This is a genomic window from Marinomonas transparens (assembly GCF_016463975.1).
GTDB classification, from domain to species: domain Bacteria; phylum Pseudomonadota; class Gammaproteobacteria; order Pseudomonadales; family Marinomonadaceae; genus Marinomonas; species Marinomonas transparens.
In genome coordinates this window covers 115,343-169,834 of record NZ_JAEMNX010000010.1, presented here as the reverse complement: position 1 = coordinate 169,834, position 54,492 = coordinate 115,343, and the positions used below count along the sequence as shown (strand labels likewise).

Genomic DNA, 54,492 nt, shown 5'->3' with positions numbered 1-54,492 from the left:
TAGGGGATGACGCGAAGCGTCAGATCATTGAGGTCGTCGTCTTTTTGTTATGCTTCGCACTTAAGGGGCTCTATACGGCTTTATTAAGAAAGCCCTGATAGCACAGCTGTCAGGGCTTTTTTTTGTCTGTAGAGAACGTCAATAGGCAAGTGTGGGGCTCTTTATTGAAGACACACTTCTTGGGGCGGTATGCATTGGTATTATCCAATGGTGGCTTTTTATTCGCCTCAGGCGATTGCCATCGTCGATGGTAGTCGTAGTCCCGTAAGGGTATATATACGTGGAAATTTGAAAGGTTGGTTGTTATTTCTTTAGTGCGGAGAGTAAATGTCGGAATTTTTCGCCTTGGATAGTAACATGGCCACGCAGTAACTGGGCCGCTTTGTCTGATTCTCCTTGGGTGAGGGCTTCTACTATTTGCTCATGCTCGGACATAGATTGTGGCATGCGTCCTCGGACTTGCAGTTGCAGACGACGATAGGGCTTTAGCCTTTGATGTAGCCGCTTAGTCTCTTGTTCTAGAATGCTATTACCTGACTCGCGATAAATGATCATGTGGAAGACTTCGTTGGCATAGTAATAGGTATCTGCTTCGCCTGCAGTCATAGCGATCTTACATTTACCATTTGCCTCTCTTAGTTTTTCTAAAGCGACTTCTGATATGCGTAGAGCGGCAAGGCGACCACATGAAGCTTCGAGTTCTGCCATCATTTCAAAGAGCTCAATCAGCTCAACAGGACCAGGTTGGCGAACAAAAACCCCTTTTCTGTGTATCTGTTCTACTAGGCCGGATTTTGTAAGCTTTTGCAGTGCTTCTCTTATTGGTGTTCTTGATACGCCAAATTCAGTGGAGAGAGCGACCTCATTGAGCCGCTCACCGGTTTGGTAATCGCCTCGTAAGATCGATTCTTCTAATGTACTAGCAATAATATCTGAATTTTTCATTGGTTCACTATACCACATTAGGAAATACACTGAACAAATTGTATACAACAAATATCATATTGTGTATTTTAAATTATGGTTTGTATTATATAGGTAAATATTTACGTTTGGCGTCTGTCAAAAAAGACACTAACTCTATAGAAAATAGAGTGAAGTGCGAGATTCTCTAAAATAAAAATAAATCCTTAGGAGAAATAATAATGAAGAAGATCCTCTTTAAATCACTTATCACATTAGCGGCTTTCGGAGGTAGTTTTGCTACCAGCGCTGAAGAGTTAAGGTTATCTCACCAGTGGTCAAATAAAGATATTCGTCATCAAGTTGCGCAGATGGTGGCAGACGACGTAAAAGCGGCGGATGTAGATTTAACCATTAAAATTTTTGGCTCGAAATCATTATTTAAACCTCGTGAACAGTATCGTCCAGTCAGCCGTGGTCAGTTGGATATGACCTTGGTACCTCTTAGTTATGCGGGTGGTCAACAGCCCGCTTATAACCTGACTTTAATGCCAGGCTTAGTTAAAAATCATGACCATGCAGCTCGTCTGAGCAACTCTTCTTTTATGAAAGAGATTGAGAAAAAAATGGCAGAAGATGATGTCATGGTATTAGTTCATGGTTATTTGGCAGGAGGCTTTGTTGGAAAAGACAAATGCATTACTAAGCCTGCTGATGTGAAAGGCTTGCAAATGCGAGCGGCGGGTAAGTCGTTTGAACAGATGCTAGCAGGTGCCGGTGCTTCTATTGCCTCTATGGCGTCATCTGAAATATATAACGCAATGCAAACCGGTGTTCTTAATGGTGCGAATACGTCATCGGCGTCATTCGTTTCGTATCGAATTTATGAACAAGCTAAGTGCTACACACCGGCGGCTGATGTCGCTCTCTGGTTTATGTATCAGCCTCTATTAATGAACAAAACCACATTTGAAAATTTAAACAGTGATCAACAAGCCGCACTATTGGCGGCATCAAAAAAAGCACAAAACTTCTATTTAGTGGAAGCGAAGAAGCAAGATGCAGCGTCAGCTGACGTATTTCGAAAAGCTGGCGTAGAAGTTGTTGAAATGACGCCTGCAGATTTTACTGAGTGGCGAGAATTGGCTAAAGGAACCTCGTATAAAAAGTTTGCCGAGGATGTTTCTGGTGGCCAAGCATTGCTTGATTTGGCGTTGGCGGTTGAATAGGGGCTGGATAATGAGGTTACCAAATCAATATGCTAATGGCAGTCAAGGAATATCACATAAGTTTATCTACCTTGTATCTTGGATGTCGACGTTATCGGGTTGGCTAGCGGCGTTGATGATAGTGGCCGCTGTCGTTATCACTTGCCAAATGATTTATGTTCGAGCAGTGCTTAATTTATCGACTATTTGGCAAACGGAAGCTGTCGTTTATCTGATGATATCGGCGACCTTAATGGGGTTGCCTTATGTACAACTATTGCGTGGGCATGTAAATGTCGATCTTATTCCCATTTTGTTGCCTATGCTGCTGCGTAAATATCTCTACTTATTTACGCTTGTCTTATCACTAGTGATTATTCTCGTGATGGGCTTTTATGGGTTTGAAAATTGGCACCTAGCTTATGAGCGTAATTGGAAGTCGGATAGTGTTTGGGGGGTACGACTGTGGATTCCTTATCTTGCATTGCCTGTTGGCTTTTTCTTGTTGTTTCTTCAATTATTAGCAGATTTTTCAGCGGCTATTATTGGTAAAGATAGGCCATTTGGCTTGGAGGACAAATAATGGATCCTCTTGTATTAGGTGCAATAGTTGCCGTATTGACGATTCTCACGTTATTTTCAGGTGTATCGGTGGCCATCGGTCTATTGATAGTGTCTGGGGGCTTTTTGCTGGTGTTTGATGGCATGCGTTCTTTAGAGCTTTTACCGGAAATATTTTTTGGCAAGCTGGATAGTTTCGCTCTGTTGTCCATTCCTATGTTTATCATTATGGGCGCTTCTATTTCGTCAACCCGAGCTGGGGCCGATTTATATGAAGCGCTAGAGCGTTGGCTAACCCGTGTGCCTGGTGGTTTAGTGATATCGAACCTAGGAGCTTGCGCCTTATTTGCCGCCATGTCGGGGTCCTCTCCTGCAACCTGTGCCGCGATTGGTAAGATGGGCATACCCGAAATGCGTAAGCGGGGTTATCCTGATGGTGTTGCTTCGGGCTCTATCGCCGCAGGGGGGACGCTCGGTATTCTCATTCCTCCCTCCGTGACCATGATTGTTTATGGGATTGCGACAGAGACATCCATTGGACGTTTGTTTTTAGCCGGTGTGACGCCCGGTTTGATGCTGGTTGGCCTGTTTATGGTGTGGTCGTTGTATTCAACTTGGAAGTCAGGCAATAAAGAGTTACTCGCAACAGGTAGCTATAGCTGGCGCGAACGCTTTGAAGTTTTGCCTCGCGTTGTTCCATTTCTAGCAATCATCGCTGGGGTTTTGTATGCCATGTATGGTGGTGTGGCGACACCATCTGAGACTGCCGCAGTAGGGGCTTTGTTGTGTCTTGTTATCGCGATGATTATTTATCGTTTGTGGCATCCTAAAGCGCTGTGGGTTGTGCTTCGCGATAGTACCCGTGAAAGCGTGATGATTTTATTTATCATCGCGGCGGCGGGTGTCTTTAGTTACATGCTTTCTAGTTTGTTTATTACGCAGTCAATTGCTGAATGGATTGGTACGTTAGAGGTTAATCGCTGGGTATTGATGATTGCGGTGAACATTTTTCTACTGATTGCAGGTTTCTTTCTACCTCCTGTTGCAGTGATTCTGATGTCCGCGCCTATTTTGTTGCCAATTATAACGGCCGCTGGTTTTGACCCTATTTGGTTTGCTGTGGTGTTGACCATCAATATGGAGATTGGTTTGATCAGTCCACCCGTAGGGCTCAATTTGTATGTTATCAATGGCATTGCGCCAGATATATCGCTGAAAACCATTCTGTTGGGGTCTTTGCCTTATGTAGCCTGTATGGTGATTGCGATTATTCTTTTGTGTGTGTTTCCTAGCATTGCTACATGGTTACCAAATATGGTTATGGGAGATCGAGTATGAGCATGGTGTTGGAGCTGCTGAGTAATATTTTTGACCGACGTTATCGGCCTCTCGCCAAAAATAAGGTAGAAAATGATAGCTCTATTATTGCTTTAGTTGATAGCTTGATAGGGACGGCAGGGGAGTCTTCAGGTATCGCTTTAGCCACGCAAGTTTTAGACCGTTTTGATACAATAAATGATGAAGATAAATTGGCCTTCTTCCATCACTTATCCATCAACATGGATATTGATGCTGCTAAGGTTGAAGAGGCTTTAAAGCATTACAAACAAAACCCCTCGAAAAAAACCTATTTTGATTATATGACGGCGGCCGAACCTAGGCGACAGGAATTGATTCGGCGTTTAAACCAAGTTTCAGGTGCGACCGGTAAGCTGGTAAATATGCGTGCTGATCTGCTCAGACTGAAAGGTAAATCAGATGATCTTGCAGCATTGGATTTGGACTTTCGTCACTTGTTTGTTTCATGGTTTAATCGTGGATTTTTAGTACTACGTCCGATTGATTGGGAAACACCGGCTAATATACTGGAAAAAATCATTGCTTATGAAGCGGTTCATGCCATAGATAGCTGGGACGATTTACGTCGTCGTATGCAGCCGGAAGATCGCTGTTGTTTTGCTTTTTTTCATCTGTCTATGCCTGATGAACCCTTGATTTTTGTTGAAGTGGCTTTAACGCATGGTATTGCAAGTTCTGTGCAATCGGTTTTATCCGATGATCGTGAAGAGATAGTGGTGAGTGAGGCGGACACCGCGGTTTTCTATTCGATTTCTAATTGCCAGCAAGGGTTGAATAGTATTTCGTTTGGTAACTCTCTTATTAAGCAGGTAGTGACGGATTTGTCCTTAAGGTTTAGTAACCTGAAAAACTTTGTCACCTTATCGCCTATTCCTAGCTTAATGACATGGGCTCAACAACAGAACATTGATACCACATGTGAGCCCTTTAATAACATGAAGTCGTTAGCCGCTCATTATTTGGTGAATGAGAAGGGGCAAAACGGTAAGCCTCTCGATCCTGTGGCACGTTTCCATTTGGGTAATGGTGCTAAAATACACGCTATTCATAATGATGCCGACTTATCCGATAAAGGCATCAAACAATCAGGAGGAGCCATGGTGAATTACCTCTATGAATTGAAAAATGTATCGGAGAACCACGAAAAATTTGCCGCAACAGGATATATTTCTGCGGCTCAAGATGTTCATAAACTATGTGAGAATTTGTCTCCATTGCTAAGAGAAAACAACAATGTCTAATCCACTTTATAATGGTTTGTTTGCTGCCCATGAAGGAAAGCAAACGACTTTTATTTTTGATTCTTTAACAAAAAAAGAAGTGTCCTATGACGCTTTTTTAAAGCAGGCATCACAGTATGCTAATGCGATTACCCAACAGGGACTGCAGCCGGGAGATCGTCTTGCTGCACAGGTAGGTAAATCGGTTTCAACACTCGCTTTGTATGCCGCGTGTGTTCAGGCAGGAGTGGTTTATTTACCATTGAATACGGCTTATACACTCTCTGAAATCGATTATTTCGTGAAGGACTCTGGTGCGAAATTGCTGGTCTGTAAGCCTGAATCGGCAGAGAGTATGGCTGAGATGACCAAGCAATATAACACCATACTCATGACACAGTCTGATGATGGCGTATCTGGTACTTTGCCGGATGCCGCTCGAGCTTTGCCAACAGAATTTTCCACCGTAGATCGTGCTAATGATGATATCGCTTCGTTTCTCTATACCTCTGGTACAACGGGGCGTTCCAAAGGTGCTATGTTGACTCAGAATAACCTTTTGTCGAATAGTGAGACGTTGAAAGAAGCATGGGAATTTAGTGAAGACGATGTGTTGCTACATGCTTTACCGATATTCCATATTCATGGATTGTTTGTTGCGGTCAACATCGCTTTAAAATCCGGTGCAAAAATTATTCTCGAACCTAGCTTCAATCTTGACCGTATTATTGAGTTATTGCCTAGTGCTACGAGCTTGATGGGGGTGCCAACTTTTTATACTCGGTTATTGAGCGATGAGCGTTTTAATCGAGAGCTGACACAGCATATGCGCTTGTTTATATCCGGTTCTGCTCCCCTATTGGCTGAAACGCATGTGCAGTTTGAGCAACGCACAGGCCATCGTATCTTAGAGCGATACGGTATGACAGAAACCAATATGAATACGTCTAACCCTTATCGTGGTGAGCGTCGTGCTGGAACAGTCGGCTTCCCGTTGCCCAATGTGGAATTGAAAATCACCGACCCTACAACGGGAGAAACTTTGCCGAATGGAGAAATTGGTCTGATCGAAGTGCGCGGCTCTAATGTCTTTAAGGGCTATTGGAATATGCCAGAAAAAACAGCAGAAGAGTTACGTTCTAATGGTTTTTTTATTACCGGTGATTTGGGCACGATTGATGACGATGGTTATGTCAGTATTGTTGGTAGGAATAAAGATCTGATTATTTCGGGTGGCTATAATATTTATCCGAAAGAGATTGAATTGGTGCTTGATGAGCAGCCTGGTGTTGTTGAAAGTGCAGTAATCGGTGTGCCACATCCTGACTTTGGTGAAACGGTTGTTGGTGTGTTAGTAGCGGATAAGGATATAGTCGACCTTGATAAAGTACAGCTTGCCGTGAAAGATGCTTTGGCAAGGTTCAAACACCCTCGCCAGCTTGTGGTAATTGATGCTTTGCCAAGAAATACCATGGGAAAAGTCCAAAAAAATATATTACGCGAGACTTATAAAGGGCTATTTACCCACTGATATTCTGGCGATCGGCTTGACCTAGTGTAATGGGTGATATACCACGAAACAGTTGAGAATAGGGTATTTTAAAAGAAATGTTTTACCTATATTAGTAGGTTTGAGGCCTTCATAAAATATTATGAAGGCCTTTTTTATGCACAGGCACTAAGTATTTATTGAAATGTTAATAACTTAGGCACTTATCCACTTCTTCAGAGGCACCTAGAATCACCGCAACACGTTGGTGTATTGCTTCTGGTTGAATGTCTAAAATACGTTGGGTATGAGTGTGGGCTTTACCGCCGGCTTGTTCAAGTAGCATGGCCATTGGGTTGGCTTCGTACATTAGGCGTAATTTGCCTGCTTTAGTTGGGTCTTTGCTGTCCCAAGGGTAGATGAAGATACCGCCGCGACACAAAATACGATGCACGTCTCCAACCATGGCGGCAACCCAGCGCATGTTGAAATTCTTATCACGAACCCCTTCTTTGCCTTTTACTAAATCATTCACATAGCTTTGCATGTTGTTAGACCAGAAGCGTTGGTTAGACATGTTAATGGCAAACTCTTGTGTCTCTTTGGCGACTTGTACGTTTTCGGTCGTTAGCACAAAAAGTTGTTTGGTGGGGTCATAGGTAAACATGTTGACGCCATTGCCTGTGGTCAGTACCAGCATGGTTGATGGGCCATAGAGCACATATCCAGCGGCAACTTGTTGTTTGCCTGGAATGAGGAAGTCATTTTCGGTCGCGGGTTCGCTACCTGTTTGATGATAGATAGAGAAGATGGTGCCGACCATGGCATTGATATCAATATTAGAGGAGCCGTCTAGTGGGTCGAAAGCAATCAGGTATTCACCGTCTGTGTTCGCTGGCACTATGTAATCTTCTTCTTCAGAAGCAATTGCTCTTACTGAAGGGCAAGCCGATAGGGCGTCTTTTAGCATATCGTTGGAAATAACATCGAGTTTCTTTTGTTCTTCTCCTTGAACATTCTCGTTGCCAGCCATGCCAAGGATGCCTGCAAGGGAGCCTTGTTTTAACGCATCAGAAATTGCTATGCAGGTGTTGGTGGTAACTTGTAAAACGGCCTGTAGTGATTCCGGAGTCGAGCTTGATGCTAAAACATGAGATAGGTTTTGCATGGTCTGGCATTTCCTTATTATTTGGGAGAAGGAAATTATGCCATTGCCTGAGTAGAGTGTCAGCCAAGCTAGGTTAATAGACATAAAATAAATTGGGATGGTATCGCTTATCAGCTAATCTAAGCTGGGCATTTTTCGAGGAAGTCGGTATGACAGAGTTTGTTATTTACAATTTAGAGTTAGATGGACAAGGTGGTGCACAAGAATTAGCGCTATCAGATTTACCGACACAGCTTCCTATACAGGGCCGTCGTTGGATACATCTTGATTGTCTTGATGATTTAGCTAAAGCTTGGTTATCGACTGTAGAAGGGGTGCCAGAAACCGTTGTAGATGCTTTATTTGCTGAAGAGACTCGCCCTCGTACCGTGAAAATGGCAACAGGATTGTTAGTCAATTTACGTGGCGTTAACCATAACCCTAATTCTGATCCTTCAGACATGGTCTCTCTAAGACTTTGGGTCACACCATACTTTATTGTCTCCACTCGGCGTCGCAAGCTTTTATCGGTTCAGGATGTGGTGAAAGATTTGGCTAATAAGGAAGGACCAAGGAATACGGCGGACATTTTAGTTACCTTGACCGCAAGGTTAACGGAGCGAATGGCTGGAGTTATTAATAGTTTAGAGGATCAATTATCCGAACTAGAAGAAAGTATAGGTGTGGGGGTAGAGTTAGGTCAGCGAGACTCTTTGGTCCAGCGGAGGTTGGAAACCATTCGTTTAAGGCGTTTTCTAGTGCCACAAAAGAATGCCATTAATAAGCTTTATCAAGAGTCTCAAGCTCTGATGACTGTGGATCAGCTTATTCAAACTCAAGAAGCTGCCAATGATATTACACGTTATGTGGAATCGCTGGAGTCTCTGCGAGAACGTTGTTTTTTGATGCAGGAAGAGTTTGTTAACTTACATTCCGAAAAGATGAACGCGCGCATGTATGTACTTTCTATCTTGTCTGGAATCTTTATGCCTTTGGGATTTTTGACGGGGTTGTTTGGCATCAATATTGGCGGTATGCCGGGTACAGATAGCCCACTTGCGTTCTGGATTTTTTGTGGTTCGTTATTGATATTGGGTATTGGGCAGTTTGTTTTGATGCGCAGAAGCCGCTGGTTTTGACCAACGGCTTTTGGTGTTTCTTTTGGTGGAGGTTATTTCTTAAGGGTTTTGATACCGTCTTTGGTTGCTAATAACAGTACATCTGCAGAGCGTTTTGCAAACAGGCCATTAGTAACCACACCCACTATCTCATCGATACTTTTTTCTAATGCGATAGGGTCGAGTATTTCTAGGTTATACACATCGAGAATGCTATTGCCGTTGTCTGTAACAACGCCTTCACGGTAGACCGGATCGCCGCCTAGTTTGACTAATTCACGTGCCACATGGCCACGTGCCATAGGGATGATTTCTACTGGTAAAGGGAAGTCACCTAACACCTTCACCAATTTTGATTCATCAGCGATACAGACGAACTCATCACTGCAAGCGGTGACGATTTTTTCACGGGTTAACGCCGCGCCGCCACCTTTGATTAAGTGTAAGTGATCATTTGATTCGTCAGCGCCATCCACATAAACACGAATAGAGTCAACGCTGTTTAGGTCATAGACTGGAACCCCATGGCCTTTTAAGCGGGCGGTTGACGCTTCTGAGCTGGCTACGGTGCCGTCGAATTTGGCTTTGTGTTTTGCCAGTTCATCAATGAATAGGTTCGCAGTTGAGCCTGTTCCAACCCCCACAATAGTGTCCGATTCCAGCATTGGCAGTATGTATTCAACAGCGGCTTCTGCAACCGCTTGTTTTAGTTCATCTTGGGTCATGAGACTTAGAACCTTTTCTATGGTGTTAGTGGTCGAGATGTTTTTTGAAGTGGGCATATTATAGTCATATCGAATATCGATTGTTACCCTGAAACCGCTGAATTCTCGACCTTAAGAGGTATATTTATGTGTATCTCTTTTGCTTGATTTAAGGTGAGAGGGTATATTTCATGTTCATTTTTATAAAGACTGTATAGCGCCATAGAATTGCGGTTTAGAGCAACACTATGGCGATTGTTATATTCGCTTAGGAAGCATTATGCCCCATACCATCATCAAGAAAATTCTACAGGCACGTGTCTATGACGTGGCGATAGAAACACCACTGTCTCGTGCCAATCAATTATGCAATCGATTAGGTAACGAGATTATTTTGAAGCGAGAAGATCTACAGCCTGTTTTCTCGTTCAAAATTCGTGGGGCATACAACAAAATTTGTCAGTTAACCACAGAAGAGCGTGCTCGTGGTGTGATTGCCGCATCGGCAGGGAATCATGCTCAAGGTTTGGCCTTGGCTGCTAAAAAGCTGGGTGTGCAAGCGACCATTGTAATGCCCGCCACAACGCCGGAAGTAAAAGTCAGTGCGGTAAGAAATCATGGTGCAGAAGTGGTGCTGTTCGGCGATGCTTTTGATGAAGCTTTGGGAAAATCCAATGAAATCATGGCGCGTACTGGCCAAGTCTACGTACACCCATTTGATGATCTAGACACCATTGCTGGACAAGGCACTATTGGTATGGAAATTCTACATCAACATGAAGGAAACATTGATGCCATCTTTGTTCCTGTTGGCGGTGGTGGTTTGATTGCGGGTATTTCGGCTTACATTAAATACCTTCGCCCAGAAATTAAAATCATAGGGGTAGAACCCGTCGATGCGGCATGCTTAAAAGTTGCCATGGAAAATGGCAAGCCAACCCGTTTGGCGCAAGTCGGCATTTTTGCCGAAGGCGTTGCCGTTGCGGAAATTGGTAAAAACACCTTTGCGATTGCCAAAGACACAGTGGATGAGGTGATTACGGTTACCACAGATGAAATGTGTGCCGCGATCAAAGACATCTATGATGATACTCGCGCTATCACAGAACCTGCGGGTGCTTGTGCATTGGCTGGGTTGAAAAAATACATCGAACGCGAAGGTGTGAAGGGCCAGACTTTAATTGCGATAAACAGTGGCGCGAATGTTAACTTTGATCGTCTGCGCCATGTTTCTGAACGTGCTGAATTGGGTGAAAAACGCGAAGCCATTATCGCGGTGAAAATTCCAGAATCACCAGGCAGTTTTAAAGATTTCTGCCAAGCCTTGGTGGGACGTAATATCACCGAATTCAATTACCGTTATGGCGATGATGAGCAAGCCGCAATTTTTGTGGGTGTTCAGCTTGGTGGTAGCCCCCATAGCCGTACAGAGTTATTGGAAGACTTAAAAGACTATGAAATTACCGATTTAACCGATGACGAAACCACTAAGGTTCATGTTCGCCATATGATCGGCGGCCATTTACGCAGTGATAAAGGCGAATTGCTCTACAGTTTTGAGTTCCCTGAGCGTCCGGGGGCATTGTTGAAATTCCTGAATACCCTTGGTGGTCAATGGAATATTTCCATGTTCCATTATCGTAACCATGGCGATGCCTATGGTCGAGTTTTAGTTGGTTTACAAGCGGTGGGCGAAGAAACCGATGTGACCCATTATTTGGATGAGCTTGGTTACCCGTATCAAGATGAAAACAACAACGAAGCTTGTAAGTTGTTCTTTCGCTAAACGGGTGAAAATCGTTTATCATTAGCGCCATTATTTTCTTGAAATCAACCCTCTGATTGTTTGTTCGGTCAGAGGGTTGTGTGATTCTGATGTGCTGTCTTTTAAGACACCATGTCTACTGTTTAAAGGTCTTCTTTGTGAACATTCAAACTCTACTTAATCAACGTATTCAGGCTGCTATGGTAGCGGCTGGCGCACCAGAAACCGCGCCGGCGTTAACTCGTCAATCTGCGAAAGTACAATTCGGCGATTACCAAGCCAATGGCATTATGGGCGTAGCGAAAGGCTTGAAAATGAACCCGCGCGAGTTCGCTCAAAGGGTTCTTGATAAATTGGACTTGTCTGATATCGCTGAAAAAGTAGAAATTGCAGGGCCGGGCTTTATCAATGTTTTCTTGAAGAATACTTGGTTAGGAAAAGAATTGGTTGAGTTACGTACTAGCGACCATTTAGATGTGTTGGAAGTGTCTAACCCTGAAACCGTTGTTGTGGATTATTCTTCGCCAAACCTTGCGAAAGAAATGCACGTGGGTCACCTTCGCTCTACGGTTATCGGTGATGCGGTGGTACGCACCTTGGAATTCCTTGGACACAATGTGATTCGTCAGAACCATGTGGGTGACTGGGGAACTCAATTCGGTATGCTGCTGGCTTATATGGAACGCTTGCGGGCTGAAAATGCCGAAATTAGCATGGTATTGTCGGATCTTGAAACCTTTTACCGCGCTGCGAAAACCTGTTTCGATGACGACCCAGAGTTTGCCGTTCGTGCCCGTGAATTAGTGGTTGCCCTACAATCTGGTGATGAAGATTGCTTGAAGCTTTGGGATGAGTTTATCGACATTTCTTTGGCTCACTGTGAAGAAACCTACAAGATGTTGGGTGTGTCTTTAGAACGTAAACATGTGATGCCCGAAAGTGCTTATAACGATGATCTGCAAAACGTTATCAATGAGTTAACAGAGCAAGAGCTATTACAAGAGTCTAACGGTGCTCAATGTGTTTTCATGGAAGAGTTTGCTAACAAAGAAGGTGAAATCACACCGGTTATTGTGCAAAAAACCGGTGGTGGATTTTTATACTCGACTACGGATTTAGCTGCTGTTCGCTTTCGTCAGCATACGTTAGAAGCCAACCGTGTTTTGTACTTTGTGGATGCGCGGCAGTCATTGCATTTCCAACAAATTTTCACCTTATCTCGTAAGGCTGGTTTTGTGAAACCTGAAACACAGCTCGAGCACATGCCTTTCGGTACGGTAATGGGTAGCGATGGCAAACCCTTCAAAACCCGTTCTGGAACCGTGGCGAAACTTTCTGACCTATTAGCAGAAGCACAAGAACGCGCTTATCAACTGGTTGCTTCTAAAAATCCAGACATGGAAGAAGAAGAGCTACGTAACATTGGTCGTGTGGTGGGTATTGCGTCGGTGAAATACGCCGATTTATCGAAAAATCGTACCAGTGATTATGTGTTCAATTGGGATACCATGTTGAGCTTTGAAGGTAACACCGCCCCTTATTTGTTGTACGCCTACTCTCGCGTGGCAAGCATTGTTAAACGTTCTGAAATCGACGTGACAAGCTTAACCGGTGACATTGCCGTTGTTGAAGCACAAGAGCGCGCTTTGGCGATGAAGTTGTGCCAGTTCGAAGAGGCCATTCAACAGGTGGCTAATGATGGCATGCCGCACTTCTTATGTGCTTACTTATATGACCTAGCAGGGACCTTCATGAGTTTCTACGAGGCGTGCCCAATCTTGAATGCAGAAGACGAGGTAAAAAACAGTCGTCTACAATTAGCATTGAATACGGCTTCTACCTTAAAACAAGGCCTTGAATTGTTGGGGATCGAAACCTTAGAACGTATGTAACCTTGCGCTGATGCGATGATAAAAGCGCCGCTGGAGGATACGCCTCATGCGGCGTTTTTGTTTTTCAGCTTGCAACAATTTGTAATGGAAGAGAACGGATGAAAATATATCTAGCCTATACTGGCGGCACCATTGGCATGGTGGATTCTGATCAAGGTCTGATTCCTGATCCAGAGTTTGCCAAGGTGGTAGAAACCATGCTGAAAAACGATTGTCCAGAGGACAGCGTGACAGTGCATTGTTACGCCAATTTGATTGATAGTTCGAATGCTCGTCCAGAAGATTGGCAAACCATCGCTTGCGATATTCAAGACAATTGGCAGGATTACGATGCTTTTATGGTATTACATGGCACAGATACCATGGCTTATACCGCGGCGGCCTTGTTCTATTGTTTCCAAACACCGACTAAGCCGATTATCGTCACGGGGTCACAGATTCCTTTGTTTAAAGCCCGTAGTGATGCAAAAAATAATGTATTAGGTGCGGTTGATGCGTTAAAAAATGGGCCAAATGAGGTGTCTCTGTTTTTTGCTGGTCGTTTGATTGCAGGCAATCGTGCTCATAAAGCGAATACCACAGAGCTAGCGGCTTTCGCTTCTCCTAATGCCCTGTTACTTGGTTTGTTGGGTATTGATTGGCAATGGTCTCGAACGGCTTTGCTTGATGGGAGCAGCGAGACAAAGATTAGCATTCCCAATATGACATCAGGTACCGTCACCATTCTCCCTGTGTTTCCCGGCGTGACGGCAGAGCATTGGCAAGGCCTGCTTAATAATAAGGTCAAAGGAGCGGTATTGTGGAGTTATGGCGCGGGTAATGCGCCGGATAAAGACCAAGCTTTGCTCGCGCTATTGAAAACGGCTTCAGAGCGTGGCGTGGTTATTGTGAATGTCAGTCAATGCGGTGCCGGCAGTGTTGTTGCAGGGGCTTATGCAGCTGGCTCTGCTCTGGTGGAAGCGGGTGTTATTTCTGGCATGGACATGACCTACGAAGCGGCATTTGTGAAGCTGAGTTTTTTGATTGGCCTTGGCTATTCATCCGCTGACATAAGAGACCGTTTCACTAAGACCCCTTAACTTTTGCTATGAAAGAACGGCATCACCCATCATGAAATGGACGATGCCTGTTGCTATTTAGCACTTCTTTTCGATTTTAGATTCCAGTAGGCTTTTGTGTGGTTGTTCTTACCCATCACCTGCCGCTCATTACGCAAGAAGTGCCTAACTTTTTTGGCTGAATCCGATTCGAATGCTGCCCAGACTACATCTATCTTTTCTATCTGTCTTAATATGGCCAATACGTCATCTGCTTGTTTTTCGGCTGAGCAAACTACCCTATGTACTTGGGAGTCGTGAGGCATCATCTCGCCTGTAAAGTAGTCTTGTTCCTCTTCTGCTGCACTGATCAAAATAACATAAGGCGGCAATGGGTTTTGCCATTGCTCCAAAATACCCGCGAGTGCTGGATAGGCTGTCTCATCAGCTATCAGTAGAGCTTGACCCGTGACTAAATGAGGATGCTTATCCTTGGATTCAGAACGGCTTAAGATGATATTGCCAACTTCCAACTTATTGGCCCACTGGCTACCGGCCGTGTCATCATGAGTAAATATGTCTATATGGCCGTGATCAATCCAAGTTGAATCGTCGCTCTTCCAAGATTTACGCAAGGTATAAAGGCGAATGTCTTTGTTGCTATTGTTGAGTAGTTTTTGGCGGTTTTTACTGGATAGATTTTTCATCAGCCAAATAAAAATGCGATCAAAAAGGTTTTTACTCCAATGTTTCTTGTTGGTTTTTTTTGTGTCTTCGTTAGGGCGCTTTGTGAGACTTTTCAGTACGAAAGCATGGGCGTACCCGGGATAATACTCAGGCAGGGGGGTTGTACATTTAACAGTAAGACGGATCATATTAGGGGTTATTTTTTGCTTGTTGATGACCTCAAAAAAGCGCTTACCTGTCCCACTAAAATCACGGCCCTGCTTGATGACAGCGGCATAGGCCAAATACAAAATGTTTTCTTCTAAATCCCCTTCGATCTCAAAAGGGATAAACATCTCCTTGGCGTCAGTATCTGAACCAAAAGTGACGTTAATCTGTATCCCCTCTTTGAAAATGTCCAAAATCTTGGCTGAGGATATTTCTGCCCCTTGCTGATAATGATGATGTGCAATAGCGAATAACTCTTCAGGGTGATCTTGATTTACGTGGTCAATAATGTCGATTTTATGATCAAGGTCTTGCAGTGGTGTGGGGGAACTCATAAACAACCTTTTTTCGTTGTGCTTTTGGAAATGAAAAAATAGAGGCTCACTTGGGCCTCTATGTTTTAATGCGAAGGGAAAGGACTACATACGGTAGAGAGCACTAATACCGAATGTGCGTGTTTGACCAACGGATGCAAGTGAATCTGCTCTGAAGTAAACGGCGTCTGTATTAGTTAAGTTTTTAACGTAAGCGTTAATGGTAAGGTCACCTATGACATATTGAGCCTGAGCATCGGTAATCACGTAATCACCTGCTGTGGTATTGTCGCTGTTAGCAAGGTCAGAATAGTATTCACCAACATAAGTCATGTCGGCGCCGAACGACCAGGCATCGCCAATATACTGGGTAAAACCAAAGCCTAGGTTGGTTTTCGGTGCGCTAGATAGCTGATTGCCTTCATTTGTGCTGTTTTCATCAATTTTGCTTTGCAATAGACCAATCGAGCTTCGTAGCTCAAGGTTATCCGTTTCCCAAGTGATTATTTCTACTTCGGCGCCCATGGTATGGGCCGCATTAACATTGACTATGGTAAAGCCGGACAAAGCTTGGTAATCGCTATAGTCGTTATAGAATAAAGCGGCATTCAGTGTTGTGCCGTTACCAAAGTTGCTTTTGCTGCTGAACTCAAAAGAGGATACTTCTTCACTTTTAAAGGAAAAAGCTTCGCCAGCGGTATTGATATAAGTACCACTTGAACTATAGCCTTGACGGATTGAAGCCCCCAACGTGGTTATGTCTGAAATGGCGTGTGTGATGGACAGTTTTGGTAAGTAGTAAGTCTTGTTGGTATTTTGATCCACTTTCGTGGTGGAAAAAAACGAGCCTGTTTTATCAACTTCTTCATTCTCAATGCGTAACCCCAAGGTTGCTTTTGTTTTAGGTGAAAGCGAATAAGCGCCTTCACCATAAAGAGCCGTCGTGGCAATGCTGTAGTCAGTATCAATATTAATAATGCCTTGAGTGGCGTCGATGACTGAGTCTTTGTTTGCGGAAAACAGACCTATGACACCGGTTAGCTTGGCATTTTCACGATTAAAAACAAGGCGATTTTCCAGTGAGGTGGTAGTTTGTTGAATGGCGTAAGTATGTGTGGTGCCGCCATTAGCAGAACCGTAGCCGTCCGCATAAATATCTGAATCGATACGGCTAATGTGTAGATGGTTGGTGATGCCAGAGCTTAATTGGTAACCAATATCAGCGGCTATACTGTTTTCTTTGGAGTCCTGTACTCGTGATATAGCACCACCAGAATCCGCTACCGTCATGGTCTGTGTTGCTACGCCTGCATCTGTATTGCTGGCAAAATTGGCATGTTCGCCATCATTTTTCAGATGGTTCAGGGTAAGTTTAGCAGACAGTTTTGGGTGGTTTTTGGGTTGCCAAAGTAGTTTACCTCGTAAATTGAGATTTTCTGCTTCGCTGAGGTTAGGGTGGTCTTTGCTGTAGCCAGAAGTGTCGTAGTTTAACCAGCCTTTGCCTTTATTTTCATCCACGGCGATACGATAGGCCAGCTCCTCCTCAATAAGGGCGCCAGATGACATGGCGGCGAGGTTATATTTTAAGTTGCCGTTTCTATATCTTTCTAGTCCTGCTCGAACTGCCGCTTCATTGTCGAAGGTTGGATCATTGGTGTTGACAACGATTGCTCCGCCAATGGCGCTGGACCCTTGAGTGGTAGACTGTGGGCCTCGTAAAACCTCTACCTGTTTTGTATCCCAGAGGTCGGTGGGGGCAAAGTTATAGCCGGACCAGTCTTGAGTTGAGCCGTCAACCACTGTGGTAACGCGAGCGCGGGCGCCTGTCATGAGAGCGACTCCGCCAGTGGCAGCACCGCCTCCAGAGACACCACGTATGGCAATATGACCAAAGGAGTCCGTCACTACGTTGGGAGCTTGGGTGGCGATCTCTTTTACTTGTTTTGTTTCACCTGACTCTAATTGATCTTCTGTTATGACGGTAATAGCGGTGGTCGTATCTTTAATGTTTTTATCTATTTTCTCACCTGTGACCACTATTGCATCTAACGCAATTGTTTCGGCGCTGGTCATTGAAGAAACTAGCATGCTGTTTATTGCAATAATGGACAGTGCAACGACAGAGAGAGGTGTGGGAATGTGGGCGGTACTCGCTTTGCTTGTTTTACTCATGGTTTGGCGTTTCCTCTGTTTATACAATTTGTGTTAAAAATAATGTTGCAATCAATAATCATTTCTTTATCTATTGTTTAAAAAATAGCCTTGCAGCCATTCTAGAGTGTGTGGTGGTATCTTTTTGAATTACATCATGTTTTTGCATTGCACAGTGTGTTTATGTGGTGATTAGTCTTGTTTCGTCCAAGTACTATCCAAACCAATAAAGCGATTCCAAAAGTCAGCGCGGCACCTGTTGTGACCACTGGGCTGTAACCAACATGTTTTGCTATGGCCATACTCGCGGCGGAATAAATAAACCCAAGTAGTGAAGCAAAACTAAACTGTAGGGAGAAGAAGGTGGCTTTATGTCGTGTTAGAGCGGCCTTGTCCATGATGATGGTAGCGGAGACCACTAGGAGTGCTGGGAAGCTAATAAAGTGCACGGTAATCGCCGCGTATACCATAGGCTTATCGGTAAATCCTAGGGTTAAGGGCACCATCAATACTAAGGCGAATGCCTGAATCAGTATCACGCAAACTAAGGCATGGATTCGGCCGATTTTGCTAATGAGCGGGGCGGCGAGTAAGGCTGAAAAAAGGCCGATGGCTGAGCCGTAGATCTTCATGGCAAAGCCAATGTCATCAAGGTGCCAGCCGTTGTCTACCAGTAACGGATTGAGTAGCGCAAAGCCACAGGTAGAACCGATAGGGTAAAGTGCCATGATGATGAACCAGTGTTTTTGCTGCTTGATAAACGCCTTGATATTGCGCAACAAGTGTTTGTCGTCTTTCTGTTGCTGTTCGTCATAGGCGGACGCTTCAGGCTCGGTAAATAGTACTATTTGTATTAATGAAATGCTGGTTAACCCTGCTAATAACCAGAGCGAGCCATGCCATTCTAGCCAAGGGTAAAACATGAGTATCAGGCCACCCCCAATGATATTGCCCAATAAGTTGCCCGAGAACTGAATGCTACTGGCGAGCTTTCGTGATTCTGCATCGAATAATTTGCAAGATAAACCATCCACAGAAACGTCTTGAAGGCTCATGAAAAAAACATAAAAGGCGAGTATGGCAATGATCAAGGTGAATTGGTGGGCAAAGTCCAGTGCTCCAGCAATGACTAATAACAGTGCCATGCTAGCTTGAGAAAGAATCAACCAGCTACGATAGGTACCTTGTAACCATAAACGATATTTATCAATCACAGGCGCATAAAAAACCTTACCTGCTAAGGGTAAAAGCGCTAAATTGAGCAGCGCTAGCTTATCCAGAGCAACGCCCTGCTGTCGTAAAATAGCCACTGCTGCAGACAGAATAAAGGCAACACCGATATATTGCGTAATATAGATGCTCGCCAGCATGAGCCAAGGGTATTTAGTGTACTGCATTGTTTTGTCCTGAATAAAAGCGCATTTCTGCACTGTATGAGAAGGTCTTTAGATATTTTTATAGGGTGATGATTATGCCTAGCCAATATTTAATAGACCCTCTGATTTAAGTCTATCGATGAAAGGCGGTAAGCTCTTTCGAGTGGGGACATGTTACTTTCGAAAATGGATATTTGTGTGTTAAGCGCTGTGTTTTATTAACAGTGATTGTCTGTATTCACTGGGCGTGACACCGACTTCGCTTTTAAACAGGGTTGCGAAGTGGGCCTGACTCCTGAACCCCACGTTATGCGCTATTTGGGTGATGGATTCTCCCCCAGCTAATTGTTCATAGGCGGCTTCTAGCCTCGCTTGTTTAAGCCACTCTCGAAAACTAACACCTTTAAGGTCTTTGATGTCTTGCTTTACGTAGGTTCGATTGCTGCCTGCTAGGCTTGCAACGGCTGATAGCGGCCAGTCTTGTGCTAAGTGTGTTTTAATGTGGTTAAGTACATTCCCTAACTGAGTCATGCGTAATGTTTCTGGCGCTTGACGTTGTTGGCGCCGTTTATGTAGAAACAGTGCTAATACTTCCTGCGCTTTTGCTTTAATAAACAACTCTCTTTCAAAGCCTTTAAAGGTACATTCCCAAACCGCTTCACAGCAACGTAGTATGTCTCTAGGAACCGGGCCTAGTTCTGCGAGGCGTATTTGAGGGACAGCATGGGGGAAGTTGGCGCGTAGCTCGGGAACAAGAGGTTGTTCATCGCGTCCATGCAGTGGAAGCATAATGGAAAGTGTTTGCCAGATGCTATTGTTAGGAAAATGCATGTGGCCAGAACATGGCTGATCGACGAGTGTGACCATGTATTGATGGCTGTAATCTCTCTGTCGATCCATACCGTCATTGAGTGTTTGCCCTTGGCACTTGCCGAACATCGAGATATAGAGCCCCGGTTCGCTGATATTTTCCACTAAGGTGTCTTCGATAAAACGATGATTTACTGAACGTACCCAACTTCGAGCATCAAAGCCTAGGTTAAAATGCTCGAATGTAGCGATATCCTCGACAGAGTGATACGACACTGTGATTTTCTCCTTAAGTAAATCAGACTTGTTTCTTATTAAGAATCATTATCAATAATCAGTATTTATTTGCAAGGAAGCAATTTATATCTGTTATTTGTTTGTAATGGCAGCAATGTGTGGTCGTAATTTAAACGCAAGGTTTGAGTGATACTGGTGACTTTTTGTGATTGCCTATTGGCTGGCTGTTGTGATCAGAAAGGTTGGATGATTGCATTAATGTATTTGAAGGATCTTTTGTGGCAATTTTTTATGTCTTGCTGGTGCTGATTTGGTCTACAGGGTTTATTACTGGCAAATTTATTGTTGGTTTGATTGACCCTAATGTTTATCTAGGTATTCGCTTTTTTTGTGCAGGCCTTTTGTTTGCTGTGATTGCTTTGATTCAACACAGGCAGTTTCCCACATGGGGCCAGCTCCCCAAACACATTATTGCTGGCATGTTGATGAATGGCTTTTATCTAGGCTTTGCCTATGTGGCCATTGCCAAAGGTTTACCTGCTGGCATGATGGCTCTAATTGGCGCGTTACAGCCAGCTTTGGTGACCTTGTTGGCCTTCTTGTTAATTAAAGAGAGAACGGCATTAAAAGGGGTTCTCGGTATGTTGATTGGTATGGTGGGGTTAGGGCTGGTGGTGAGCCCTGCATTAGAGCTCGATTTGAGTCATGGTGGTTTATCTTTACTGACCTTTTCTTTGGCTTGTGCTGCGATTTTGGCGTTATCCCTAGGTGTAACGTATCAAAAAATGTCGATTTCTTCGTCTGATATTGTTAGCTCAATGGCGGTGCAGAACCTAGCGGCTGGTGGTGTATCTGTGGTATTCATGCTGCTATTAGAGGAAAGCCTGTTTAAAGTACAGCTAGAATCCTTCTTACTGGTGATCTGGGGGACGCTGGTTTTATCCTGCGGCGGGGTGTTCTTAATGGTGTGGTTGTTAAGAAAAGTTAGTGCTTCTCAAGTCACCACTGTGATGTTATTGGTTCCTCCCCTTGCGGCGGTAGAAAGTTATTTCTTGTTCAGGGAGTCTATGACGATGATTCAAATCGTCGGTTTTATGGTCACTATTGCAGGTGTGTATTTGAGTCGCGCTACGTCAAAGGTGGTTTAAGTGAATGGCAGAAATGAAACGCGAGCCGTTATTTCTTGGTGAGAATATTGAGTTTCGCTTCAGCGCGATCAAGCAGGGTAGCAAAGCGTTCTATTTCGTCCACTTGGTGGTCGAATTCTACCTTGCTAGGCAGTAGCTGACTGTCAGATTGCAGGTGATGTACAAGTTGTATTCTAGTGTTTGTGGCGAATTCTTTACTCCATGACCATTTGGCGCGAAGCAGGCGAGCCAAGGCGGAAGCCGGTAAGTCGCCAATCTGATCGGCGAGTAGACCTTCCCAATCCAATTCAAAGTTTTCCATTACCTTGTGCAGTGTCATTAGTGCTTGGACATTGCCTTGAATGCGTAAATCACCGTCAAAGAAACCGTCTCCTTCAAGTAGTTTCCTATAGGCGTTACTTGGTCCTTGGACAAGCGTATCGAGTTTAGGGTCTAGATCTATGTCGTCTAGGCTGTCAGGGCGATGCAGCATGACGCCTTGTTCAAGGATGTGGATTTGCAGAATCAGAGAAAAGTCTTCTACATATAGAAAGATTTGTTGACCTGCCAGTTTACTGAGTCGATCTTGGGAAGGGGTGTCTTGTTTCAGAGCAAGATTGATGGCGTTTTCAATAGCGCTGAGCGCCGATAAGCTGAGTGAACCCATAAAACCTTCCTGATCTTCTATAAACTGATGAATGTTAAAGCTGGTGGATTTGAATCACCGAAGTGTCTCGCGTCTGACCTTCCTTTTCAAGGCGATCTAGGTACATTTGCCAGAGCTCATCATGGTTTTTTCCAATATTGTAGAGGTATTCCCATGTATAAAGCCCAGTATCATGACCGTCATCAAACGATATTTTTAACGCATAGTTTCCTGCGCCTTCCACATTGTTGATGGCGACGTTCTTTTTGCCAACTTGTAGAATGGGCATTTGTTGTCCATGACCACGCACTTCGGCTGACGGTGAATGGACGCGTAAATACTCTGCTCCCAGTCGAAAAATTTGACCGTCGACGAACGCCAGTTCCAATTCACGGGATTGCTTATGGTAGTGAATTTTTGTTGGTACTGGCGTTGCCATAGAGTATTCCTAGGAGTGACTGTTTTACAGTATATATTGGCTTAGATCTTCGTTTTCTGCCACTTCACCTAGTTGTTCATCTACATAGGTGGCGGTGATGTCGACCGTCTGCTCATCTGGCATATCACTGGCAGAATAAGATACTTCTTCCAGTAGACGCTCTAATACCGTATGCAAACGACGGGCTCCAATATTTTCAGTGCGTTCGTTCACTTGGAAAGCGATTTCGGCAATGCGCTGAATGCCTTCTTCAGTGAAGTTTAGGTGAATGTTTTCGGTTTTCGCCAAGGCTACATATTGCTTGGTCAAAGAAGCATTTGGCTCAACTAGGATGCGCTTGAAATCATCAACAGTCAGAGCGTCTAGCTCAACACGAATCGGTAGACGGCCTTGCAACTCAGGAATCAAATCCGATGGCTTAGACAGGTGGAAGGCACCAGAAGCAATAAATAGGATATGGTCAGTTTTGATCATGCCGTACTTTGTGGTGACGGTGCAGCCTTCGACTAAAGGCAGTAGGTCACGCTGTACGCCTTCGCGGGAGACTTCTCCACCTGAGCGCTCAGAGCTTTTTGCGACCTTATCGATTTCATCCAAGAAGACGATGCCATTTTGCTCAACAGCCTCTACTGCACGAGCTTTTAGTTCATCTTCGTTCACTAATTTTGCCGCTTCTTCGTCACGCACCTGACGCAGTGCTTCTTTAACCGTCAGTTTACGTTTTTTGGTTTTGTTAGAACCGAAGTTAGAAAACATGTTTTGCAGCTGGCTGGTCATTTCTTCCATACCAGGAGGTGTCATGATTTCTACGCCAACTGGCGCATCAGCGACATCGATATCTATTTCTTTATCGTCCAGTTTTCCTTCCCGTAGTTTTTTTCGGAAGGTTTGACGTGTGCTGTTGTCTTCCAGTTCTGGATCGCCGCCACGGGCAGGAGGGAGCAATACGTCTAGAATACGATCTTCCGCAGCGTCCTCTGCTTTATGGCGTAGCTTTTCTGTTTCTTGCTCACGCAGCATTTTTATAGCCATTTCGACTAGGTCGCGAATGATGGACTCCACATCACGGCCTACGTAACCGACTTCGGTGAATTTGGTCGCCTCTATCTTAATGAAAGGCGCGTTTGATAGCTTGGCTAAGCGACGGGCAATTTCTGTTTTACCGACACCTGTTGGCCCAATCATTAGGATGTTCTTTGGTGTCACTTCGGCACGCATGTCTTCAGGAAGTTGCATCCGGCGCCAGCGGTTTCGCAGGGCGATGGCAACAGCGCGTTTGGCTTTCTGTTGACCAATAATATGATTGTCTAGGGCGTTGACGGTTTCTCTTGGGGTCATGCTATTCATCATGAATTCTCTACTATTCTTGTGTTGTCGTGTCGGCTGATTGGTCTTCAAGCTTGGGATCAATAGTGATCTCTTCAATGGTCAGCGTGTGGTTAGTGAAAACACAAATATCGGCCGCGATACTGAGACTTTTTTCTACAATGTCTTTCGCGGATAGATCAGTGTTGTCTATCAAAGCACGAGCGGCGGCTTCTGCGTAGTTGCCACCAGAGCCTATGGCTAGGGCACCGTGTTGTGGCTCGACTACATCACCTGTGCCAGTAATAATTAGGGTGCTGTCTTTGTTAGCGACCACTAGCATGGCTTCGAGCTTGCGTAGTGCTCTGTCTGAACGCCAGTCTTTGGCGAGATCCACCGCCGCGCGTACAAGCTGGCCTTGGTGTTTTTCTAATTGACCTTCAAAGCGTTCGAATAGGGTGAAAGCATCGGCTGTACCGCCAGCGAACCCTGCAATTACTTCACCATGGTATAGGCGGCGGACTTTGCGCGCATTACCTTTCATCACAGTGTTGCCTAAAGAGACTTGTCCATCGCCGCCTACGACGACTTGGTTGCCTTTACGTACAGTAAGAATCGTTGTCATGGTTTACTCCAGTTTCGATTCTAACAAGGTGGGGGCTAGGTAAGCCGTTTTCAAGGAAAACACCTACACGGAACAAAGGATTTTGTTCCGTGTGTGAGGTGGGGGAGAGGCGGTCTATTTTCGCTAGTCCTCTTTTTTTACTCGATAGGAATAAGAAGAGATGTCCATGGCGACTAATCTATCTTCTGCTCGGTTCATTTTAGAGCGAGATTCATAGGGGCCAAGTACTACACGGAACCAAGGGTTGCCGTTTTTTCCGGTCGTTTGGCGAATGTGAGTTTCTACTAAACCGGATAAAATGAGTTTCGCCCTTAAGCGGTCAGCGTCCGTTGAACTTCTAAAAGAAGCCGCTTGCAGCATATAGAAGAAATCTTGAGTACCACGAGGCGTTGATTGATAAGCGTCTACATGACTAGTGTCTACTTCGCTGTCTTGTAGAATTTGGTAGAACTCAAATTTATCTTTTTTGGGTGCCGGCTTGGTGACTGGTTTAGGTGCCGTTTTTTTGATTGGCTTGGTTTCCACCTTAGGCTTGGCAACAGCATTCGATTTAGGAGCCACTTGGTTGAGTTGGGCTAGGCCATAAATGAAGGCGACAAGGATCGTAGGAACTAATAACCATAACCACCAAGGTGTTTTACGCTTAGGTGGCGGTGGTGTTCGACGGGTCGCGCCTTTTTTGGGGCGACTCCCTTTAGCTGCAATGTGTATCGGATTGTACATAGTTTGGGCTTTTAGCAGTTGAAGCGCGGTATTTATACAATGTGCGCGATGCGCATATTATGCGGGCTTGATCAGTAAGTTTCCAGTGGATCGACGTCGATTGCGAAACGAATTTTGTGTTGACGCGTGGATTGTTCTAACCATTGGGTCATCATTGCTGTGGCTTGGTGTAAGGGCGCACGATGAGCCGACTTAATGGAAAGCAATGCTCTATGCTGTCCGGCCTTGCGAACTATGATAGCGGCATAGGGGCCAACGAGGAAAATCTCGTTTGAAAAAAGTGGCTCTAGGTCGTTTCTCATGGCAGATAACAGCTGCATGGCTTCCTGTTCGTTGCTTGATTCTGCCCGTACTATGACTTGATGGAAAAAAGGGGGTAAAGCCAACGCCCTGCGTTCTGATAAACCATTGATAGCAAAGTGCTCGTAGCCTAAGTTGCATAGGCATTCAATTGCGGCATGGTCTGGGTGGTAGGTTTGCAGTAACACGTGGCCTGGTTTTTTGGCTCGCCCTGCTCGACCTGCTACTTGAGTGATAAGCTGTGCAGTGCGTTCCATGCCTCGAAAATCGGCAGAAAAAAGTCCTGCATCGGCATCCATAACGATCACCAAGGTAACATTGGGAAAGTGATGTCCCTTCGCCAACATTTGGGTGCCAATCAGAATAGCTTGATCGTGTTCGTGAATTTTCTGAGTCAGCTGCGCCATGGCGGATTTACGCTGTGTGCTGTCCCTATCTATTCTTAAAATTGGTGTGTCTTTAAGCAGAGTATGAAGCTGGGTCTCTATTTGTTCCGTGCCTTCACCTACCGTAAACAACTCTTCTGACTGGCATTCTGGGCAGGTATGAATAAGCGCTTTTTGCGTATCGCAATGGTGGCAATGGAGCTTGTTCGCGCGTTTGTGTACGGTGAGGTTAACGTCGCAATGGTCGCAGGCTGCAATCCAACCACATTGATGACACATCAAGGTGGGGGCATAACCACGACGATTTAAGAAAATAAGTACTTGTTCTTTACGATCAAGACAGAGCTGCATCGCGGCTAAAGCCGATTCACTGAAACCATTGACTAGGGTTTGCCCACGTAAATCGACGCGTTCCATTTCCGGAATGTGTGCGTTACCAGCTCGCTGACGTAACTTAAGCCAAACAAAGCGTTTTTGTATGGCATTGCTCAGGCTTTCAAAGGAAGGGGTCGCCGAGGCAAGTAATACGGGAATGTTAAGGTTTTGAGCGCGTTTAATGGCAAGGTCTCGTGCATGATAACGAAAGCCTTCATGTTGTTTATAGGAATTGTCGTGCTCTTCATCAATGATGATCAAACCGAGGTTGGGTGCTGGAATAAAGGCCGAAGAACGCGTACCGATAATGACCTTGGCATGGCCGCTGGCAGCGAGTAGCCAAGCATCTAATCTTTCTCTGTCATTCATGTTGGAATGCATTAATACAATGTCAGTATTGAAGCGACTTTCAAAGCGTTTTAAGGTCTGAGGCGTGAGGCCGATTTCGGGCACCATCACCAAAATTTGCTTGTCTTCCTCGATAAGGCGTTCCATCACTCGTAAGAAGACTTCTGTTTTACCACTTCCGGTTACACCATCAAGCAACGCCACACCAAAGTGATGTCGCCTATCCAGTAGTTCTTCCGTAGCAATGGACTGTTCTGGGTTGAGTGTTGGAGGCACTTGGGTCTGGTGGGCGTGTTTTTCTCCGCCTCTGTTGAATGAGCGCTGTTCGCGTCTTAATAGCCCTTTTTCTTCTAATGTTTTACCTGCGGCAGGGGCAAGGCCTAGTACCGACGCGGCGTGTTGACTTAAGCCGTTTGGGTGTTGCTGTACGGCTTTAAGGAAGTCTTGCTGGCGAGGGGCTCGCGTGAGTTGTTCCAGAGGCTGTGTTTGTCCTTGTTGCGTGGTGAACCACCAATTCTCCGTTCGAAACTCGGCATTTTCTCCTTTTCGCAGCAATACAGGCAAAGCATGAAAGAAAACATCCCCTATAGGGTGATGGTAGTAACGTGCTGCCCATGTACATAACGCCATGAGCTCTTTTGTAATGACTGGGGCTTCGTCTTGTAATGAAGTGAAGGGTTTTACTTGTTCTGGGTCCCAGTCACTGGTTTCGCTTAACGCTACGATAATTCCTAAACGACTGCTTTTACCAAAGGGAACCTTGATACGCATGCCGGGTTTTAACTCATGTCGTAAGGCCAGAGCTTTCGGTACTTTGTAGTCGAATAGGGTGCGCATAGGCACAGGTAAAGCGACTTTTACGAAAGGGTAAGGAGTCAGTAGCGCCTCGTGCATGAGTTAAGTTAAACCTTGTTTTATAAAGCAAAAAGAGACTGTTAGGGCCATGTATTAAGTGTACGCCAGAGTGGTGCTTGTGTGCGAGGTCGAATTTTATAAGAAAAGCATAATAAAAAGGTTGCTGATTGAGTGATAGATCCCTAAAATACGCGGTTCTTGGCACCACTGTACAATGTCTGTACAACGAATCGTGCGGTGCTTGGCGCGGCAATAGCCCATTTATATCGACCAAGTGGCGGCACACCAAACCTGAAGGTAACTACAATGAAAAATGATATTCATCCAGATTACGCTGCAATTACAGCAACTTGTACTTGCGGTAACACACTAAATCTAAACTCTACTGCTGGTAAAGACATGCACATCGACGTATGTAGCAACTGTCACCCTTTCTACACAGGCCAACAAAAAATGTTGGATACTGGTGGTCGTGTTGATCGCTTCAACAAGCGTTTCGGAGCACGTCTTACTACAGCTAAGTAATAGCGGTGTAATGACAGTGATCAGATCAAAAAAGCGTCAAGTTGTCTTGGCGCTTTTTTTGTTTTTGCCCTCTATTGCGGTACACGCTGACAATGGCGCCTGTTTGGCGCAGGGGGAGCTAGAAAAGGCTCGTATTAAACGTGTGGTGGATGGCGATACCATGCATCTGGCTGATGGCCGAAAAGTGCGTTTGGTGGGAATCAATACACCAGAATTAGATCATAAAAGCGGCCACCATCAGCCTTATGCTTTGGAGGCAAAGGCGCTGTTAACAGTGCTAGCGGGTGATTATGTTTACCTGCAGAAATCAAAAAACGAACGTGATAGATATGGTCGATATTTGTACTACCTCTTCAATAAAGATCGTATTTCGCTAACAAGTCAGCTACTATTCGAAGGACTTGGTTATCGTGTTGCTGTTCCTCCTAATCTAGCGTATCAGACGTGTTTTGAGGGGGCTGAGAATAACGCCCGCAATGCGTATAAAGGACTATGGCAGCAAGTATTACAGTGGCAGCCACAAGCTGGTTTTGTATTATCTCGAATAACCATTACCTCTATTACCCATAACCGAGGTGGTTGGTGGCTAGAAACGGATAAGAATTTAGTCATCAATTTGCCATCGAATGCTGCAGACTATTGGCCTGCCCAGAAAGTGTTTTATCTTGAAGGGAAAATGGTTGAAGTACGTGGCTGGCAACATCAGCGAAAAAGTCGGCATTCGGACTTTACGTCTTGGGTTCTTCTTGTAAGGCATCCTAATGACTTGCGTGAAGTCAAAGATTTCTTTGATCATTAATGGATAGGGTATTCTTAAAGGTTTTTTTGCTTTAATGCCCTGTAAATATCGATTATTCTGGCGATTCAAAATGATAAGGTGTCGCTTTTAAGCTTTTTCAAAGCTAAGAAACAAGGCCCAACTTCGCGATTATAAAACTAATTAAAAACACCTAATAAACGGAAACATCACAATGGCAGAAGATATTAAACAAGCTGCACTGGACTACCATGAGTATCCAGTTCCAGGAAAACTAAGTGTTACTATTTCCACGCCTACGGCAACTGCTCGAGACCTTGCTTTGGCTTATAGTCCAGGCGTTGCAGAGCCTTGTCGCGAAATCGCGAAAGACCCAGAAGCGGCATACCGCTATACGGGCAAAGGCAATTTAGTTGCTGTCATCTCTGATGGTAGTGCGATTCTTGGTTTGGGTAACCTAGGTCCATTGGCGAGTAAGCCAGTCATGGAAGGTAAGGGGTTGTTGTTTAAGCGCTTTGCTGGTGTTAACTCTGTTGATGTGGAAGTTGAGTCAGAAAGTCCGCAAGCTTTTATTGATACTGTAGCGCGTATTGCGAATACCTATGGTGGTATTAACTTAGAAGACATTAAAGCGCCTGAATGTTTTGAAATCGAACGTCAGCTAATCGAACGTTGTTCTATTCCTGTTTTCCATGATGACCAACACGGTACGGCAATCGTAACAGCGGCGGGTCTTTTGAATGCGCTTGAGCTTCAAGGTAAGGACATTGCAAGCGCTAAAATCGTTTGTCTAGGTGCCGGTGCAGCAGCAACCGCTTGTATGAAGCTAATTATTGCTTGTGGTGCGCAGCGTGAAAATATTTTCGTGCTTGACCGTAAAGGGGTTATTCACTCTGGTCGTGATGACTTAAACCAGTTTAAAGCGATGTTCGCGATTGATACCGACAAACGTACTTTGGATGATGCTATCGATGGTGCAGATGTGTTTATCGGTGTATCTGGTCCTGATTTGTTCTCTGCTGAGCAGCTTAGCAAGATGGCGGCTAACCCAATTATCTTCGCTTGTTCAAACCCAGACCCAGAAATCAGCCCAGAACTAGCACATAAAACCCGCGATGATTTGATTATGGCAACAGGTCGTTCAGACTATCCTAACCAAGTTAATAACGTATTGGGCTTCCCGTTCATATTCCGTGGTGCTTTGGATGTTCGCGCGACTAAGATAAATGAAGAAATGAAAATTGCGGCGGTTCATGCGCTAAAAGATTTAGCGAAAGAAGAAGCGCCAGCTGATGTGGTTGCGGCCTATGGTGGTGGAGCACTGAGCTTTGGCAAAGAGTATATTTTGCCAAAACCAATGGATGCGCGTTTGCTAAATGTCGTCTCTGCTGCGGTTGCTCGTGCAGCGGTTGATTCTGGCGTTGCAGGCCTTCCATACCCAGATTTTTATCCTCTTGAGAATCTAGACCATTTCGGTGCTTAATCGTAACCAGCTAGGTGAATAAGAGCTAAGCTAAAAAAGCGGCACCTTAATTAGGTGGCCGCTTTTTTTATGTTAAAAATATCGCTGTAAGTGGCTAAGAAGGGGGAAATATGAATGTTGCTGTGTTTTGTGGTTCTGCTGCTGGGCATACACCGGATTTTGCCAATGCGGTAAAGGCCCTCGGTCATTATTTTGCCCAACAAGGTATTGCTGTGGTTTATGGTGGTGGCAATGTTGGGCTCATGGGGGTGATTGCAGACTCTGTTATAGCGGGTGGTGGGCAGGTAATTGGGGTTATTCCCGAACATCTTAGAGATAGGGAATTAGCTCACCCAAACCTAACCGAGTTGCATGTGGTGGCAGATATGCATGAGCGTAAGGCTAAAATGGCGGCGTTGGCAGATGCTTTTGTTGCCTTGCCTGGTGGTGTTGGTACGTTAGAGGAGATTTTTGAAGTATGGACTTGGGGGCAGCTGGGGCTACATGCAAAACCTTGTGCCTTTTATAACGTGAATGGTTTCTATGATCCTTTGTTTTCTATGGTTGAGAGTATGCAGCAAGCGGGTTTCGTTAAGGCTCAATATCTTGATATGTTGATTCGAGAGCAAACTCCCGAGTTGCTTCATCTGGCTTTTTCAAGGTATCAGCCACCTAAGCAAAAATGGAGTTAGATAGACTTCCTATAAAATGAAAAAGCGAACTTAGGTGTTCGCTTTTTCATTTTATAGGCTTAGAAAAGGTTTTCTAGGGCGCTATTTTCCTGTTTTTCTTCCTGAGACTCATTGCTCGCACCATTGTCTAATGTTGGTAAATCAAGTTTACGTTGAGGAGGCACATTTTTCTTACGGAAGATTTCAAAGAGCGCATCTTTTTGGCCGGGTAGGGCTCGCTCCCCTGTTTTCGGGTCAATTCTTACGGTGACCAATGATGAGGGCTTGTGAACGAATGAAGACTCCGTCTCGTTCAAAGCATAACGCATATAGTCGATCCAAGGTGGCAGAGAAACCGATCCGCCCCATTCACCACGTCCTAGTGGCGTTGAGTTGTCAAAGCCACTCCACACAGAGGTGACTATGTCGCCGTTAAAACCAGAGAACCAAGCATCACGACCATCATTGGTGGTACCTGTTTTGCCGGCAATATCATCTCGATTTAATACTCTTGCACGGCGGCCTGTGCCGTACTTAATTACATCACGCATTATGTCGTAAATAATATAGTTTACTTCTGGGTCAAGCACTTGCGGAGCTATGGGGAGGTTACGGACGCCATCAGTGGTATTGAAAAGTCCCATTTGAGGTTTGCCATCTTGGGTGTTTTCTAGCTGGGTACAAGTTCGGCATACGGTAATAGGGTTAGCTTGAAAGAGGACTTCTTGGTCGCGACTGACGACTTTATCAATTAAGTAGGGTTGTACCTGATAGCCACCATTGGAAAATACGGCATAACCTGTTGCTATTTGTAACGGTGATAAGTTGGCACTACCTAACGACAAGGAAAGGTTATGGGGTAATTCATCTGGGTTGAAGCCAAAGCGACGTAAATAATTTAGGGTAGGGCGAACGCCTAAATCGTCTAACAAGCGAACCGATACAATGTTTTGTGAGCGATAAAGTGCTTGGCGTAGTCGTGTTGGGCCATAAAACTTGCCACCATCATTGGTTGGGCGCCAAGCGGAAGCTAGATTAGCATCATTAAATACCACAGGCGCGTCATTAATGATGCTGGCTGCGGTATAACCTCGATCTAACGCACTGGCATAAATGAATGGTTTAAAATTGGAACCAGGTTGACGTTTAGACTGAGTAATTCGGTTGAATTTGTTTTCGTAGAAATTGAAGCCACCGACTAAGGCTTGAATGCTGCCATCAGTGCTGTTCAACGAGATTAATGCACTTTGTACTGTGGGTTTTTGTGCCAGTATCCAGCCTAATTTTTCATCCGGTCGTAAGCGCACGATATCGCCAGGAACAAGGATGTCAGGGACAATTTTTGGTTCTTCCCCTTGGCTGTTTTCATCAAGGTAAGGTTTCGCCCATTTTAATGCATCCCAAGAGAGTGTTGCCCTATCACCATTGGCGAGGCGGGCATCTGCTGTGGTATCTGTGGTGGATATTATTAGGGCTGTCTGCCAATCCTCAAAGGTGGCAATTTTTTTTAGTCCTTTTACCTGTTCATCCAGTGGTGCATCAACAAGATCTGTTCGTGTTTCGATAGAGCCACGGTAACCATGGCGCATGTCATAGTTTAACACCCCACGGAAGATAGCGGCGTTGGCTGCTTTTTGCTTGCCTGAGTCAATAGTGGTGTAAACCGTCATGCCAGCGTTGTAGAGGTCATCGCCAAAGGTGTCATGTAGCTCAGCACGAACCATTTCTGAGACATAGCCTGCTTCAACATCGGGAGCGACACCGTGGTTTTTGGCTGTGATGGGAGCTTCAACAGCGGTCTGATAAGACTCTTTGTCTATCATACCGAGTGTGAGTAAGCGTTGTAGGATCCAATTGCGTCGAATCAAAGCGCGTGAGGGGTTAACCACTGGATTGTAACGAGACGGCGCTTTAGGTAAGCCGGCAATCATGGCTAATTGAGCCAAATCGAGCTCGGCTAAGGTTTTTCCATAATAGACTTGGGCTGCCGCTTCAAAACCATAAGAGCGTTTGCCCAAATAAATTTTGTTTACATAAAGTTCAAGGATTTCATGTTTGGATAGTTCTCGCTCCATCTTGAGAGCGATAAAAATTTCGGTGAATTTGCGGGTGAAAGTTTGCTCGAATGATAAAAAATAGTTACGTGCAACCTGCATGGTGATGGTACTACCACCGCCTTGTTTTTGTCCTGTGGTGATTAACTGTACGACAGCTCGAGCCAAACCTAAAATGTCGACGCCTGGATGATGGTAAAAGTTAGTGTCTTCCGCTGCTAAAATAGCATTCTCTAGGTTAGGGGGGATTTCGGCATAGTTAATAGGGGTTCGACGCTGCTCGCCAAACTCACCAATAAGTTTATTGTCTGCGGTATAGATACGTAACGGAATTCTTAGCTCAATATCCTTGAGTTCCGCTACGGTTGGTATTTTATCTTTCACATTGTAATAAATGGCGTAGGTCACGCCTGCAACACTAATAGCACCAAGTAGACCTAAAAAAAATAATATTTTGAGTACCTTAGACATACCAATCCAATTTAGAGGGGTGGAGAAATAGGCATTATACCTATAGAACGCCTTAGAGTAGATGGTTACTTTGTAGTAAATCGTGTTATCTTGCGAATGAGCATGTCAGGAAGACAGATACAGCTATACATTTTATGTTGATTACTTCAAGGATGAATTATGACACTTATTTCTTCGTTTTTTGTCGCTGTTTACTCTACGACACAATGCAGTCTATTTGATTCCCACAAAGTGCCTATAGCAAGCGGCTTGTTACCGCCGGGTGATGCGCTTGTTCCTGATGCATCACGAATTGAGGCGATGCAAAATAGGCTGTTTTCTGAACAGAATGAAAGAATAAAAAATGTGGTAGTGGTCGTGCCTGATGACTGGTTATCCATTTCTGAGCATGAAGTAGATCACCTTATTCCTCCTAAGTTGGCGCCGTTAGTCGCGCTGACCTATGCTGTGGAAGATGCCTTCGCCCCGCCAGAAAATCTACGTTTTAGTTATCGACAGAAAGTAGTACAAGGTCAACATACTCGATTAATGGTGTTTACCTGTACGGGGGAGCAGGCAGATTTGTTTTGTTCGCCATTTAAACAGCGCGGTATGAGCTGCCTATTGGTGCCACATAAACAGTGGCTAAATGCACAACGAGAGAAAAAACCTTGGCGCTGGTTCGTGCAGCAATCTTTACAGGCTTATCAGCCTGAAAAAGAAAAGCGTCAGGAGTTTAGGCGGCTTATTGCTTGTTTAGCTTCTATTAGTTTACTAGTTAACCTTATTGCTTATCTTTGTTTTGATAGCTGGAATAAGCAATCTCGTGATGTACTGTTTGAGCGTCAACAAATCATGGTGACGCAGTCCAGTTGGTCGTCGAATGATTCCCTGCATAGTGCGTCAGATATTGCGTTAAAGCTAACGCAGGGGTTACCTATATCGGTGCGTTTGAACTCTGTCGAAGGCAATGCGTTAACGGCAGTGGTGATGTTAACGTTAGCAGAAGATGACGCTGCTTTATTGTTAGATTCATGGCGTGAAAAACAGCCGGAATGGCAGTGGAAGATGGAACGGTTGAGTTCTGATGAGCCCTTATCTGGAGGGCAAGAAGAGGTTGTCGATGTGGCTATTTCGATTTCTAAAAATTGATGTTCAACGTTGCTTTCCTATTACCCCTTCGATTGTGTTTCTTTTGATCGTGCTGCAGTTGGCTGCTTGGTACCCCTTCCTGAATAATGCTTACCAAGAGGTTACTTATCAGAATAGGCTTAAGAATCGGGCGATAAAAAACTGGCAGAAAGCGCTTTATCAGGCGCAAAAATTAGAGTCTTCGTCTTTCATCACTGACGAGTGGGTATCTCATCAGGTGATCGCTTCTAAGGAAGGCGTGCCAAGACAATGGGGGGTTGAAGGCGGTGCTTCTTTAGTCAGGTGGCAAACTTTACTTGAGTACGTCGAAGAACAGGTTGCTTTAAAGCTTTCTTCTGTTGTTTGGCAAAATCGATTTGATGGTAACTGGTTTGGACATCTATCGTTTGATGTTCTGGCTCCCCGTAAAGGTATAGCGTCCCATTATTGGTTACCTATTCAATCACATACTGGTCGTTTTGCTGAGCGAGAGTGGAAGTTGCTTTCGATTTTGCATACGGATAATCAGGCGTCGGCTTTACTACAATACAAGCAAGCAAAGCGTTGGGTGAGTGAAGGGGATTGGTTGCCTCAAGCCGCAATGACGGTTGATCAGGTGTTATATGACAGGATTACTTTGATTACAAAGGATGGTAAGAAAGAAGTGCTCAGTACCATGCAAGCAGAGAATATTGAAAAGGCAAACTAATGCTCTTGCTTGTAGTGGACGTGAGGAAGAAAGGGAGAAGAAAATGATTCAAGTTACTCGCTGTTTAGTATTGATTAGTTTTCTGTTGTTGCCTCGACTCAGTCAAGCCATGGACGTGCTTTTTGAATCCCGTTCGTTGCAAGAGGTGTTGCCTTGGTTAGCGGCGCAAATGCATGAAAGCTTGGTAATGAGCCCGGAAATTGATGAGGTTCTGACCTTATCTATTAAGGATGCTAGCTGGAAGGAGGTGATGGAAGCCGTGGCGCAGCAACCTAATATTAAGCTGCGTTGGCAGGGCAATGTGGCGGTTTTGATGCCTAACAAAAAATCCCCAGAGGAAGTGAGCTGTCAACGTTCTTACTGGATGCTGAAACATGCTAAGGCAAGTGTTGTTGGTAAGCATTTGCAAACTCTATATCCTCCTGTTTCTTTGGTTGTCGATGATAGGACTAATTCGATTATTACTTATGCTTGTCGGTCAATGGAGGGGTTACAAGCCACCCTTGCTTGGTTGGATATTCCCCTTAGGCAAATTGAAATTAGTGCACAGATAGCCCAAGTCAGTACTTCTGCTCAATCTCAGTTTGGAGTGAACTGGCAGGCCCAGTTAGCGGATGGTGTGCGCTCTTCTGTTGGTGGGGCAATTGATTTGGGTGCGCTGGCACCGACTTCTAGCTTGTCTACAGATCTGAATGGCGGTTCTGGTCTATTGGCTTTTACCTTAGATATGTTAGAAAGCGAAGGCATGGCGAATATATTGTCGAAACCGAAAATAGTGACATCGGAGGGGCAGCCTGCCCGTATTGAGTCTGGAACGGAAGTGCCTTATCAAACTGTGAGTGACGATAATGTGCATGTTGAATTCCGCCAAGCGGCATTGATGTTAGAGGTGACACCTTTTGTTAAAGAGGGTGGGCAAATCTTGTTAGAGCTGAATATTCATCAAGATTTTGTCGGTGATCTGGTGAATGGGGTGCCGAGTTTGGAGACCAATCGCTTGAATACTCAGGTGGTTGTAAAGAACCAAGAAACACTGGTGTTAGGTGGTATTTTTAGAGAAGAACGTATTGAGTCTGAAAGCCATGTTCCCATATTTAGTGATATTCCATTGTTGGGTGCTTTGTTTAAAAGGACGTCTCAGCAGCAAGAAAAGGTTGAATTACTTGTATTTATTACACCAAAGCTGCTACAAATGTCAGTTAACTAGGCTGCGGCCGAAACCTGCTTAATTTCGATGTAATTGAATTCAATGATAAAAGCCCCAAAAATTATTTTAGTGGGCCCGATGGGTGCTGGTAAAACGACGATAGGCCGTTTACTTGCGCAAGCTCTGGGCAAAGAGTTCTATGACTCAGATAAAGTCATAGAAGAAAATGCAGGGGCCGACATCCCCTGGATTTTTGACAAAGAAGGTGAAGACGGCTTTCGTAGACGCGAAACGCAAGTGTTAAAAACCATGGTGCAAGAAAATGCCAGTGATATGGTTCTTGCAACAGGTGGCGGTATTGTGATGCGTGAGGAGAATCGAAGCATTCTCCGTAATGATGCTCTAGTGGTGTATTTATATGCCTCAGTTGCTCAGCAATTACATCGCACTTCTAAAAGTAGTCATCGTCCTCTACTGCAAACCGGTGACCCTAAGGCCACTCTCAAAAAACTATTTGCTGTACGTGATCCTCTTTATCGGGAAGTTGCAACGCTTATTGTTGAAACTGACTCGCGTCATCCTAAGCATGTCGTTAATAAACTAGTTGATGCTATACAGCGTCATCTGACAATGGAGAAAACAGAATCATAATGCGTACATTAAACGTTGATTTAGGCGAACGTAGCTATCCTATCTACATAGGTAGTGGCATTCGCCAGCAAAAGGCGTTATTTGATAAGGCCATTCATGGCAAACAAGTGATGATAGTGACTAATGAAACTATCGCCCCTTTGTATTTAGATGCCATGGTCGCCATGTTATCGACAGACTATAAAGTTGATGTTTGCATTTTACCGGATGGTGAAACCTATAAAACGCTAGATACTTATGCCAGCATTATGACGGCATTATTAGAAGCTAAGCATAATCGAACGACCACTATTGTTGCGTTAGGTGGTGGTGTTGTGGGCGATATGGCTGGTTATGCGGCGGCAACCTATCAACGAGGCGTGCCCTTTATCCAGGTGCCAACTACGCTTTTATCTCAAGTAGATTCATCTGTTGGCGGTAAAACCGGAGTGAATCACCCCCTCGGTAAAAATATGATTGGGGCTTTTTATCAGCCTCAAGCAGTGATTATTGATACTGAAACTTTATTAAGCTTACCCCAGCGAGAACTGTCTGCGGGCATGGCGGAAGTTATTAAATATGGTTTGATCTGTGATGCTGAGTTTTTTGATTGGCTTGAGCAAGAAATGGATCAGCTGATGGCGCTTGATAACGACAAAATCAGTGAGGCTATCTATCGTTCTTGTTTAGCAAAGGCCGATGTTGTTGCGCAGGATGAAAAAGAAGGCGGCATTCGTGCTATCTTAAATCTTGGTCATACTTTTGGTCATGCGATTGAAACTGAGATGGGTTATGGCAAGTGGTTACATGGTGAAGCAGTGGCCGCAGGTTGCTTTTTAGCCGTTGATTTATCTTGGCGTATGGGAAATTTGACTGAACAGGACGTAAGCAGATCTGTGGCGTTGTTTGAAGCCGCTAAACTGCCTATTTTGCCTCCTGTTGAGATGACGTTGGAAAGTTTTATCGAGCGTATGGTGCTGGATAAAAAAGTGTTAGACGGTAGCCTGCGTTTGGTTTTGCTCGGTAGTATGGGTGAGGCGATAGTCACGTCGGATTTTCCGATGGACGATTTTAATGCGTGCCTGTTAGACGCGCTTGAGGTGAGTAAGCAAGCCAGTCTTGCTTAGCACTCCTGTAATTATTGTTGAAGGACGAGTATGCCGAAGTCTGACTTTTCGTTTGACCTAGAAGATGCCTTAAATCAGCCGCCTAAAGCAACGCTGAGAGACCCTTTTGGCTCGAAAGATACTTCTGCTTACTTTGCTTCGGAAGAGGGTAATCAACAACTGGCTTTACTTGAGCATTTAAGTCGATACAGCAATTTATTATCTGTTATTCAAGGCCCACAGGGTAGTGGAAAAAGCCGTTTTTTGATGGAATTTGCTCGTCATCAAGATGACTCGACTGTGATCAGCCATGTGAAGGGCACTATATTGATGACTGCTGGTCAGCTGTTGCAGGCTATTTATGCAGGTTTTGCAGGGCACTTCACTCAACCGCCTAATGAGGCCACCTTTGGCCCTTTACTTAAGTTTTCCCATGATCTAGATGAAAAAGGTCAATCGGCGCTTATCTTGATAGATAATGCTCAAGAATTACATACCGACGCCATTAGCATGTTGTTGGATATGATGTCTCTAGCAACCGATAATCAAACCGTGCCTCATGTTGCTCTATTTAGTGAATATTCTTTAGCGCGTAATCTGGATTCCTATCAAGGGGCTCGTTATGAGCAACTTAGCCATACTCTGACTTTAGCGCCTTATTCTTTAGAGCAAACACGAGCTTATTTGCTGCATCGAGTTCGTGCTGTTGGTGGTGGTATTAACCTGCCTTTCGATGAGAAACAGATTAAACAAATTCACCAAGACTCTGGTGGTTATCCGGGAGCGATTAACCAGATTGCACAAAAGATAATGGGTAATGGTGGGAAATCAGCAAAGGCTGGTGGGCGTTTTAATCTTGCGTTGGGCTTTCCATTAGCCCATATGGCCATGTTGTCTGTCGTCATGTTAGGTATTTTGATGGCCGTTTTGTTTAATGATTCAGATGATGAAAAAACGCCTGTGGTGACAGACAGAACCTCTAATGTGATTCCCCTTAGTCCGCGACAAGGGCAATCCTCCGCTGAAACCATTGCTCGTATTGATGCTATGCAGCGTAAAATTGGTCAAGGCGGTGACATTATTTTGCCTCCGATACCAACGGGCATAGGTGAACCGGAAGTGAAACCGGCAAACACCGAACAGTCAAAAGTGGCAGCGGTCATTGCGCCGACAGTGACTACCGCTCCTATTCGTGCTGAAGTCCCTATTCGTACAGAAGCGCCACCACAACCTAAGTCTGTTCCTCCAGTGGCTGCTCCGACTGTCGTTCCTAGTGAAAAGACTGAACTGAAAACGGAAACAGACCCCTTTGATAAAACCCAATGGTGGTTAACGCAAAACCCTAATCGCTACACTTTGCAACTATTGGGAACTCATAATCAGAGTACGGTTAAAGAGTTCATTCGTGATCAGGGTAGTGTTGATGCTTTTGGGTATTTTAAGTCAATACATAACGGCAAGGATTGGTTTGTTGTGGTGTATGGAGTTTATCGTAACCGTAGTGAAGCGATTGCCGCCGCCGAAACCCTGCCTAAAGATATCCGTGATTTAAATCCTTGGGCTCGTAATGCCCGTGGCATACAGGATGACATTAAAAAGGTTCAATAAATGGCCTCTTTACAGCTAGTTAGTCTTGCTGTCGGACACGCCGGGATACTTTTGCGTGTGCTCAATGACTTTGATAAATGAAGAAACAGACCATCGCAGGGTTGATCTTTGTCTTGTTTCGTCAATTTTTATCTAAACGGACTAAATTTAGTAAAATTCACCATAATTCTCTGAAAAACATCGATGAACAGTGGAATTTTCTGTTTGAAAAAACTCCAACCATAGATAATTCTCTCACACGCAGTTATTTACTGCTAAACCCCCTTTAAAAACCACAAAAGTAACATAAAACAGCCTGCTATCGATTTGAGTAGTAGGCACCTGCGAGGTAGTATGACCGTCCATTTTGATGGTCTTTAGGGTAAATAGTAATCATTCTCGAAGCGATTTTTTACGCTTCAGCGCCCAGCCATCCGGATACTCAAATTCAGATCATATTATTTTACGTTTCAACTTTGGGAGTTGGTGTATGAATGCAGGCCTTTATCGTCCTGGCGAGTTCAAAGACAACTGTGGCTTTGGCTTAATTGCCCATATGGAAGGCAACACCAGTCATGAGCTGCTTAAAACAGCCATAGAATCTTTGACATGTATGACACACCGTGGCGGTATTGCTGCCGATGGAAAAACGGGTGATGGCTGTGGTCTTCTTATACAGAAGCCAGATGCTTTTTTACGCAGTGAAGCGGTTAACTTATTTGGCCATACCTTGTCGGACTTATATGGCATCGGCATGGTGTTTTTGGATCAAGATGAAGCGTTAGCGACAGAGCAGCGTGCGGTCCTAACCAAGCAATTGGAAGAACAAGAATTGAATGTTGTTGGTTGGCGTGACGTGCCGACGGATGCCTCTTGTCTTGGTCGAATTGCAGAAGAATGTTTGCCACGAATTGAACAAGTGTTTATCGATAGTAATCGTATGGATGCCCGTACCTTTGCGACACGCTTGTTTGTCGCTCGTCGTCAAACGGAAATCGCTTTAGCCCATTACGAAAATTTCTACGTTTGTTCTTTGTCTGACAAGGTATTGTCATACAAGGGATTGATGATGCCAGTGGATCTGCCTGTTTTTTATAAAGATTTAGGCAATGAAAAACTGCAAACAGCGATTTGTGTTTTCCACCAGCGCTTCTCTACCAATACCTTGCCTCGATGGCCACTTGCTCAGCCATTCCGCATGTTGGCACACAATGGTGAGATCAACACCATTGAGGGTAACCGCAACTGGGCATTGGCTCGTGCTAGTAAGTTACGTTCTCCTCTCATCCCTGAACTGCAAGACCTGCAACCGTTAGTAAACCTCACGGGGTCAGACTCTTCTTCCATGGATAATATGCTGGAGATCTTGGTCACTGGCGGTATGGATATTTTCCGTGCGGCGCGTTTGATCATTCCACCAGCATGGCAAAACGTAGAGAACATGGACCCAGAGTTACGTGCTTTCTATGAATACAATTCGATGCATATGGAACCATGGGATGGCCCAGCGGGTTTGGTAATGACCGATGGTCGTCATGCGATTTGTATGTTGGATCGTAACGGCTTGCGTCCAGCCCGTTGGGTAATCACCAAAAATGGCTTTATTACGTTAGCGTCTGAAATCGGCACTTATGATTATAAACCTGAAGATGTTGTGTCTAAAGGTCGTGTTGGACCGGGGCAAATGCTGGTCATAGATACACAAAATGGCAAGGTTTTACACACGAATGATATTGATAATCGCCTTAAAGCGATGCATCCCTATAAAAAGTGGTTGAAGCAAGAAGGGATTCGAATTGAAACCATCTTGGTGGAATCATCGCAAGAGTTTGAACCTTTCACTAAAGACGAAATGCTGACCTACCAGAAGATGTTCCAAGTCTCTTTTGAAGAGCGGGAGCAGATTTTCCGTCCATTAGCCGAAAGCGGCCATGAGGCTGTAGGTTCCATGGGTGATGATACACCTATGGCCGTTATGTCTAGTCAGACTCGTCCAGTATCTGATTATTTCCGTCAGAAATTTGCCCAAGTAACCAATCCACCCATCGATCCATTACGTGAATCGATTGTGATGTCGTTAGAAACCTGTATTGGTGTAGAGCGTAATTTATTCGAAGAAACACCAAAACACGCTAATCGTATTATCCTATCGTCGCCTTTGTTGTCGCCACGTAAGTTTAGCCGCTTATTGGCGATGAATGATCATAGATTTCGCCTAGTGCGTTTAGATACCAACTATGATCCAGCAGTCTCTTCCTTAGAAGAATCCATTAAAAACTTGCAAGTGAAAGCTGAGCAAGAAGTGAGAAATGGCGCGGTTATTCTCGTATTAACTGACCGAGACCTAGCAAAAGGGAGTTTACCAATTCCTGCGCCTATGGCGGTAGGGGCCGTTCATCACCACTTGACCAAAGTGGGGCTGCGTTGTGATTCTAATATCATTGCAGACACAGGTTTTGCCCGTGACCCTCATCAATTTGCTGTGTTACTCGGCTTTGGCGCCACAGCGGTTTACCCATACCTATCGTATCGTTTGATTAACGACATGATTGATAAAGGCGAAGTGTTGGGTGACCCGATTGCTTGCCACGCGAAATATCGTAAGGGTATTAACAAAGGCTTGATGAAAATACTCTCTAAAATGGGTATTTCTACCATGGCTTCGTATCGTGGTGCACAATTGTTTGAAGCGATTGGCTTATCGAACAATGTGGTTGAGCTTTGTTTTAAAGGCGTTTCTAGCCGTATTGAAGGCGCGAATTTTATCGATTTCCAACGTGAGCAAGCGTCAGTGGCGAACAATGCCTGGAAATTACGCAAGCCGATTCAACAGGGCGGTTATCTTAAATACGTTCATGATGCGGAATACCATGCCTTTAACCCAGATGTGGTGCGTAATCTACAGACGGCGGTAGGCAGTGGAAAGTTCGAAGACTTCAGCAAATACACCGAACTTGTAAACACTCGCCCTGCTTCTATGTTGCGAGACCTGTTTGCTTTATCAGATAAGGCTACCTCTATTTCGATTGACGATGTTGAATCAGTTGAAGACATTCTTCCTCGTTTTGACTCTGCTGGTATGTCGCTAGGTGCTTTGTCGCCAGAAGCTCACGAAGCATTGGCGCAAGCGATGAACGAACTAGGCTGTCGTTCAAACTCAGGTGAGGGTGGTGAAGACCCTGCTCGTCACGGGACCGAGCGTCGCTCTAAGATCAAACAAATCGCCTCTGGTCGTTTTGGTGTGACACCAGAATACCTAGTGAACGCAGAAGTGCTACAAATCAAAGTGGCGCAGGGTGCGAAACCGGGTGAAGGTGGTCAGCTGCCGGGTGGTAAGGTAAATGGACTGATTGCTCGCCTTCGCTATGCGGTTCCGGGTGTGACCTTAATATCACCGCCACCCCATCACGATATTTACTCTATTGAAGATTTGGCTCAGCTGATTTTTGATTTGAAACAAGTGAACCCAGACGCCCTAGTGTCTGTGAAGCTGGTATCTGAACCGGGTGTCGGAACCATCGCTGCGGGTGTTGCAAAAACTTACGCCGACCTTATTACGATTTCTGGCTACGACGGCGGTACAGCGGCATCGCCACTGACCTCTATTCGTCATGCGGGTTCTCCATGGGAGCTAGGCCTTGCCGAAGCGCAACAAGCGCTGCGTTCTAATGACCTACGTGGCAATATCCGTTTACAAACCGATGGTGGTTTGAAAACCGGTTATGATGTGGTGAAAGCGGCCATTCTAGGGGCCGAAAGTTTTGGTTTTGGTACGACCCCCATGGTGGCAATGGGCTGTAAATTCTTGCGTATTTGTCACCTAAACAACTGTGCAACGGGTGTCGCAACTCAAGATCAACAGCTACGAGATGATCACTTTATCGGTACGGTAGAGATGATCAAGAACTTCTTTCGCTTCATGGCACAAGACACGCGTCTATGGTTGGCGAAGCTTGGTGTTGCTAAGTTGCAAGATTTGATTGGTCGAACTGATCTACTGGCTCTGTTACCGGGTGAAACAGAAAAACAGCAAAATTTAGATCTATCGCCTATTTTGTTTAACGATGCGATCCCGGCAGATAAACCTCAGTATTGCCAAGTTGCCTTCAATCCACCACATGACAAAGGTCTACTGGCCTTGAAAATGTGGGATACCGTAAAAGACGTTATTGAAGAAAAAGAAGGGGGCGAGTTCGAATTCCCAGTGACCAACTGTGACCGTTCTATTGGGGCGCGTTTATCGGGTGAAATTGCCAAACGCTACGGTAACCAAGGCATGTCAGATGTGCCGCTTACGTTGAAACTCTCTGGAACCGCAGGGCAAAGTTTTGGTGTTTGGAATGCGGGTGGTCTGAACATGTACCTAGATGGGGATGCGAACGACTACGTTGGTAAAGGCATGACAGGCGGTAAATTGGTGATTCGCCCACCTCGTGGTTCACGTTTCGAATCGCAAAAATCGGCGATCATTGGTAACACCTGCCTATACGGTGCAACCGGCGGTAAGTTGTTTGCTGCTGGTACCGCTGGGGAACGCTTTGCGGTGCGTAACTCTGGTGCTCATACGGTCATTGAAGGCGCGGGTGATCACTGTTGTGAATACATGACTGGCGGTATGGTGACGGTACTGGGGAGCACGGGTTACAACTTTGGTGCGGGCATGACAGGTGGTTTTGCTTATGTGCTCGATTTAGATCGCACCTTTGTGGACAAATATAACCACGAGTTGGTGGAAATACATCGTATTGGCACGGAATTAACCGAAGAATATCGTTCGCATCTTCGTTCTGTGATTGAGGAATATGTTCGAGAAACTGATAGCGAATGGGGACATGAAGTCCTAGAAAACTTCTACGACTACATTGGTAAGTTCTGGCTGGTGAAACCAAAAGCGGCGAGCTTAGGTGCACTATTGGCCAGTACTCGCCAACGTCCGGAATAAAAACGCTGTTGTGATGCTGGGATGAATCAGCACCATTAATGAATCAGTTTGACCCATTTGAGAGAAGCGCCGCTTGTTCGCAAGCGGCCACAGGAGATAGCAGCTTATGTCTGAGCGCTTGAACAATGCATTTCAATTCGTCGAAGTGGATCGTAAGGATCCGAAGAAAAAGCCTTTAATTACGCGTAAAGGTCAGTTCGTCGAAATTTATAAACCGTTTGAAGAAACTGGTGCCAAAGGGCAGGCCCATCGTTGTTTGGAATGTGGTAACCCATATTGTGAGTGGAAATGTCCTGTACACAACTACATTCCTAACTGGCTTAAGCTGGTTAGCGAAGGCAGTATTTTAGAAGCCGCAGAGCTAAGCCATCAGACTAATTCGTTACCTGAAGTATGTGGTCGTGTTTGTCCACAAGACCGTCTGTGTGAAGGGGCTTGTACCCTTGGTGAAGGTGGCTTTGGTGCGGTAACCATTGGCTCGGTAGAAAAATACATTACCGACACCGCCTTTGCATTAGGTTGGCGTCCCGATATGTCTAATGTAGAGCCCATTAACAAAACCGTTGCGATTGTTGGGGCTGGCCCTGCTGGTCTGGCGTGTGCCGATGTATTGGTACGCAATGGCATCAAGCCTGTGGTGTTTGATAAATACCCAGAAATCGGCGGCTTGTTAACTTTCGGTATTCCAGAATTTAAGTTAGAAAAATCTGTGATGACACGTCGCCGTGAAGTGTTTGAAGAGATGGGGGTAGAATTTGTCTTGGGTACGTCGGTGGGTGATGACGTGCCGTTTGAACATGTATTAGAAGAGTACGATGCTGTTTTCCTCGGCATGGGAACTTACAAATACATGAAAGGTGGCTTCCCAGGTGAAGATCTTCCGGGTGTTTATGATGCCTTAGATTATTTGATATCCAATGTGAATCATTGCCTAGACTTCGAAGAAGACGAAGCCGATTACATCAACCTAAAAGGCAAGCAAGTCGTTGTTTTAGGTGGTGGTGATACGGCGATGGACTGTAACCGTACTGCGATTCGTCAAGGGGCGAAAAGCGTGTCTTGTGCTTACCGTCGTGACCAAGAAAACATGCCCGGTTCTCGTAAAGAAGTCACCAACGCCAAAGAAGAAGGCGTACAGTTCCTTTTTAACCGCCAGCCAGTGGAAATTGTTGGTGACGGTAAAGTGGAAGGCATTAAGGTGGTTGAAACAAAAATGGGTGAGCCAGATGAGAATGGTCGCCGTTCGGCAGAAGTGATCGAAGGCAGTGAGCAAATCATTCCTGCTGATGCGATTCTTGTCGCCTTTGGTTTCCAAGCTAGCCCTGCGCCATGGTTCGAAAAATTTGGCATTGAAACCGATGCCCGTGGCCGTGTCGTTGCGCCGAGTAAAGGTGAGTATAGGTTCCAAACCACAAACGAAAAAATCTTCGCTGGTGGTGATATGGTTCGCGGCTCGGATCTTGTGGTAACTGCCATTGATGAAGGTCGTAAAGCGGCTGAAGGCATCATGGACTTTTTAGACGTTTGATACTTTACGTTACCAATACCACCCATTGTTAAATGGATTTTAGTAACTGATAAAACTCAAAAACACCTATTGATTCCAATGGGTGTTTTTTTATGTGTTCAGCATAGCGGTAACATTCCATTGATGGTCTATACTCTTTAGTGATTTGATTATGATGAATAAGGACGTTGCCATGCCTACCGCCAACCCCTGCGTACGACAATGTTGTTTAGATGATCAAGATATTTGTTTAGGTTGTGCTCGAAGTTTACAAGAAATACTCAGTTGGCATTCCGACGATGAAGAGCAAAAGTTACATACGTTAGAAAAAGCACAGCAACGTCAGTTTGCTCGTAAAAATCAAATAATTTCAGCGTCACCCACTTCACAGTCATCCATATTGAATTAATCTGCGTATTAATCAGTACCTCATTAAAATAACCTCAAAGGATAACCATGTTTTCTTTTCTAAAATCTGATCCGATCAAAAAGCTCGATAAAGAATATGGTGTGCTACTGGAAAAAGCCATGCAAGCGCAACGCAGCGGCGATATCAAACTTTATTCGGAGCTGACAGAACAAGCAGAGGAAATTAGGGCAAAAATAGAATTAGCGAAAGGTTAACCTTGCGTTACTGACTGTGATGGATTTTAAGCATACGGAGCTCCATGGCTCCGCACTTTTATTTTACGCTGTGTTTTTTTCTACGGAATGAATCAAGGTTAGGCTTTCTTCCGCGAAGCCGGTACCCGCGTCCGTGTAGAAGTTGAAGACGTTGTTTATGCCTGAAGCCAGTAAATCTTCGCGCTCGTCTTGGTACCGGGCAATGGCGGCGATTTGACCTTGGTAGTTGGCTTTGCGCAGCTGGATGGCGATATTAGTACTGTCTTCCGCGATAGGTAAGGCGAGCAATACCAGACGAATATCCGAGGTATCTAAATGCTCCCATAGATCGGCGTCTTCACCGTCCCCATAGAAGACGTTTTCTTGAGCGTCCTGCATTGCTTTAATTCGGTTCTGATCGGCATCCATGCCCGCGATAATGTTTTTACCTGCGAGGGTTTTTAATGATTCAAAGGCCCCTCGACCTACTCGCCCTAAACCAATCACCAATATTTCGGCATTCTTTGGCTGGGTGAACACATCTTCAGTTAAGCATTTGTCGCTCTCGAATTGGCGGATAGTTTCTTTGTTTGTTTGGTATAACCGGTGTGATAGTCGATAAAGCACGCTCGTAATAACAAAAGAAAAAGACACAGCAAGTGCTAATATCACCAGCCAATCTTTAGCAATCCAGCCGTTTGCCACGCTCAAGGCCACCACAATCAAGCCGAACTCGCTGTAATTCGACAAAATCATAGCGGATAAGAAGGAAGTCCGTGCACGAAGCTTGAGTTGGGTTAATAAGCCAAAGAAAAGAGCAAATTTGGCCAGAATGATTAAGGTGATGATTAGGCTGATACCCACCATGTTGAGCGTCGGTAAGGCGGTAAAACCAATCGATAGGAAAAAACCGATCAGGAATAAATCTTTGAAGTTCATCAGTGATTTATTGAGCTCTGACGCTTTTGAATGAGAGGCTAACAAAATGCCGAAAATCAGTGCCCCCAAGTCACCTTTTACCCCCACCAGATAAAATAATTCATAGCCACCGAGTGCGAGGAAAAGCCCTGTTAATGGCAGCATTTCTCCGTGACCCGCTTTATCGAGTACCTTGTTGAAAATAGGTCGAATCAATAACAAGCCAAATAGCCCTAGCGCCCAAATTGAAGGGATTTTACCTGTCGCCGCGACCAGAAAAATAACCGCGACGATATCCTGCATGACCAGAATGCCAAGGGATAATTGACCGTGACGGGTTTTTAGTTCGCCACTTTCTTCCAGCAGCTTCATGATGCAAACGGTGCTGGAAAAGCTTAAGGCAAAACCCAGTAATGCGGCGGTTTTGAAATCCAGTAGGCCAAAGTATGGCAAGCTGAGTGTACCAAGTAATAGGGCGATGGCACCGAACAACAGTGTCCATATTCCCATATGACTTAAGGTAGAGGCCCATACTTCACGTTTGAGTAAGTCTTTTACATGCAGTTTCAAGCCGATGCTGAATAACATCAGGGTAATGCCTATATTGGCGAGAGAATCCAAGGAACTACTGGGCTCTAGGCCTAAATAATTGAGCAAGAAGCCGGCTAAAAGAAAGCCAATCAGTGGTGGTAGGTTAACGATTTTTACTGCCAGTCCACAGACAAATGCAAACAAGAGCCAAATAAATTCCATAGGGTCCTTCTAATTGAAACAGGGCGAGTAAAGCGTGCTTTCATCATACGAAATTTGCGTTCAAGGCGCAGCTGATAATGCTTTTTCCTAGGTTGTGGTAACGAAATATTACGTCATGCCAAAAATGGTATGTTCTATGACATTTATTCTATTTGAATGGTATATGTAATGATTCTACTCTTAGCACAGGTCCTTTAAGGCCTAATTGGCTCAAAAAAATAAAGATAACAAACGATACTCGGCCAACCGAATACGCTCATCCGCAGCGTAAATTTGGTCGTGACAGGAGAAGCTAATGAACTACTTTAAGAAGATTGTGGCTGGTTCTATCATGGTTGCAAGTGTTTTAAGTACCGCCAGTGTATTGGCAAAAGAATATGTTGGCATCGCCATGCCAACCAAATCCTCCGCCCGTTGGATTACCGATGGGGCTTCCATGGAGCAGCTATTTAAAGACGCTGGCTATAAAGTGGATTTGCAATACGCTGAAGATGAAATCCCGAATCAACTTTCTCAAATTGAAAACATGATAGTGAAAGGGGTAAACGTCTTGGTGATTGCTGCCATTGACGGCACCACGCTATCGAATGTGTTAGAAAATGCGAATGCCGCTGGCATTAAAGTTATTTCTTATGATCGCCTGATCAAAAACAGCCCTTATGTCGATTACTACGCTACCTTTGATAATTTTAAGGTGGGTGTATTGCAGGCTAAATCCTTAGTTAGCGGCATGAAAAAACAAGGCAAAGGCCCTTATAACGTAGAGTTATTTGGTGGCTCTCCTGATGACAATAATGCGTACTTCTTCTACAACGGTGCCATGTCTGTTCTACAACCTATGATAGATGCCGGTGACATCAACATCGTATCGGGTCAAATGGGTATGGAAAAAGTAGGCACATTGCGTTGGGATGGTTCAGTCGCTCAAGCGCGAATGGACAACCTATTGTCCGCTCACTATACCAATAAAACAATTGATGGCGTTTTGTCGCCTTATGATGGTTTATCTATTGGTATTTTGTCTTCGCTAAAAGGCGTTGGCTATGGCTCTGGTGGTATGAAAATGCCAGTGGTAACCGGGCAAGATGCCGAAGTGCCATCGGTTAAATCCATTCTTGCGGGTGAGCAATACTCAACGATTTTTAAAGACACCCGTGTCTTAGCAAGCGTGACTGTGAATATGGTGCAAGCTGTATTAGGTGGCGTGAAGCCAGAAATCAATGATACCAAAACCTATGACAATGGTTACAAAATCGTACCAAGTTATTTGCTTGAGCCTTTAACCGTCGATAAGTCGAACTGGGAAGAAGTGTTATTGGGCAGTGGCTATTACAAGCGCAATCAAATTCAGTAAACCTTCTTGATTTACCCTTTTAACGAAAACAATAAAAGGCGGATGTGGCGATAACGCATCCGCTGATGGGGCTTCTTATGGAAAATATTATTTTGGAAATGCGCGGCATTACCAAGACGTTTCCAGGTGTGAAAGCACTCGACAGTGTCAATCTCAAAGTTCGTGCCGGTGAAATTCATGCTTTAGTAGGGGAAAACGGCGCAGGTAAATCGACCTTAATGAAAGTGCTAAGTGGTGTGTATCCACATGGCAGCTATGAAGGCGATATCTTATTCAATGATCAAAAAATGGCTTTTTCAGGCATCTCGGACAGCGAAGAAAATGGCATCATTATTATTCACCAAGAATTGGCTTTAGTGCCGCTTTTATCCATTGCAGAGAACTTATTCTTGGGTAATGAAAATGTGGAAAACGGCGTTATAAATTGGCCGAAAACCTTTTCTCGAACACAAGAATTACTTGCCAAAGTGGGCCTTAAAGAATCGGCTTCTACCCTATTAGGTCAGTTAGGCGTGGGTAAGCAGCAGCTGGTAGAAATCGCGAAAGCCTTAGCAAAAGATGTGAAGCTGTTAATTCTTGATGAACCAACCTCGGCATTGCAGGAAAACGACAGTGCCAAGCTGCTCGATTTGTTGCTTGAATTTAAAGAGCAGGGCATTTCCTCCATCTTGATAACCCACAAGCTAAACGAGATCAGCCGGGTTGCTGACAGCATTACGGTCATTCGTGATGGGGCTTCTGTGTCCACTTTAGACTGCCATGCTCAATCGATCAGTGAAGAAGACATCATTCGAGACATGGTGGGCCGAGACATAGCAAACCGTTACCCGTCTCGTGAAACTAAGCTGGGTGAAACCCTGATGCAGGTTAGAGAATGGAATGTTTGGCATCCTGAAACGGTAGAGCGTCAAATTATTCATGATATTGAATTTAATGTTCATGCCGGTGAAGTCGTCGGTATTGCTGGCTTAATGGGGTCGGGTCGAACGGAATTGGCAATGAGTTTATTTGGTCAAAGTTACGGTAAAAATATTCGCGGTAAGGTGACGCTTCGTGGAGAAGACGCGGATGTATCGACTGTACCAAAGGCGATTGCCAATGGTTTGGCTTATGTCACTGAAGACAGGAAAGAACTGGGTTTGATTCTAGAAGAAAGCATTCTGACCAACACTACGTTAGCGAATTTAGAACGGGTGTCTTCCCATGGGGTGATTGATGAAAACATGGAGCGCCAAGTATCGGAAGACTATCGTCGAGCGCTCAATGTACGCACCCCAAGTGTATTTCAAAAAGTAATGAACTTGTCTGGCGGCAATCAACAAAAAGTTGTGCTGAGTAAGTGGCTTTATTCAAAGCCCGATGTACTGATTCTAGACGAACCGACTCGCGGTATTGACGTGGGGGCGAAGTTTGAAATTTACAGCATCATCAACCAGCTTGCCGATGACGGCAAAGGGGTGGTGATGATCTCTTCAGAGATGCCAGAGTTACTGGGCATGTGTGATCGTATTTACGTAATGAATGAAGGCCGTTTGGTTGGTGAGCTTGATAAAGCAGATGCTAGCCAAGAAAAAATCATGTCGATGATAGTCAAAGCCTAAGCGGAGTAAGCAAATGAGTACAACAAAAGAAGCAATGACAGAGGTTCAACCAGCTCCGTCTGTGGCGAATTATCTAAAATCTCACATGCGTGACTATGGCATGTTAATCGCCTTAGTCGTGATTATGGCGATGTTTCAATTTTTGACTGAAGGCACCTTGATGCGCCCAGTCAACTTAACGAATTTATTCTTACAGAACAGCTACATCATCATTATGGCAATTGGTATGTTGCTGGTGATTGTAGCGGGTCATATCGATTTGTCGGTGGGGTCGGTTGCAGGCTTTATTGGGGCCCTTGCGGCGGTTATGTCAGTAAATTATGACTTACCAACGATAGTCGTGGTGCCTGTTTGTCTGGTTGTCGGTCTAATTATCGGTGGTTTACAAGGCTATTGGATCGCTTATTGGCGTATACCTGCCTTCATCGTTACATTGGCTGGTATGTTGGTGTTTCGTGGGCTGACGTTGGCGTTACTTGCAGGTCAATCCGTTGGACCGTTTCCAAAAAGCTTTCAGTTATTGAGTACTGGCTTTATCCCAGACGTGTTTGGTGTGGGTCGTCCTAATGTGACCGCTATGGTGTTAGGTGTTTTGGCAGCACTGGCAATCGCTTTTCTAGCCGCTCGTTCTCGTTCTCGTGCCTTGAAATATGGCATTCAAGATGAGCCATTTTCTTTCTTCATTGTCAAAAATGCCTTGATCGCCAGTGCGATTATTTATCTAACCTATTTGTTGGGAACGTACCGAGGTCTTCCCAATGTCTTGATGATCATGGCGGTATTGGTGGCGTTTTATACTTTTGTCACTAATAGCACCACAATTGGTCGCCGTATTTATGCCCTAGGCGGGAATGAAAAAGCCGCGAAACTTTCAGGGATAAATACCGAAAAACTGACCTTTTTAACCTTTGCCAATATGGGCATGCTCGCAGCGGCGGCAGGGTTGATCTTTGCGGCGCGTTTGAACACCGCAACACCAAAAGCTGGTTTTGGCTTTGAGCTCGATGTGATCGCTGCGGTATTTATTGGCGGCGCGTCGATGACTGGCGGTGTGGGTAAAGTCATAGGTGCGGTTGTTGGAGCCTTCATTATGGGTGTCATGAATAATGGCATGTCGATTCTTGGTATCGGGATTGACTGGCAGCAAGTGATCAAAGGTTTGGTCTTATTGCTAGCGGTTATTTTCGATGTCTACAACAAACAAAAAGCACGCTAGGGGAGAATCGATATGTTGTTTTTATCTCAAATCAAACAAGGTGGTGTGGTCTGTCGTCAAGATACAGAGGCCTTTTTAGTAAACAATGCGTTCAGTGTTTATGAATTAGCCCAACAGGCGGTTGCTCAAAGTGTGTCGTTAAGCAAAATAATTGAAAATCATGGATTAGGAGAGAAGATCGATTTAGCCGAGTTGGCAAAAAATAATCGTTTAGATTGCCCTGTTCGTCATCCTGATCTTGCACACATGTATTTAACAGGAACCGGTTTAACTCACCTTGGTTCGGCGGCAACGCGAAATGCCATGCACGCAAAAAGTGAAGAATTAACGGACTCCATGAAAATTTTCCAAATGGGTGTAGAAGGCGGCAAGCCAGAAGAAGGTCAAGCGGGTGTGCAGCCAGAATGGTTTTATAAAGGCAATGGTGCGGGCGTGATTGCACCGGGTGATGCTTTGCCTTCTCCGTCTTTTGCTTTAGATGGGGGTGAAGAGCCAGAAATTGCTGGTTTTTATTTAGTGGGTGACGACGGCAAAATTCATCGCATCGGCTATACCTTGGCGAATGAGTTTTCTGATCATGTGACGGAACGTCAAAATTATTTGTACTTAGCCCATTCAAAACTTCGTCCAGCGTCATTCGGGCCCGAGCTTTTGGTAGGAGAATTGCCAGAACACATAGAAGGGCATTCACGTATTGAGCGTGGCGAAGCGACTTTATGGGAAAAAGGTTTCTTGTCTGGTGAGGACAATATGTCTCACACCCTTAAGAATCTAGAGCATCATCATTTTAAATATTCGATTTTCCGTCAACCGGGCGATTTACATGTGCATATGTTCGGCACGGCAACCTTGTCTTTTGCTGACGGAGTAAAGACCCAAGAAGGCGACGTGTTTGAAATTGCTTCTCCTACCTTTGGTTTGCCTTTGCGCAATGCCCTAGGGGAAGAAGCAAAAGCTTCAAATGAATCACCTATTGTCGAGGTGATGTCATTATGAAAACGGCAGAATCCGATGGCCCGTTAACAGCCAGTTATCCCGATTTAAAAGGCCGCTCAGTGTTTATTTCGGGTGGTGCAACCGGTATTGGTGCGGCCATTGTAGAAGCCTATGCCAAACAAGGTGCGAAAACGGCCTTTGTTGATTTAGATGAAAAGGCTGGTAGCGAACTGGCGGCACGTTTAACCAAAGAAGGTTATCAGGTGCGCTTTGAGGCTTGTGATATTACCAAGATTAAAGACTATCAAACAAAGATTCGCGCAGCGGCTGACGCCTTTGGCCCGATCAGTGTGTTGCTGAATAACGCCGCTAATGATGTTCGACACTCGTTGGAATCCTTAACCGAAAAACGCTTTGACGAACTGGTTGGGGTAAACATTAAACACGCCATGTTTGCCGCACAAACCGTGGCGCCAATGATGCGAGAGACGGGTGGTGGATCGATCATTAATTTCGGTTCTGTAGGATGGATGATGGCCACAGCGGGTTATCCAACGTACGGCACATGCAAAGCCGCCACCCATGGTTTAACTCGCTCCTTAGCGCGAGATTTAGGCGGCTTTGGTATTCGTGTAAATACCTTGGTGCCTGGTTGGGTAATGACTGAAAAGCAAGTTCGCTTGTGGGTCGATGATGCGGCGGAAGAAAAGATCAAACAAAGCCAATGCCTCGCTGGAAAAGTACTGCCTGAGCACATCGCGAACATGGCGTTGTTTTTAGGGGCAGATGCGGCAGCTATGTGCTCGGCGCAAAACTTTATTGTGGATGGAGGTTGGGTATGAGTGAGCTTAAGGAAAACACGTTCGTGCCAAAAGAATGGCCGCGTAAACTGCGCTCTACTGAGTGGTTTGGTGGAACATCACGAGATCATATTTACCATCGCAGTTGGATGAAAAACCAAGGTTTGCCAGCCGATCTATTTGATGGCCGACCAGTGATTGGTATTTGTAATACATGGTCGCAACTTACACCTTGTAATGCCCATCTTCGTGAATTAGCTGATCGTGTTAAACATGGTATTTATGAAGCGGGTGGTTTGCCTTTAGAGTTCCCTGTGTT

The 54,492-nt window shown here is 44.9% G+C and carries 45 protein-coding genes (1 of these 45 running past the window's edge); 30 read left to right on the top strand and 15 right to left on the bottom strand.

The annotated features are described in order from the left end of the window. Positions 1–303: 303 nt before the first annotated feature. The gene (locus I8J31_RS10520) at positions 304–945 is read right to left on the bottom strand and encodes a GntR family transcriptional regulator (RefSeq protein ID WP_199468506.1); all 642 of its coding nucleotides are present in this window, start codon (positions 943–945) and stop codon (positions 304–306) included. Between the two features lie 200 nt (positions 946–1,145). On the opposite strand from I8J31_RS10520, the gene dctP reads away from it, so the two are divergent. From dctP to I8J31_RS10495, 5 genes are read left to right on the top strand one after another with little or no spacing between them, the layout of a single operon-like run. Continuing rightward, the gene (dctP, locus tag I8J31_RS10515) at positions 1,146–2,132 is read left to right on the top strand and encodes a TRAP transporter substrate-binding protein DctP (RefSeq protein ID WP_199468505.1); all 987 of its coding nucleotides are present in this window, start codon (positions 1,146–1,148) and stop codon (positions 2,130–2,132) included. 10 nt (positions 2,133–2,142) lie between these two features. Then, entirely contained in the window at positions 2,143–2,694 is a 552-nt protein-coding gene (locus I8J31_RS10510; RefSeq protein ID WP_199468504.1) for a TRAP transporter small permease, read from the top strand. Next, the gene (locus tag I8J31_RS10505) at positions 2,694–4,010 is read left to right on the top strand and encodes a TRAP transporter large permease (protein ID WP_199468503.1); all 1,317 of its coding nucleotides are present in this window, start codon (positions 2,694–2,696) and stop codon (positions 4,008–4,010) included. Before I8J31_RS10510 ends, I8J31_RS10505 begins: the two co-directional genes overlap by 1 nt. Continuing rightward, entirely contained in the window at positions 4,007–5,272 is a 1,266-nt protein-coding gene (locus tag I8J31_RS10500; protein ID WP_199468502.1) for a malonyl-CoA decarboxylase, read from the top strand. The genes I8J31_RS10505 and I8J31_RS10500 overlap by 4 nt, the downstream gene beginning before the upstream one ends. Next, complete coding sequence (locus tag I8J31_RS10495; protein WP_199468501.1) at positions 5,265–6,782, top strand: malonate--CoA ligase; 1,518 nt, start codon at positions 5,265–5,267, stop codon at positions 6,780–6,782. The genes I8J31_RS10500 and I8J31_RS10495 overlap by 8 nt, the downstream gene beginning before the upstream one ends. Before the next feature lie 166 nt (positions 6,783–6,948). On the opposite strand, the gene I8J31_RS10490 is transcribed toward I8J31_RS10495, so the two are convergent. Next, positions 6,949–7,908 (bottom strand): class 1 fructose-bisphosphatase, encoded by a 960-nt coding sequence (locus I8J31_RS10490; RefSeq protein ID WP_199468500.1) that lies wholly within the window; start codon positions 7,906–7,908, stop codon positions 6,949–6,951. Positions 7,909–8,057: 149 nt separating this feature from the next. Between I8J31_RS10490 and I8J31_RS10485 the strand changes: the two genes are divergently transcribed. Then, the gene (locus tag I8J31_RS10485) at positions 8,058–9,026 is read left to right on the top strand and encodes a zinc transporter ZntB (protein WP_199468498.1); all 969 of its coding nucleotides are present in this window, start codon (positions 8,058–8,060) and stop codon (positions 9,024–9,026) included. Between the two features lie 32 nt (positions 9,027–9,058). Here the strand turns inward: I8J31_RS10485 and rpiA are convergent, their stop codons facing one another. Further along, positions 9,059–9,730: a ribose-5-phosphate isomerase RpiA gene (rpiA, locus tag I8J31_RS10480; protein WP_199468496.1), complete on the bottom strand. Its 672-nt coding sequence runs from the start codon at positions 9,728–9,730 to the stop codon at positions 9,059–9,061. A gap of 259 nt (positions 9,731–9,989) precedes the next feature. Between rpiA and ilvA the strand changes: the two genes are divergently transcribed. From ilvA to I8J31_RS10465, 3 genes are all read left to right on the top strand, one after another. Continuing rightward, entirely contained in the window at positions 9,990–11,495 is a 1,506-nt protein-coding gene (ilvA, locus tag I8J31_RS10475; RefSeq protein WP_199468494.1) for a threonine ammonia-lyase, biosynthetic, read from the top strand. A gap of 137 nt (positions 11,496–11,632) precedes the next feature. Beyond that, positions 11,633–13,366 (top strand): arginine--tRNA ligase, encoded by a 1,734-nt coding sequence (argS, locus tag I8J31_RS10470; RefSeq protein ID WP_199468492.1) that lies wholly within the window; start codon positions 11,633–11,635, stop codon positions 13,364–13,366. Positions 13,367–13,464: 98 nt separating this feature from the next. Beyond that, complete coding sequence (locus I8J31_RS10465) at positions 13,465–14,445, top strand: asparaginase domain-containing protein (RefSeq protein WP_199468490.1); 981 nt, start codon at positions 13,465–13,467, stop codon at positions 14,443–14,445. Positions 14,446–14,498: 53 nt separating this feature from the next. Here I8J31_RS10465 and I8J31_RS10460 read toward each other — a convergent pair whose 3' ends face one another. From I8J31_RS10460 to I8J31_RS21100, 4 genes are all read right to left on the bottom strand, one after another. After that, positions 14,499–15,632, bottom strand: coding sequence for a siderophore-interacting protein (locus I8J31_RS10460; protein ID WP_199468488.1), 1,134 nt, complete (start codon positions 15,630–15,632; stop codon positions 14,499–14,501). 84 nt (positions 15,633–15,716) lie between these two features. Then, positions 15,717–17,783, bottom strand: a complete 2,067-nt coding sequence (locus I8J31_RS10455; RefSeq protein WP_199468486.1) for a TonB-dependent receptor — start codon at positions 17,781–17,783, stop codon at positions 15,717–15,719. 134 nt (positions 17,784–17,917) lie between these two features. Beyond that, a complete protein-coding gene (locus tag I8J31_RS10450; RefSeq protein ID WP_199468484.1) occupies positions 17,918–19,159 on the bottom strand; it encodes an MFS transporter in 1,242 nt (413 codons plus the stop codon). Positions 19,160–19,339: 180 nt separating this feature from the next. Next, positions 19,340–20,224, bottom strand: coding sequence for a helix-turn-helix transcriptional regulator (locus I8J31_RS21100; protein WP_199468483.1), 885 nt, complete (start codon positions 20,222–20,224; stop codon positions 19,340–19,342). Positions 20,225–20,463: 239 nt separating this feature from the next. Between I8J31_RS21100 and I8J31_RS10440 the strand changes: the two genes are divergently transcribed. After that, on the top strand, positions 20,464–21,333 hold the full coding sequence (locus tag I8J31_RS10440; protein ID WP_199468482.1) for a DMT family transporter: 870 nt from the start codon (positions 20,464–20,466) through the stop codon (positions 21,331–21,333). A 28-nt stretch (positions 21,334–21,361) separates the two neighbouring features. On the opposite strand, the gene I8J31_RS10435 is transcribed toward I8J31_RS10440, so the two are convergent. The 6 genes from I8J31_RS10435 to I8J31_RS10410 form a co-directional block, all read right to left on the bottom strand. Further along, the gene (locus I8J31_RS10435) at positions 21,362–21,979 is read right to left on the bottom strand and encodes a ubiquinone biosynthesis accessory factor UbiJ (protein WP_199468481.1); all 618 of its coding nucleotides are present in this window, start codon (positions 21,977–21,979) and stop codon (positions 21,362–21,364) included. A 34-nt stretch (positions 21,980–22,013) separates the two neighbouring features. Then, positions 22,014–22,397 carry a gamma-butyrobetaine hydroxylase family protein gene (locus tag I8J31_RS10430; protein ID WP_199468480.1) on the bottom strand — a complete coding sequence of 128 codons (384 nt, stop codon included), beginning with the start codon at positions 22,395–22,397 and terminating at the stop codon, positions 22,014–22,016. 24 nt (positions 22,398–22,421) lie between these two features. After that, on the bottom strand, positions 22,422–23,744 hold the full coding sequence (gene hslU / locus I8J31_RS10425) for an ATP-dependent protease ATPase subunit HslU (protein WP_199468518.1): 1,323 nt from the start codon (positions 23,742–23,744) through the stop codon (positions 22,422–22,424). Positions 23,745–23,757: 13 nt separating this feature from the next. Next, entirely contained in the window at positions 23,758–24,327 is a 570-nt protein-coding gene (hslV, locus tag I8J31_RS10420) for an ATP-dependent protease subunit HslV (RefSeq protein WP_199468479.1), read from the bottom strand. Positions 24,328–24,450: 123 nt separating this feature from the next. Beyond that, the gene (locus I8J31_RS10415; protein WP_199468478.1) at positions 24,451–25,050 is read right to left on the bottom strand and encodes an SPOR domain-containing protein; all 600 of its coding nucleotides are present in this window, start codon (positions 25,048–25,050) and stop codon (positions 24,451–24,453) included. A gap of 71 nt (positions 25,051–25,121) precedes the next feature. Then, positions 25,122–27,353 carry a primosomal protein N' gene (locus I8J31_RS10410; RefSeq protein WP_199468477.1) on the bottom strand — a complete coding sequence of 744 codons (2,232 nt, stop codon included), beginning with the start codon at positions 27,351–27,353 and terminating at the stop codon, positions 25,122–25,124. A gap of 267 nt (positions 27,354–27,620) precedes the next feature. Here I8J31_RS10410 and rpmE point away from each other — a divergent pair, with 267 nt between their 5' ends. The 4 genes from rpmE to I8J31_RS10390 all read left to right on the top strand — a co-directional run bounded on the left by rpmE (position 27,621) and on the right by I8J31_RS10390 (position 30,750). Continuing rightward, the gene (gene rpmE, locus I8J31_RS10405; RefSeq protein ID WP_199468516.1) at positions 27,621–27,839 is read left to right on the top strand and encodes a 50S ribosomal protein L31; all 219 of its coding nucleotides are present in this window, start codon (positions 27,621–27,623) and stop codon (positions 27,837–27,839) included. Positions 27,840–27,849: 10 nt separating this feature from the next. Then, positions 27,850–28,638 carry a thermonuclease family protein gene (locus I8J31_RS10400; RefSeq protein WP_199468475.1) on the top strand — a complete coding sequence of 263 codons (789 nt, stop codon included), beginning with the start codon at positions 27,850–27,852 and terminating at the stop codon, positions 28,636–28,638. 172 nt (positions 28,639–28,810) lie between these two features. After that, positions 28,811–30,079: a malic enzyme-like NAD(P)-binding protein gene (locus I8J31_RS10395; RefSeq protein WP_199468473.1), complete on the top strand. Its 1,269-nt coding sequence runs from the start codon at positions 28,811–28,813 to the stop codon at positions 30,077–30,079. A 110-nt stretch (positions 30,080–30,189) separates the two neighbouring features. Next, the gene (locus I8J31_RS10390; RefSeq protein ID WP_199468472.1) at positions 30,190–30,750 is read left to right on the top strand and encodes an LOG family protein; all 561 of its coding nucleotides are present in this window, start codon (positions 30,190–30,192) and stop codon (positions 30,748–30,750) included. A 59-nt stretch (positions 30,751–30,809) separates the two neighbouring features. On the opposite strand, the gene I8J31_RS10385 is transcribed toward I8J31_RS10390, so the two are convergent. After that, positions 30,810–33,254, bottom strand: a complete 2,445-nt coding sequence (locus I8J31_RS10385; protein ID WP_199468471.1) for a penicillin-binding protein 1A — start codon at positions 33,252–33,254, stop codon at positions 30,810–30,812. Between the two features lie 159 nt (positions 33,255–33,413). On the opposite strand from I8J31_RS10385, the gene I8J31_RS10380 reads away from it, so the two are divergent. The 10 genes from I8J31_RS10380 (at position 33,414) to I8J31_RS10335 (ending at position 46,616) form a co-directional block, all read left to right on the top strand. After that, positions 33,414–34,385 (top strand): hypothetical protein, encoded by a 972-nt coding sequence (locus tag I8J31_RS10380; RefSeq protein WP_199468470.1) that lies wholly within the window; start codon positions 33,414–33,416, stop codon positions 34,383–34,385. Beyond that, a complete protein-coding gene (locus I8J31_RS10375; protein ID WP_199468469.1) occupies positions 34,357–35,073 on the top strand; it encodes a hypothetical protein in 717 nt (238 codons plus the stop codon). Before I8J31_RS10380 ends, I8J31_RS10375 begins: the two co-directional genes overlap by 29 nt. 43 nt (positions 35,074–35,116) lie before the next feature. After that, on the top strand, positions 35,117–36,280 hold the full coding sequence (locus I8J31_RS10370; RefSeq protein ID WP_199468468.1) for a secretin GspD/PilQ domain-containing protein: 1,164 nt from the start codon (positions 35,117–35,119) through the stop codon (positions 36,278–36,280). A gap of 42 nt (positions 36,281–36,322) precedes the next feature. After that, positions 36,323–36,871: a shikimate kinase AroK gene (gene aroK / locus I8J31_RS10365; protein ID WP_199468466.1), complete on the top strand. Its 549-nt coding sequence runs from the start codon at positions 36,323–36,325 to the stop codon at positions 36,869–36,871. Continuing rightward, the gene (aroB, locus tag I8J31_RS10360) at positions 36,871–37,977 is read left to right on the top strand and encodes a 3-dehydroquinate synthase (protein ID WP_199468464.1); all 1,107 of its coding nucleotides are present in this window, start codon (positions 36,871–36,873) and stop codon (positions 37,975–37,977) included. Before aroK ends, aroB begins: the two co-directional genes overlap by 1 nt. Before the next feature lie 30 nt (positions 37,978–38,007). Continuing rightward, positions 38,008–39,564, top strand: coding sequence for an SPOR domain-containing protein (locus tag I8J31_RS10355; protein WP_199468462.1), 1,557 nt, complete (start codon positions 38,008–38,010; stop codon positions 39,562–39,564). Between the two features lie 469 nt (positions 39,565–40,033). Next, complete coding sequence (gene gltB, locus I8J31_RS10350; protein WP_199468461.1) at positions 40,034–44,485, top strand: glutamate synthase large subunit; 4,452 nt, start codon at positions 40,034–40,036, stop codon at positions 44,483–44,485. Between the two features lie 106 nt (positions 44,486–44,591). Beyond that, the gene (locus I8J31_RS10345) at positions 44,592–46,013 is read left to right on the top strand and encodes an FAD-dependent oxidoreductase (RefSeq protein ID WP_199468459.1); all 1,422 of its coding nucleotides are present in this window, start codon (positions 44,592–44,594) and stop codon (positions 46,011–46,013) included. 151 nt (positions 46,014–46,164) lie between these two features. Continuing rightward, entirely contained in the window at positions 46,165–46,401 is a 237-nt protein-coding gene (locus I8J31_RS10340) for a DUF1289 domain-containing protein (protein ID WP_199468457.1), read from the top strand. A gap of 47 nt (positions 46,402–46,448) precedes the next feature. After that, complete coding sequence (locus tag I8J31_RS10335) at positions 46,449–46,616, top strand: DUF6435 family protein (RefSeq protein WP_199468455.1); 168 nt, start codon at positions 46,449–46,451, stop codon at positions 46,614–46,616. 63 nt (positions 46,617–46,679) lie between these two features. Here the strand turns inward: I8J31_RS10335 and I8J31_RS10330 are convergent, their stop codons facing one another. Beyond that, complete coding sequence (locus I8J31_RS10330; protein WP_199468453.1) at positions 46,680–48,266, bottom strand: cation:proton antiporter domain-containing protein; 1,587 nt, start codon at positions 48,264–48,266, stop codon at positions 46,680–46,682. 295 nt (positions 48,267–48,561) lie between these two features. Between I8J31_RS10330 and chvE the strand changes: the two genes are divergently transcribed. The 6 genes from chvE to araD form a co-directional block, all read left to right on the top strand. Beyond that, positions 48,562–49,620 carry a multiple monosaccharide ABC transporter substrate-binding protein gene (chvE, locus tag I8J31_RS10325; protein WP_199468451.1) on the top strand — a complete coding sequence of 353 codons (1,059 nt, stop codon included), beginning with the start codon at positions 48,562–48,564 and terminating at the stop codon, positions 49,618–49,620. Positions 49,621–49,697: 77 nt separating this feature from the next. Further along, the gene (gene mmsA, locus I8J31_RS10320) at positions 49,698–51,221 is read left to right on the top strand and encodes a multiple monosaccharide ABC transporter ATP-binding protein (RefSeq protein WP_199468449.1); all 1,524 of its coding nucleotides are present in this window, start codon (positions 49,698–49,700) and stop codon (positions 51,219–51,221) included. Between the two features lie 13 nt (positions 51,222–51,234). Further along, positions 51,235–52,437, top strand: a complete 1,203-nt coding sequence (mmsB, locus tag I8J31_RS10315; protein WP_233402696.1) for a multiple monosaccharide ABC transporter permease — start codon at positions 51,235–51,237, stop codon at positions 52,435–52,437. Positions 52,438–52,449: 12 nt separating this feature from the next. Further along, positions 52,450–53,433 (top strand): AraD1 family protein, encoded by a 984-nt coding sequence (gene araD1 / locus I8J31_RS10310; RefSeq protein WP_199468447.1) that lies wholly within the window; start codon positions 52,450–52,452, stop codon positions 53,431–53,433. Continuing rightward, a complete protein-coding gene (locus I8J31_RS10305) occupies positions 53,430–54,215 on the top strand; it encodes an SDR family NAD(P)-dependent oxidoreductase (RefSeq protein ID WP_199468445.1) in 786 nt (261 codons plus the stop codon). Before araD1 ends, I8J31_RS10305 begins: the two co-directional genes overlap by 4 nt. Next, on the top strand, positions 54,212–54,492 hold the 5' portion of the coding sequence (gene araD, locus I8J31_RS10300) for an L-arabinonate dehydratase (protein ID WP_199468443.1). Its footprint extends 1,480 nt past the window's final position; only the first 281 of its 1,761 coding nucleotides appear in the window; its start codon is at positions 54,212–54,214; its stop codon lies beyond the right edge, outside the window. Before I8J31_RS10305 ends, araD begins: the two co-directional genes overlap by 4 nt.

What these genes read in the sequence shown, in the direction of transcription:
- I8J31_RS10390 (WP_199468472.1), top strand. Translation starts at nt 30,190, where the DNA reads ATGAATGTTGCTGTGTTTTGTGGTTCTGCTGCTGGGCATACACCGGAT.
- I8J31_RS10505 (WP_199468503.1), top strand. Translation starts at nt 2,694, where the DNA reads ATGGATCCTCTTGTATTAGGTGCAATAGTTGCCGTATTGACGATTCTC.
- mmsA (WP_199468449.1), top strand. Translation starts at nt 49,698, where the DNA reads ATGGAAAATATTATTTTGGAAATGCGCGGCATTACCAAGACGTTTCCA.
- I8J31_RS10430 (WP_199468480.1), bottom strand. Translation starts at nt 22,397, where the DNA reads ATGGCAACGCCAGTACCAACAAAAATTCACTACCATAAGCAATCCCGT.
- I8J31_RS10400 (WP_199468475.1), top strand. Translation starts at nt 27,850, where the DNA reads ATGACAGTGATCAGATCAAAAAAGCGTCAAGTTGTCTTGGCGCTTTTT.
- I8J31_RS10380 (WP_199468470.1), top strand. Translation starts at nt 33,414, where the DNA reads ATGACACTTATTTCTTCGTTTTTTGTCGCTGTTTACTCTACGACACAA.
- araD1 (WP_199468447.1), top strand. Translation starts at nt 52,450, where the DNA reads ATGTTGTTTTTATCTCAAATCAAACAAGGTGGTGTGGTCTGTCGTCAA.
- gltB (WP_199468461.1), top strand. Translation starts at nt 40,034, where the DNA reads ATGAATGCAGGCCTTTATCGTCCTGGCGAGTTCAAAGACAACTGTGGC.
- I8J31_RS10385 (WP_199468471.1), bottom strand. Translation starts at nt 33,254, where the DNA reads ATGTCTAAGGTACTCAAAATATTATTTTTTTTAGGTCTACTTGGTGCT.
- ilvA (WP_199468494.1), top strand. Translation starts at nt 9,990, where the DNA reads ATGCCCCATACCATCATCAAGAAAATTCTACAGGCACGTGTCTATGAC.
- I8J31_RS10305 (WP_199468445.1), top strand. Translation starts at nt 53,430, where the DNA reads ATGAAAACGGCAGAATCCGATGGCCCGTTAACAGCCAGTTATCCCGAT.
- I8J31_RS10415 (WP_199468478.1), bottom strand. Translation starts at nt 25,050, where the DNA reads ATGTACAATCCGATACACATTGCAGCTAAAGGGAGTCGCCCCAAAAAA.
- I8J31_RS10345 (WP_199468459.1), top strand. Translation starts at nt 44,592, where the DNA reads ATGTCTGAGCGCTTGAACAATGCATTTCAATTCGTCGAAGTGGATCGT.
- aroB (WP_199468464.1), top strand. Translation starts at nt 36,871, where the DNA reads ATGCGTACATTAAACGTTGATTTAGGCGAACGTAGCTATCCTATCTAC.
- I8J31_RS10485 (WP_199468498.1), top strand. Translation starts at nt 8,058, where the DNA reads ATGACAGAGTTTGTTATTTACAATTTAGAGTTAGATGGACAAGGTGGT.
- I8J31_RS10330 (WP_199468453.1), bottom strand. Translation starts at nt 48,266, where the DNA reads ATGGAATTTATTTGGCTCTTGTTTGCATTTGTCTGTGGACTGGCAGTA.
- I8J31_RS10435 (WP_199468481.1), bottom strand. Translation starts at nt 21,979, where the DNA reads ATGGGTTCACTCAGCTTATCGGCGCTCAGCGCTATTGAAAACGCCATC.
- I8J31_RS10410 (WP_199468477.1), bottom strand. Translation starts at nt 27,353, where the DNA reads ATGCACGAGGCGCTACTGACTCCTTACCCTTTCGTAAAAGTCGCTTTA.
- dctP (WP_199468505.1), top strand. Translation starts at nt 1,146, where the DNA reads ATGAAGAAGATCCTCTTTAAATCACTTATCACATTAGCGGCTTTCGGA.
- I8J31_RS10340 (WP_199468457.1), top strand. Translation starts at nt 46,165, where the DNA reads ATGATGAATAAGGACGTTGCCATGCCTACCGCCAACCCCTGCGTACGA.
- I8J31_RS10465 (WP_199468490.1), top strand. Translation starts at nt 13,465, where the DNA reads ATGAAAATATATCTAGCCTATACTGGCGGCACCATTGGCATGGTGGAT.
- aroK (WP_199468466.1), top strand. Translation starts at nt 36,323, where the DNA reads ATGATAAAAGCCCCAAAAATTATTTTAGTGGGCCCGATGGGTGCTGGT.
- I8J31_RS10490 (WP_199468500.1), bottom strand. Translation starts at nt 7,908, where the DNA reads ATGCAAAACCTATCTCATGTTTTAGCATCAAGCTCGACTCCGGAATCA.
- I8J31_RS10355 (WP_199468462.1), top strand. Translation starts at nt 38,008, where the DNA reads ATGCCGAAGTCTGACTTTTCGTTTGACCTAGAAGATGCCTTAAATCAG.
- I8J31_RS10495 (WP_199468501.1), top strand. Translation starts at nt 5,265, where the DNA reads ATGTCTAATCCACTTTATAATGGTTTGTTTGCTGCCCATGAAGGAAAG.
- I8J31_RS10455 (WP_199468486.1), bottom strand. Translation starts at nt 17,783, where the DNA reads ATGAGTAAAACAAGCAAAGCGAGTACCGCCCACATTCCCACACCTCTC.
- hslV (WP_199468479.1), bottom strand. Translation starts at nt 24,327, where the DNA reads ATGACAACGATTCTTACTGTACGTAAAGGCAACCAAGTCGTCGTAGGC.
- I8J31_RS10375 (WP_199468469.1), top strand. Translation starts at nt 34,357, where the DNA reads ATGTGGCTATTTCGATTTCTAAAAATTGATGTTCAACGTTGCTTTCCT.
- I8J31_RS10510 (WP_199468504.1), top strand. Translation starts at nt 2,143, where the DNA reads ATGAGGTTACCAAATCAATATGCTAATGGCAGTCAAGGAATATCACAT.
- I8J31_RS10395 (WP_199468473.1), top strand. Translation starts at nt 28,811, where the DNA reads ATGGCAGAAGATATTAAACAAGCTGCACTGGACTACCATGAGTATCCA.
- I8J31_RS10520 (WP_199468506.1), bottom strand. Translation starts at nt 945, where the DNA reads ATGAAAAATTCAGATATTATTGCTAGTACATTAGAAGAATCGATCTTA.
- I8J31_RS10335 (WP_199468455.1), top strand. Translation starts at nt 46,449, where the DNA reads ATGTTTTCTTTTCTAAAATCTGATCCGATCAAAAAGCTCGATAAAGAA.
- I8J31_RS10460 (WP_199468488.1), bottom strand. Translation starts at nt 15,632, where the DNA reads ATGAGTTCCCCCACACCACTGCAAGACCTTGATCATAAAATCGACATT.
- rpmE (WP_199468516.1), top strand. Translation starts at nt 27,621, where the DNA reads ATGAAAAATGATATTCATCCAGATTACGCTGCAATTACAGCAACTTGT.
- I8J31_RS10370 (WP_199468468.1), top strand. Translation starts at nt 35,117, where the DNA reads ATGATTCAAGTTACTCGCTGTTTAGTATTGATTAGTTTTCTGTTGTTG.
- rpiA (WP_199468496.1), bottom strand. Translation starts at nt 9,730, where the DNA reads ATGACCCAAGATGAACTAAAACAAGCGGTTGCAGAAGCCGCTGTTGAA.
- mmsB (WP_233402696.1), top strand. Translation starts at nt 51,235, where the DNA reads ATGAGTACAACAAAAGAAGCAATGACAGAGGTTCAACCAGCTCCGTCT.
- I8J31_RS10500 (WP_199468502.1), top strand. Translation starts at nt 4,007, where the DNA reads ATGAGCATGGTGTTGGAGCTGCTGAGTAATATTTTTGACCGACGTTAT.
- hslU (WP_199468518.1), bottom strand. Translation starts at nt 23,744, where the DNA reads ATGAATAGCATGACCCCAAGAGAAACCGTCAACGCCCTAGACAATCAT.
- I8J31_RS10450 (WP_199468484.1), bottom strand. Translation starts at nt 19,159, where the DNA reads ATGCAGTACACTAAATACCCTTGGCTCATGCTGGCGAGCATCTATATT.
- chvE (WP_199468451.1), top strand. Translation starts at nt 48,562, where the DNA reads ATGAACTACTTTAAGAAGATTGTGGCTGGTTCTATCATGGTTGCAAGT.